54 protein-coding genes, 2 tRNA genes and 1 pseudogene (1 of these 57 only partly in view) are annotated in these 55,563 nt (G+C 67.1%); 33 read left to right on the forward strand and 24 right to left on the reverse strand.

Annotation, left to right across the window (positions count from 1 at the left end):
- Positions 1-199: 199 nt before the first annotated feature.
- The 3 genes from SP5_RS09890 to SP5_RS09900 all read left to right on the forward strand — a co-directional run bounded on the left by SP5_RS09890 (position 200) and on the right by SP5_RS09900 (position 2,066).
- Positions 200-790, forward strand: a complete 591-nt coding sequence (locus tag SP5_RS09890) for a hypothetical protein (RefSeq protein ID WP_157013658.1) — start codon at positions 200-202, stop codon at positions 788-790.
- A gap of 156 nt (positions 791-946) precedes the next feature.
- Positions 947-1,258, forward strand: a complete 312-nt coding sequence (locus SP5_RS09895; RefSeq protein WP_042487773.1) for a hypothetical protein — start codon at positions 947-949, stop codon at positions 1,256-1,258.
- 97 nt (positions 1,259-1,355) lie between these two features.
- On the forward strand, positions 1,356-2,066 hold the full coding sequence (locus SP5_RS09900; RefSeq protein WP_157013659.1) for a hypothetical protein: 711 nt from the start codon (positions 1,356-1,358) through the stop codon (positions 2,064-2,066).
- Here the strand turns inward: SP5_RS09900 and SP5_RS09905 are convergent.
- Positions 2,063-2,593 (reverse strand): GNAT family N-acetyltransferase, encoded by a 531-nt coding sequence (locus tag SP5_RS09905; RefSeq protein ID WP_042487776.1) that lies wholly within the window; start codon positions 2,591-2,593, stop codon positions 2,063-2,065. The genes SP5_RS09900 and SP5_RS09905 overlap by 4 nt on opposite strands.
- 94 nt (positions 2,594-2,687) lie before the next feature.
- Between SP5_RS09905 and dxs the strand changes: the two genes are divergently transcribed.
- Together dxs and SP5_RS09915 are read left to right on the forward strand one after the other, a co-directional pair.
- Positions 2,688-4,613: a 1-deoxy-D-xylulose-5-phosphate synthase gene (gene dxs, locus SP5_RS09910; protein WP_042487780.1), complete on the forward strand. Its 1,926-nt coding sequence runs from the start codon at positions 2,688-2,690 to the stop codon at positions 4,611-4,613.
- Positions 4,610-4,792 carry a hypothetical protein gene (locus tag SP5_RS09915; protein ID WP_042487783.1) on the forward strand — a complete coding sequence of 61 codons (183 nt, stop codon included), beginning with the start codon at positions 4,610-4,612 and terminating at the stop codon, positions 4,790-4,792. Before dxs ends, SP5_RS09915 begins: the two co-directional genes overlap by 4 nt.
- Positions 4,793-5,059: 267 nt before the next feature.
- Here the strand turns inward: SP5_RS09915 and SP5_RS09920 are convergent, their stop codons facing one another.
- On the reverse strand, positions 5,060-5,740 hold the full coding sequence (locus tag SP5_RS09920) for an RBBP9/YdeN family alpha/beta hydrolase (protein ID WP_042487784.1): 681 nt from the start codon (positions 5,738-5,740) through the stop codon (positions 5,060-5,062).
- A 161-nt stretch (positions 5,741-5,901) separates the two neighbouring features.
- Here SP5_RS09920 and SP5_RS09925 point away from each other — a divergent pair, with 161 nt between their 5' ends.
- From SP5_RS09925 to proC, 5 genes are all read left to right on the forward strand, one after another.
- Positions 5,902-6,636, forward strand: a complete 735-nt coding sequence (locus SP5_RS09925; RefSeq protein WP_042487787.1) for a TlyA family RNA methyltransferase — start codon at positions 5,902-5,904, stop codon at positions 6,634-6,636.
- A gap of 123 nt (positions 6,637-6,759) precedes the next feature.
- On the forward strand, positions 6,760-7,278 hold the full coding sequence (locus tag SP5_RS09930; protein ID WP_042487976.1) for a TspO/MBR family protein: 519 nt from the start codon (positions 6,760-6,762) through the stop codon (positions 7,276-7,278).
- A gap of 21 nt (positions 7,279-7,299) precedes the next feature.
- Entirely contained in the window at positions 7,300-7,581 is a 282-nt protein-coding gene (locus SP5_RS09935) for an accessory factor UbiK family protein (protein ID WP_042487789.1), read from the forward strand.
- 138 nt (positions 7,582-7,719) lie between these two features.
- Positions 7,720-8,223, forward strand: coding sequence for a type III secretion system chaperone family protein (locus SP5_RS09940; protein ID WP_042487792.1), 504 nt, complete (start codon positions 7,720-7,722; stop codon positions 8,221-8,223).
- Complete coding sequence (gene proC, locus SP5_RS09945) at positions 8,220-9,020, forward strand: pyrroline-5-carboxylate reductase (RefSeq protein WP_281177316.1); 801 nt, start codon at positions 8,220-8,222, stop codon at positions 9,018-9,020. Before SP5_RS09940 ends, proC begins: the two co-directional genes overlap by 4 nt.
- Positions 9,021-9,233: 213 nt before the next feature.
- Here proC and SP5_RS09950 read toward each other — a convergent pair whose 3' ends face one another.
- Complete coding sequence (locus tag SP5_RS09950) at positions 9,234-9,731, reverse strand: MarR family transcriptional regulator (RefSeq protein WP_042487794.1); 498 nt, start codon at positions 9,729-9,731, stop codon at positions 9,234-9,236.
- Positions 9,732-9,788: 57 nt separating this feature from the next.
- Between SP5_RS09950 and SP5_RS09955 the strand changes: the two genes are divergently transcribed.
- The 3 genes from SP5_RS09955 to SP5_RS09965 all read left to right on the forward strand — a co-directional run bounded on the left by SP5_RS09955 (position 9,789) and on the right by SP5_RS09965 (position 13,098).
- Positions 9,789-10,886, forward strand: coding sequence for a branched-chain amino acid aminotransferase (locus SP5_RS09955; protein ID WP_042487796.1), 1,098 nt, complete (start codon positions 9,789-9,791; stop codon positions 10,884-10,886).
- Positions 10,887-10,948: 62 nt separating this feature from the next.
- Positions 10,949-11,023: transfer RNA gene (locus SP5_RS09960), tRNA-Gln, on the forward strand.
- 101 nt (positions 11,024-11,124) lie between these two features.
- Positions 11,125-13,098, forward strand: a complete 1,974-nt coding sequence (locus tag SP5_RS09965; protein WP_042487799.1) for a site-specific integrase — start codon at positions 11,125-11,127, stop codon at positions 13,096-13,098.
- Positions 13,099-13,143: 45 nt separating this feature from the next.
- Here SP5_RS09965 and SP5_RS09970 read toward each other — a convergent pair whose 3' ends face one another.
- Positions 13,144-14,307 (reverse strand): MFS transporter, encoded by a 1,164-nt coding sequence (locus SP5_RS09970; protein ID WP_042487801.1) that lies wholly within the window; start codon positions 14,305-14,307, stop codon positions 13,144-13,146.
- Positions 14,308-14,324: 17 nt separating this feature from the next.
- Positions 14,325-15,359 carry an aldo/keto reductase gene (locus SP5_RS09975; protein ID WP_042487804.1) on the reverse strand — a complete coding sequence of 345 codons (1,035 nt, stop codon included), beginning with the start codon at positions 15,357-15,359 and terminating at the stop codon, positions 14,325-14,327.
- An 89-nt stretch (positions 15,360-15,448) separates the two neighbouring features.
- On the opposite strand from SP5_RS09975, the gene SP5_RS09980 reads away from it, so the two are divergent.
- Both SP5_RS09980 and SP5_RS09985 read left to right on the forward strand, forming a co-directional pair.
- Positions 15,449-16,357 (forward strand): LysR family transcriptional regulator, encoded by a 909-nt coding sequence (locus tag SP5_RS09980; protein WP_042487807.1) that lies wholly within the window; start codon positions 15,449-15,451, stop codon positions 16,355-16,357.
- Positions 16,358-16,591: 234 nt separating this feature from the next.
- Complete coding sequence (locus tag SP5_RS09985) at positions 16,592-18,382, forward strand: ABC transporter ATP-binding protein (protein WP_042487808.1); 1,791 nt, start codon at positions 16,592-16,594, stop codon at positions 18,380-18,382.
- Positions 18,383-18,392: 10 nt separating this feature from the next.
- On the opposite strand, the gene SP5_RS09990 is transcribed toward SP5_RS09985, so the two are convergent.
- Together SP5_RS09990 and SP5_RS09995 are read right to left on the reverse strand one after the other, a co-directional pair.
- Positions 18,393-19,538, reverse strand: a complete 1,146-nt coding sequence (locus SP5_RS09990; RefSeq protein ID WP_245613457.1) for a metallophosphoesterase — start codon at positions 19,536-19,538, stop codon at positions 18,393-18,395.
- A 230-nt stretch (positions 19,539-19,768) separates the two neighbouring features.
- A complete protein-coding gene (locus SP5_RS09995) occupies positions 19,769-20,503 on the reverse strand; it encodes an SDR family NAD(P)-dependent oxidoreductase (RefSeq protein WP_174435529.1) in 735 nt (244 codons plus the stop codon).
- A 131-nt stretch (positions 20,504-20,634) separates the two neighbouring features.
- Between SP5_RS09995 and SP5_RS10000 the strand changes: the two genes are divergently transcribed.
- Positions 20,635-20,946 carry an ArsR/SmtB family transcription factor gene (locus SP5_RS10000; RefSeq protein WP_042487985.1) on the forward strand — a complete coding sequence of 104 codons (312 nt, stop codon included), beginning with the start codon at positions 20,635-20,637 and terminating at the stop codon, positions 20,944-20,946.
- Here SP5_RS10000 and SP5_RS10005 read toward each other — a convergent pair.
- A pseudogene (locus tag SP5_RS10005) lies at positions 20,947-21,270 on the reverse strand (aldo/keto reductase); the annotation flags it as partial.
- Here SP5_RS10005 and SP5_RS10010 point away from each other — a divergent pair.
- Both SP5_RS10010 and SP5_RS10015 read left to right on the forward strand, forming a co-directional pair.
- Positions 21,248-21,430 carry a hypothetical protein gene (locus tag SP5_RS10010; protein ID WP_042487991.1) on the forward strand — a complete coding sequence of 61 codons (183 nt, stop codon included), beginning with the start codon at positions 21,248-21,250 and terminating at the stop codon, positions 21,428-21,430. The pseudogene SP5_RS10005 and the gene SP5_RS10010 sit on opposite strands and share 23 nt — an antisense overlap.
- 5 nt (positions 21,431-21,435) lie before the next feature.
- A complete protein-coding gene (locus tag SP5_RS10015; RefSeq protein ID WP_245613459.1) occupies positions 21,436-22,224 on the forward strand; it encodes a UPF0149 family protein in 789 nt (262 codons plus the stop codon).
- 253 nt (positions 22,225-22,477) lie between these two features.
- Here SP5_RS10015 and SP5_RS10020 read toward each other — a convergent pair whose 3' ends face one another.
- From SP5_RS10020 to SP5_RS10035, 4 genes are read right to left on the reverse strand one after another with little or no spacing between them, the layout of a single operon-like run.
- Positions 22,478-23,428, reverse strand: coding sequence for a Csu type fimbrial protein (locus SP5_RS10020; protein WP_042487815.1), 951 nt, complete (start codon positions 23,426-23,428; stop codon positions 22,478-22,480).
- On the reverse strand, positions 23,425-25,824 hold the full coding sequence (locus tag SP5_RS10025; protein ID WP_052811483.1) for a fimbria/pilus outer membrane usher protein: 2,400 nt from the start codon (positions 25,822-25,824) through the stop codon (positions 23,425-23,427). Before SP5_RS10025 ends, SP5_RS10020 begins: the two co-directional genes overlap by 4 nt.
- On the reverse strand, positions 25,802-26,533 hold the full coding sequence (locus SP5_RS10030; protein WP_052811484.1) for a fimbrial biogenesis chaperone: 732 nt from the start codon (positions 26,531-26,533) through the stop codon (positions 25,802-25,804). The genes SP5_RS10025 and SP5_RS10030 overlap by 23 nt, the downstream gene beginning before the upstream one ends.
- On the reverse strand, positions 26,533-27,027 hold the full coding sequence (locus SP5_RS10035; RefSeq protein ID WP_241823589.1) for a Csu type fimbrial protein: 495 nt from the start codon (positions 27,025-27,027) through the stop codon (positions 26,533-26,535). Before SP5_RS10035 ends, SP5_RS10030 begins: the two co-directional genes overlap by 1 nt.
- A 147-nt stretch (positions 27,028-27,174) precedes the next feature.
- Between SP5_RS10035 and SP5_RS10040 the strand changes: the two genes are divergently transcribed.
- On the forward strand, positions 27,175-27,495 hold the full coding sequence (locus SP5_RS10040) for a hypothetical protein (protein ID WP_042487819.1): 321 nt from the start codon (positions 27,175-27,177) through the stop codon (positions 27,493-27,495).
- 49 nt (positions 27,496-27,544) lie between these two features.
- Here SP5_RS10040 and SP5_RS10045 read toward each other — a convergent pair whose 3' ends face one another.
- A complete protein-coding gene (locus SP5_RS10045; RefSeq protein ID WP_042488007.1) occupies positions 27,545-28,651 on the reverse strand; it encodes a DNA alkylation repair protein in 1,107 nt (368 codons plus the stop codon).
- Positions 28,652-28,808: 157 nt separating this feature from the next.
- Between SP5_RS10045 and SP5_RS10050 the strand changes: the two genes are divergently transcribed.
- Both SP5_RS10050 and SP5_RS10055 read left to right on the forward strand, forming a co-directional pair.
- On the forward strand, positions 28,809-29,042 hold the full coding sequence (locus tag SP5_RS10050) for a hypothetical protein (RefSeq protein ID WP_042487821.1): 234 nt from the start codon (positions 28,809-28,811) through the stop codon (positions 29,040-29,042).
- 124 nt (positions 29,043-29,166) lie between these two features.
- A complete protein-coding gene (locus tag SP5_RS10055; RefSeq protein WP_042487824.1) occupies positions 29,167-30,906 on the forward strand; it encodes a chloride channel protein in 1,740 nt (579 codons plus the stop codon).
- Between the two features lie 143 nt (positions 30,907-31,049).
- Here the strand turns inward: SP5_RS10055 and SP5_RS10060 are convergent, their stop codons facing one another.
- Positions 31,050-32,858, reverse strand: a complete 1,809-nt coding sequence (locus SP5_RS10060; RefSeq protein ID WP_042487827.1) for a DUF885 domain-containing protein — start codon at positions 32,856-32,858, stop codon at positions 31,050-31,052.
- A 145-nt stretch (positions 32,859-33,003) separates the two neighbouring features.
- Here SP5_RS10060 and SP5_RS10065 point away from each other — a divergent pair, with 145 nt between their 5' ends.
- Positions 33,004-34,227 (forward strand): histidine-type phosphatase, encoded by a 1,224-nt coding sequence (locus tag SP5_RS10065; protein WP_042487830.1) that lies wholly within the window; start codon positions 33,004-33,006, stop codon positions 34,225-34,227.
- 138 nt (positions 34,228-34,365) lie between these two features.
- Here the strand turns inward: SP5_RS10065 and SP5_RS10070 are convergent, their stop codons facing one another.
- From SP5_RS10070 to SP5_RS10090, 5 genes are all read right to left on the reverse strand, one after another.
- On the reverse strand, positions 34,366-36,801 hold the full coding sequence (locus SP5_RS10070; RefSeq protein ID WP_084220645.1) for a TonB-dependent receptor plug domain-containing protein: 2,436 nt from the start codon (positions 36,799-36,801) through the stop codon (positions 34,366-34,368).
- A 394-nt stretch (positions 36,802-37,195) separates the two neighbouring features.
- Complete coding sequence (locus SP5_RS10075; protein ID WP_157013660.1) at positions 37,196-39,241, reverse strand: M13 family metallopeptidase; 2,046 nt, start codon at positions 39,239-39,241, stop codon at positions 37,196-37,198.
- Positions 39,242-39,336: 95 nt separating this feature from the next.
- The gene (locus SP5_RS10080) at positions 39,337-40,329 is read right to left on the reverse strand and encodes an SDR family oxidoreductase (RefSeq protein ID WP_042488015.1); all 993 of its coding nucleotides are present in this window, start codon (positions 40,327-40,329) and stop codon (positions 39,337-39,339) included.
- Between the two features lie 33 nt (positions 40,330-40,362).
- Positions 40,363-40,797 carry a pyridoxamine 5'-phosphate oxidase family protein gene (locus SP5_RS10085; RefSeq protein ID WP_042487837.1) on the reverse strand — a complete coding sequence of 145 codons (435 nt, stop codon included), beginning with the start codon at positions 40,795-40,797 and terminating at the stop codon, positions 40,363-40,365.
- Between the two features lie 128 nt (positions 40,798-40,925).
- Positions 40,926-41,015, reverse strand: a tRNA-Ser gene (locus tag SP5_RS10090).
- Between the two features lie 142 nt (positions 41,016-41,157).
- Between SP5_RS10090 and SP5_RS10095 the strand changes: the two genes are divergently transcribed.
- From SP5_RS10095 to SP5_RS10110, 4 genes are read left to right on the forward strand one after another with little or no spacing between them, the layout of a single operon-like run.
- Positions 41,158-42,201, forward strand: coding sequence for a lytic murein transglycosylase (locus SP5_RS10095; protein ID WP_042487842.1), 1,044 nt, complete (start codon positions 41,158-41,160; stop codon positions 42,199-42,201).
- On the forward strand, positions 42,185-42,862 hold the full coding sequence (locus SP5_RS10100) for a septal ring lytic transglycosylase RlpA family protein (protein WP_084220646.1): 678 nt from the start codon (positions 42,185-42,187) through the stop codon (positions 42,860-42,862). The genes SP5_RS10095 and SP5_RS10100 overlap by 17 nt, the downstream gene beginning before the upstream one ends.
- A 31-nt stretch (positions 42,863-42,893) precedes the next feature.
- A complete protein-coding gene (locus SP5_RS10105; protein WP_042487845.1) occupies positions 42,894-44,066 on the forward strand; it encodes a D-alanyl-D-alanine carboxypeptidase family protein in 1,173 nt (390 codons plus the stop codon).
- A gap of 10 nt (positions 44,067-44,076) precedes the next feature.
- Entirely contained in the window at positions 44,077-45,048 is a 972-nt protein-coding gene (locus SP5_RS10110; RefSeq protein WP_042487848.1) for a DNA polymerase III delta subunit-related protein, read from the forward strand.
- Positions 45,049-45,182: 134 nt separating this feature from the next.
- On the opposite strand, the gene SP5_RS10115 is transcribed toward SP5_RS10110, so the two are convergent.
- Both SP5_RS10115 and purF read right to left on the reverse strand, forming a co-directional pair.
- Positions 45,183-45,893 (reverse strand): SDR family NAD(P)-dependent oxidoreductase, encoded by a 711-nt coding sequence (locus SP5_RS10115; protein WP_042487850.1) that lies wholly within the window; start codon positions 45,891-45,893, stop codon positions 45,183-45,185.
- Positions 45,893-47,344, reverse strand: coding sequence for an amidophosphoribosyltransferase (gene purF / locus SP5_RS10120; RefSeq protein WP_174435530.1), 1,452 nt, complete (start codon positions 47,342-47,344; stop codon positions 45,893-45,895). The genes SP5_RS10115 and purF overlap by 1 nt, the downstream gene beginning before the upstream one ends.
- Before the next feature lie 144 nt (positions 47,345-47,488).
- Between purF and SP5_RS10125 the strand changes: the two genes are divergently transcribed.
- The 4 genes from SP5_RS10125 to SP5_RS10140 all read left to right on the forward strand — a co-directional run bounded on the left by SP5_RS10125 (position 47,489) and on the right by SP5_RS10140 (position 49,105).
- Entirely contained in the window at positions 47,489-47,740 is a 252-nt protein-coding gene (locus tag SP5_RS10125; protein ID WP_042487855.1) for a DUF7218 family protein, read from the forward strand.
- Positions 47,741-47,801: 61 nt separating this feature from the next.
- Complete coding sequence (hisI, locus tag SP5_RS10130; RefSeq protein WP_042487857.1) at positions 47,802-48,164, forward strand: phosphoribosyl-AMP cyclohydrolase; 363 nt, start codon at positions 47,802-47,804, stop codon at positions 48,162-48,164.
- Positions 48,161-48,661 (forward strand): hypothetical protein, encoded by a 501-nt coding sequence (locus SP5_RS10135; protein ID WP_241823742.1) that lies wholly within the window; start codon positions 48,161-48,163, stop codon positions 48,659-48,661. The genes hisI and SP5_RS10135 overlap by 4 nt, the downstream gene beginning before the upstream one ends.
- A 33-nt stretch (positions 48,662-48,694) precedes the next feature.
- Positions 48,695-49,105, forward strand: coding sequence for a MerR family transcriptional regulator (locus tag SP5_RS10140; protein WP_042487859.1), 411 nt, complete (start codon positions 48,695-48,697; stop codon positions 49,103-49,105).
- A gap of 156 nt (positions 49,106-49,261) precedes the next feature.
- Here the strand turns inward: SP5_RS10140 and SP5_RS10145 are convergent, their stop codons facing one another.
- Genes SP5_RS10145 through SP5_RS10155 form a run of 3 tightly spaced genes read right to left on the reverse strand, consistent with a single transcriptional unit; the run spans position 49,262 to position 52,811 of the window.
- Positions 49,262-50,545, reverse strand: coding sequence for a cell wall hydrolase (locus SP5_RS10145; RefSeq protein WP_084220647.1), 1,284 nt, complete (start codon positions 50,543-50,545; stop codon positions 49,262-49,264).
- Entirely contained in the window at positions 50,542-51,462 is a 921-nt protein-coding gene (gene cysK, locus SP5_RS10150; protein ID WP_042487861.1) for a cysteine synthase A, read from the reverse strand. The genes SP5_RS10145 and cysK overlap by 4 nt, the downstream gene beginning before the upstream one ends.
- Positions 51,459-52,811 (reverse strand): MFS transporter, encoded by a 1,353-nt coding sequence (locus tag SP5_RS10155; RefSeq protein WP_042487863.1) that lies wholly within the window; start codon positions 52,809-52,811, stop codon positions 51,459-51,461. Before SP5_RS10155 ends, cysK begins: the two co-directional genes overlap by 4 nt.
- 171 nt (positions 52,812-52,982) lie before the next feature.
- Here SP5_RS10155 and pdhA point away from each other — a divergent pair, with 171 nt between their 5' ends.
- From pdhA to SP5_RS10170, 3 genes are all read left to right on the forward strand, one after another.
- Complete coding sequence (gene pdhA / locus SP5_RS10160) at positions 52,983-54,026, forward strand: pyruvate dehydrogenase (acetyl-transferring) E1 component subunit alpha (protein WP_042487867.1); 1,044 nt, start codon at positions 52,983-52,985, stop codon at positions 54,024-54,026.
- A gap of 1 nt (position 54,027) precedes the next feature.
- Positions 54,028-55,458: a pyruvate dehydrogenase complex E1 component subunit beta gene (locus SP5_RS10165; protein ID WP_042487870.1), complete on the forward strand. Its 1,431-nt coding sequence runs from the start codon at positions 54,028-54,030 to the stop codon at positions 55,456-55,458.
- Positions 55,459-55,547: 89 nt separating this feature from the next.
- Positions 55,548-55,563 carry the 5' portion of a squalene/phytoene synthase family protein gene (locus SP5_RS10170; RefSeq protein WP_052811486.1) on the forward strand. Its footprint extends 671 nt past the window's final position, so the window shows 16 of its 687 coding nt (coding positions 1-16); its start codon is at positions 55,548-55,550; its stop codon lies beyond the right edge, outside the window.

The following is a 55,563-nucleotide window of genomic DNA, read 5'->3' on the forward strand; positions in this document are numbered from 1 at the left end:
CTCTAGCGCAGCTTGGGTGAGGGGTTGCGCACCCAACCATCACCCAGCTCCGACCAGGCCTTTGCTGCGCAAAGGCCAAGTCTGCGCAACCCTCTCCCCTCTACGAGGGGCGAGGGAGGATATAGCGCATCCCTCTCGGACCTGAGCCTTGGCCAATTGGGGGTAAGCCGGATAGGATCGGCATCAAAGGAAGATGCCCATGAACCTGTCACGCCCCCTGTCCGTCCTGTCGCTCCTGGGTCTGGTCGCGTTGTCGCCGACCGGAGCGACGGCCGCCGACAAGGACGCCCTGCCGCGCAAGATCGGCGACTGGACGCTGGCGGTCAGCGAGGATGGCGACGGATGTTTCCTGACGCGTATCTATGACCGGCCGGGCGATACGACATTGCTGCTGGGGCTCGACCGTGACGGGTCGAACCACCTGACGGTGCTGAACGCCAACTGGTCGATCAAGCCCAGGGAACGGCTGGCCCTCGACTTCAAGCTGACGAACGGCAGCTATCCGAAGCATTTCGCGGTCGGGCTGGCGTCGGATGACCAGCGGGGTTTCGTCACCAGCTTCGAAAAGCCGTTCCCGACCTATCTCGCCCGGTCGCAGGCGCTCAACATCGCGCGCGGCGACGTGCCGGTCGAGCGCCTGTCGCTGGCGGGCAGCGGTGCGGCGATCGCCGCGCTGCGCGATTGCGTCACGGCGCGGAAGGCCCGCCCGACGAAGGCGACCCGTTCAGACAATGCGACGGACGGCATTCCCCGCGATCCGTTCGCCAAGGCTGCGTCACGCAAACGCTGAACCCTGAACGGCATCTTAACACACCAGGTCTTTGTGCAAATAGTGTCTCAGTAAACGCTTGGTCGAAAACCCGGCACGCTCGAACAGAAACAGGATTGTCGAACTTTTCGCGCTCGGCTTCGTTGTTGCGGTTGGTTAACGACTGAAAGAACTGTTATGTCTGCTTACGCGTCCAAATCCCTCCTCGCTCTCGTGACGCTGACTGGTGCCGTCAGTCTTGGTGGTTGCGCGACGAAGTCCTTCGTGCGTGAACAGATCGCCCCGGTGAGCCAGCGCGTGGACTCGCTCGAATCGCGGCTCCAGCAAACCGATGGTACGGCCAAGCAGGCACTGGCCGAGGCGCAGGCCGCTTCGGGCCAGGCGCAGCAGAACGGCCAGCGGCTCGACCAGCTGGGCGGCCGCGTCGATGGCGTCGAGCAGCGCCTGACCGTGCAGGAGCAGAAGCCCGCGCGTCGTCCGCGCCACTGATGGCGGCGGGCTGAACGACTATATCCGCTGAATGACGTGCCGGTCTCTTCCCCTTGTTGGGGGAGGGGCTGGCATTTTGCCTGAGTATGCCGCATCGATGAAGTCCCTGATCCTGTCGCTGGCGGGCTTCGCCCTCCTGGCCCCCGCGGTTGCCGATGCGCGCGCCGCCGAGCCGGCCAAGGCCGTCCGCAAGGCCCCGCCCAAACCAAAGGCGAAAGCGAAACCCGCACCGATTGTCGCGCCCGGGCCGGTATTGACCCCGTCCCCGGCGGCGCAGCGGGTGATCGACTGGGTATCCGGTGTGCAGGACAATCGCGGCCTGCCCTGGGCGGTGGTCGACAAGGTCCATGCGACCCTGTTCCTGTTCGCGCCCGACGGCACCCGGCAGGCGGCGGTGCCGGTCCTGATCGGCATCATGCCGGGCGACGAGGCGAGCCCGGGTGTGGGCAACAAGACGCTGGCCTCGCTCGGCCCCGCCGAGAAGACGACGCCTGCCGGTCGCTATCTTGCCAAGTTCGGCCTGCCGGTGGCGGGCGAGCGCGTGCTGTGGGTCGATTATGCGACGTCGGTGGCGCTGCACCCGATCCCCAAGGATGCGGGCGCGCGCGAGAAACGTCGCGAGCGGATGCTGTCGCCGACGCCGGACGACAACCGCATCACCTTTGGCTGCATCAACGTCCCCCAGGCCTTTTACACCCGGCAGTTGCGGCCGACCTTCCGTCGCAAGGGTGGCTATGTCTACATCCTGCCCGATACCAGGCCGATCGACGAGGTCTTCCCCCGTCTGAGGACGCAGGCACCCGGTTAGAGTGATTTGCCCATCCGGATCAGGGGAACCTGTACGCCTTCGACCGGAGCCGACCGGATCGACTCGATCGGGGCATAGCCGCAGGCGCGGTAGAGCGGCTCGCCTGCCAGCGTCGCCATCATCTCGGCAGAGGTGAAGCCCGCTGCCCGCGCCGCCGCCTCGCACCGGGCGAGGATGGCGCGGCCCAGCCCCTGCCGGGCGAAATCCGGGTCGACATACATCGCCCGGATGCGCGCGGGGTCGCGTGCCGGGTCGAGCATCGCCGCGTCGCGCAACGCCTGGCTATGATCGCCGCCATAGAGCGTCGCCCGCGCGCTCCACCCGCCGCAGCCCGCCAGCCGCCCGTCCTGCTCGGCCAGCAAATAGGTGCCGTCGGCGATCAGTTGTGTATCCAGGCCCATGACCGAACGGCTGGCCGCGATCTCGGCTGGCGAGAGGAAACCCTTTTGCAGCACCGAAATCGCGCGATCCATCAAGACGGCGATGGCGGGTATGTCGGCGGCGTCGGCCCAGCGGAAGGTAAACATTGCACCTTTTCGGGGCAATTATTCGGTTGCGTCAATGACGATAGGATGAACAGTTGCAATCGACACCATCGATTTGCTGCGATAAGCCGGTCAGATGGCAGACATTCCTCAGACCCCGCTGCTCGACACGGTGCAGACTCCCGATGACCTTCGTCGCCTGGCCCCCGAGCAGTTGCGGCAACTCGCCGACGAGTTGCGGACCGAGACAATCTCGGCCGTCGGCACCACCGGCGGCCATCTGGGCTCGGGGCTGGGCGTCGTCGAACTGACGGTCGCGCTTCATTATGTCTTCAACACGCCCGACGACCGGCTGATCTGGGACGTCGGGCATCAATGCTATCCGCACAAGATCCTGACCGGGCGTCGCGAGCGTATCCGCACCATCCGCCAGGGCGGTGGCCTGTCGGGCTTCACCAAGCGTTCGGAAAGCGAATACGACCCCTTCGGCGCGGCGCACAGCTCGACCTCGATCTCGGCGGCGCTGGGCTTTGCGGTCGCCAACAAGCTGGCGGGCACGCCGGGCAAGGGCATAGCGGTCATCGGCGACGGCGCCATGTCGGCGGGCATGGCCTATGAGGCGATGAACAATGCCGAGCAGGCGGGCAATCGCCTGGTCGTCATCCTGAACGACAACGACATGTCGATCGCGCCGCCGGTGGGCGGCCTCTCGGCCTATCTGTCGCGCATGGTGTCGAGCCGCGAGTTCCTGGGCGTGCGCGACGTGCTCAAGAAACTCGCCAAGCGCTTCCCGCGCCCGATCCAGAAGGCGGCGCAAAAGACCGACGAGTTCGCGCGCGGCATGACCATGGGCGGCACGCTGTTCGAGGAGCTGGGCTTTTATTATGTCGGCCCGATCGATGGTCACAATCTCGACCATCTGATCCCCGTGCTGGAGAATGTGCGCGACGCCGAGCAGGGACCGATCCTGATCCATGTCGTCACCAAGAAGGGCAAGGGCTATGCCCCGGCCGAGGCGGCGGCGGACAAGTATCACGGCGTCCAGAAGTTCGACGTCATCACCGGCGCCCAGGCCAAGGCACCGCCGGGACCGCCCGCCTACCAGAACGTCTTCGGCGAGGCGCTGGCCAAGGAAGCCGATAGCGATCCGCGCATCTGCGCCATCACGGCGGCGATGCCGTCGGGCACCGGGCTGGACCGGTTCGCGAATGCGCACCCCGAACGCTTCTTCGACGTCGGCATCGCCGAACAGCACGCCGTGACCTTTGCCGCCGGTCTGGCGGCGCAGGGGATGCGGCCGTTCTGCGCCATCTATTCGACCTTCCTCCAGCGCGCCTATGACCAGGTGGTCCATGACGTCGCGATCCAGAATCTGCCGGTCCGTTTCGCGATCGACCGCGCCGGGCTGGTCGGCGCGGACGGGGCGACCCATGCGGGCTCGTTCGACGTCACCTATCTCGCCAGCCTGCCCAACATGGTCGTGATGGCCGCCGCCGACGAGGCGGAGCTGGTCCATATGGTCCATACCTGCGTCAACCATGACAGCGGCCCGATCGCGGTGCGCTATCCGCGCGGCAACGGCGTCGGCGTGGCGCTGCCAGAGACGCCGCAGCTGCTGGAGATCGGCAAGGGGCGCGTCGTGCGCGAGGGCAAGAAGGTCGCGATCCTGTCGCTGGGCACCCGCCTGGCCGAAGCGCTGCGCGCCGCCGACACGCTGGAGGCCAAGGGGCTGTCGACCACGGTCGCCGACCTGCGTTTCGCCAAGCCGCTCGACGAGGCGCTGATTCGCCGGATGCTGACCACCCACGAAGTGGCGGTGACGATCGAGGAGAATGCGATCGGCGGCTTCGGCGCGCATGTCCTGACCATGGCCTCGGACGAAGGGTTGATCGACGGTGGCCTCAAGCTGCGCACGATGCGCCTGCCCGACATCTTCCAGGACCAGGACAAGCCCGAGGTGCAATATGCGCAGGCCGGTCTGGATGCCGATGCGATCGTCGAGACGGTGCTGAAGGCGCTGCGCCACAACAGCGCCAACGTCACGGAAGGTGCGCGGGCGTGATCCGTGGTTGGACCGCCGTCATCGTCTTCACGACGCTGGCGGTGGTCATGATGGTGGGTCTGAACGTGCGGATGTGGCGGCGGATGAAGGCTGCCACGGCGGCGGCGAAGGCTGAGGCGGAACGGGAAGAGCGAGAGGCTGTCGAAACCGGGCAGAATCCCACCCCCCGTTCAGCCTGAGCGAAGTCGAAGGCCAAGGGCCTACCGTAAACCCGTTCCTTGGCGAAGGCCGGGACCCGGTTGCTGGCCGGATGAGAGGGCGCGGTAAGTTGGCGTCAGAGGCCGTAGCCACCGATCGGTTTGGCCTCCCAAGCGTCGTCTCTATTCCCTCGCAGCGTCATCGGAACTGGACCCCGGCCTTCGCCGGGGAACGCGAGGGGCGGGCTGACCACCTCCGTCCACGCTGAGCGAAGTCGAAGCGCACGCCCGACAATCGCCCAGCCGACCTCACCGCCCCAGATAATGCGCCTGCGCCGCATCGGTCGCATTCACCGCCAGCACCGCCCGCGCTTCGCTGGGTGACAAAGGCCCGGACGGCGACGGCCGGTCCATGCCGCTGGCCGCGATCACCCGGCCGAGCAGTTCCTGCCCCTCCTGCCACCAGCCGAGGCCACTGGCGGCGTTGATATGCCCCTGCGGCCCGGCATCGACGAAATGGCTGCCCCAGTCGACCGCCAGGCTGTGTGCGCGGTCGATCGAGATCCACGGATCGTCCTGGCTGGCGACGAGGATCGAGGGGAAGGGCAGGGGTGTGCGCGGCGAGGGGGCGAAGGCCTGCAAAGCCTCGGGCGCGTCGGTGCGGTCGACATCGGCGGGTGCGACCAGCAGAGCGCCCGCGACCGGCCAGCCATAGGGCTGCGGCGAGAGTTCCGCCCACCACGCAACCGCCAGACAGCCCAGCGAATGCGCCGCCAGGATTACCGGGGCCTGTGCCTGCCGGATCGCCTGGTCCAGCCGCGTCACCCAGGCGTTGCGATGCGGTGTCGACCACATGCCCAGTTCGACGCGGATCGTATCGGGTCGCGCCTCTTCCCACAGGGACTGCCAGTGCGAGCGGCCCGAGCCGCCGAGACCGGGGACGGTGAGGACCGTTGGCTTGCGGGCCTCATAGGATGCGAACGAACCCATATGGCATCTCCTCGATAGCGGAGAGGTCGTGGGAAGGCGTGGTGCCCGACCGACTCCCGCTCCATGGCCTCAATCTATTCCTACTAATCCAATAGGCAATAGGCGATGCGTCCGGTGGATCACGTCTTGCGACGGGCCGAGGCGGCTTGTAGGGGCGGGCGATGGCCAAGCAGCGTGTCGACCAGATGCTCGTGGATCGCGGACTCGTGGAATCCCGGTCCCGCGCGCAAGCGCTGGTGATGGCGGGGCTCGTGTTTTCGGGCGAGACGAAGATCGCCAAGCCCGGCCAGCAACTGGCCGAGGACACCGTGCTCGACGTGCGCGGGCGCGATCATCCCTGGGTGTCGCGCGGCGGGATCAAGCTGGCGCATGGGCTGGAGCATTTCGGCTGGGACGTCACGGATGCGGTCGCGATCGATGTCGGCAGCTCGACCGGCGGCTTTACCGATGTGCTGCTGCAAAAGGGCGCGGCGAAGGTCTATGCGGTCGACAGCGGCACCAACCAGCTGGCCTGGTCGCTGCGCCAGGACCCACGCGTGATCGTCCATGAACAGACCAGCGCGCGCATCCTGACCGAGGCGCATATCCCCGAGCCGGTCGATATCATCGTGTGCGACGCCAGCTTCATCGGGCTGGCCAAGGTGCTGGAGCGGCCGCTCAGCTTCGCGAAACCCGGCGCGCGCCTGCTCGCCCTGATCAAGCCGCAGTTCGAGGCGGGGCGCGAAGAGGTCGGCAAGGGCGGGGTCGTTCGAGACGCGGCGGTCCACCAGCGGGTCTGCGATCAGGTCGTCGCGTGGCTGTCCGACAGCGGCTGGCAGGTCGCGGGCGTCACCCAGAGCCCGATCACCGGCCCGGAGGGGAATATCGAGTTTTTGGTGGCCGCATCCCGAAATTGAACGGGTAAGGGCTGATTGGCGTTGAGCTTTCCGTTTACTGCGCCGCGACCGTGGGGCAGATCGGCGGGCATCATGGCGAAAGAGGGACGAGTGGGCACGATCGCGTCGAAGGGCCAGTTGCGCATGTCATTCCTCCGCTGGGCGGTCGTGATCGTTCCGCTGATCCTGCTGCTCGGCTTCGCCTCGGGCCGGGTGGTGCCGTCGGGCAGCGAGAATGGCTGGTACATGGCGCTCACCAAGCCCGAGCTGAACCCGCCGGGCTGGGTGTTTCCCGTGATGTGGACGACGCTCTACATCATGATCGGCCTGGCGTTGGCGATCATCGTCCATGCGCGCGGGGCCAGGGGGCGCGGGGTCGCGATCGCCCTGTTCGTGATCCAGTTCCTGCTCAACCTGTCCTGGACGCCGCTGTTCTTCGGGGCGCACAAGGTGCGGCTGGCGCTGTTCGTCATCATCGCCATCCTGCTGCTGTCGATCGCCACCACGGTCGCCTTTTCGCGCATTCGCAAGGGTGCGGCGTGGCTGATGGTGCCGTATCTGGTGTGGCTGTCCTTCGCGGGCGTGCTGAACTGGCGGATCGACCAGCTCAATCCCGATGCGGAAAGGCTTGTGCCCGGGGCGCAGACATCCCAAATGCTGTGAAACGATTTTTGGGAATTTGATATGCAGGCCGACAACAAGCTGTTCGACGATTTCGCCAAGGTGATGAATGGCCTGGCGGGCACCGTGGCGGGCATGGGCCGCGAGGCCGAGGCCAGCGCCCGGACGCGTGCGCGCGAATGGATCGGCGGCCTGGACTTCGTCAGCCGCGAGGAGTTCGAGGTTGCCAAGGCGATGGCCGTCGCCGCGCGGGACGAGGCGGATGCGCTGAAGGCGCGGCTGGATGCGCTGGAAGCGCGCCTCAACGGTACGACGGGCGGCACGACCGCCGGGGCGGAATCCTGACCGGCCGGGTAGCGGAAGGGACCCTGTCCGGCCTGACCGGCCGGTCAGCTATCCACAGCTTTCGGCACCCGACGGCTTGCGGCCCGGCCCTGCGCAGTGCAACCTGCGCTGGTCCGGGTTTGTTCGCAAGGGCTTCTGATGCTTGAATCGACCGATCATGAAGCCGAAGAATCGGCCCCCATCGACATGCTCGAGGCCTATTTCGCCGCGCATGGATGGGAACATGAGCGCCACGACGAGGAGATCGTCGCGACGGTCAAGGGCAGCTGGGCGACGTACGAACTTCGCGCGCTCTGGCGCGACGATGACAGCGTACTGCAATTCCTGGCATTCCCCGACATCAAGGTGACCGAGGACCGCCGCTCCAGCATCTATGAGGCGCTGGCGCTGGTCAACGAACAGCTGTGGATCGGCCATTTCGAGCTGTGGTCGAACAGCGGCATCCTCCTCTATCGCCACGCCGCGATGGTCGATGGCGGCGAGGACGGCACCATCTCGCTCTCCGCGACCGAATTGCTGGTCGAATCGGCGATCGAGGAATGCGAGCGCTTTTACCCTGTCTTCCAGTTCGTCCTGTGGGGCGGCAAGACCCCGCGCGAGGCGCTGGCCGCCGCGCTGATCGAAACCCAGGGCGAAGCGTGACTTTTCCCGTCGGGCCGATCTGGCTGGTCGGATGCGGCAACATGGCGGGCGCGATGCTGCGCCGCTGGTTGTCCGAAGGGCTCGATCCTGCGCAGGTGACCGTCATTACCCGCAGCGGCACGCGTGCGCCCGAGGGTATCCGCTCGCTGACGGCATTGCCTGCCGACGAGACGCCTGAGATCCTGATGCTGGGCTTCAAGCCGCAACAATTGGGTGACATCGCCCCGACACTGGCACATCTGAACCCGGCCATCCTGCTGTCGATCCTGGCGGGGGTCGAGGAGCAGACGCTGGCCAGCCACATTCCGGCGGGCGCGGTGGTGCGGATGATGCCCAACTTGCCGGTCGCCATCGGGCGGGGCGTGACGGCGCTCTACACCCGCTCCACCGACCCCGCCGTGCGCGAGGCGGCCGAGGCGCTGGCCCTGCCGCTGGGCCTTGCCCCATGGGTTGAGGACGAGGCGCGGTTCGACGCCGTGACCGCACTGGCGGGGTGTGGGCCTGCCTTCGTGTTCCGCTTTATCGATGCCTTGGCGCAGGCCGGGGTCGGGTTGGGGCTATCGCCCGAACTGGCGGAGCAATTGGCGCTGGCGACCGTCGACGGGGCAGGGGCGATGGCGATCGGGGCCGATGCGCCGCCCGCCGTGCTGGCGGATCGTGTGGCCAGTCCCGGCGGCTCGACCCGCGAGGGGCTGAACGTGCTGGATGCGGGGCGCGCGCTCAAGCAGTTGATGGTCGATACGCTGACGGCCTCGGAACGGCGTAATCGAGAAATGGCGCAAGCCGCGCGAGGCTGATTTTTAGTTCACGCGAAGCCGCGACGGCGCCAAGAGATTTTTGCGCGCGGAAGAGCGATGGATGCGGAGGTGGATTGCTGATGGCAATCTCATCATTTCATCCGCTGGTGGTAAAAGGCCTGGCGGGGCGCTGTTCGTAACATCTCCGCGTCCTCTGCGCCTCCGCGTGAAACCCAAGCTTCTTCGCGCCGTCGCGGCTTCGCGCGAACCCCATCACCCGTCGTTGGTCCGCAAATCCTCGATCCGGGCGCGTTCGTTCTCGGGAATGAAGCCCTCCAGCACCGTCCAGAAGCCCGTCACCGCCTGCTGCCCCGCGCGCGCATAGGCCTTGGACAGTTTTTCGCGCAGCGCATCGAACAGCTCGGCCTCCATCGCCGCCCCCGTCGGGGTCAGCCGGAGCAGCCTTTGCCGCCGGTCGCGATCTCCGGGGCGCGTCTCGATCAGGTCGCGGCTCGCCAGTTCGTTGAGCACGCGGCCCAGCGACTGTTTGGTGATCGCCAGCAGCGATAACAGCTCGCTGACCGTCATGTCGGGCTTGCGGGCCATGAAATACAGGGCACGGTGATGGGCACGGCCCAACCCCTGCGCGGCGAGACCGCGATCGATCGAGCGCACGAGATGGCTATTGCCGAAATACAGCAATTCCATACCCCTGCGGAGTTCTGGCTCGCGGAGAAATTGTGCCGATGCGGACTGGTTAGAGGCAGCCATGTTGACCCGTCTACTCACACGCCCTAGGCCACGGCAACCCAAAACAGAGAGTTGACCATGGAAGCGCCCCAAGCCCTTACGTTTCGGTTCGATCCTTCTGCGACTCCGGTCGCGGCGAGCGAGCGGGCGGCACGTCTGGTCGATCCGGGTTTCGGCCGGGTTTTCACCGATCACATGGCGCTGATCCGCTACAGCGACGACAAGGGCTGGCACGACGCGCAAATCACCGCGCGCGCGCCGCTCAGCGTCGATCCGGCCGCGTCGGTCCTGCATTATGCCCAGGAAATCTTCGAGGGCATGAAGGCCTATCGCCTGGCGGACGGCGGCACCGCGCTCTTCCGGCCCGAGGCGAATGCCCGCCGCTTCCAGGATTCGGCGCGGCGCATGGCGATGCCCGAACTGCCCGAGAAGCTCTTCCTGGAATCGGTCGAGCGGCTGGTCGAGATCGAGCGCGACTGGATCCCCGAACAGGATGGCGGCGCGCTGTACCTGCGCCCCTTCATGTTCGCCAGCGAGGTGTTCCTGGGCGTGAAGCCCTCGGCCGAATATCTCTACATGGTCATCGCCTCGTCGGTCGGCGCCTATTTCAAGGGCGGTGCGCCCGCCGTGTCGATCTGGGTCAGCCAGGGCTACACGCGGGCTGCCCCCGGCGGGACGGGCGCGGCCAAGTGCGGCGGCAACTATGCCGCCAGCCTGCTCGCGCAGAAGGAAGCGATCGCCAATGGCTGCGACCAGGTTGTCTTCCTCGACGCGGTCGAGCGCCGCTGGGTCGAGGAACTGGGGGGCATGAACGTCTTCTTCGTGTTCGACGACGGCTCGCTGGTGACGCCGCCGCTGACCGGCACCATCCTGCCCGGCATCACCCGCGATTCGATCCTGACCATCGCGCGTGCGCAAGGGCTGACGGTGCGCGAGGAGCCCTATGCCATCGACCAGTGGCGCGCCGACGCCGCCAGCGGTCGCCTGGTCGAGGCCTTCGCCTGCGGCACCGCCGCCGTCGTCACCCCGATCGGCAGCGTCGCCGAGCCTGCGGGCCGCTTCACCATCGGCAGCGGCGGCCCCGGCCAGCTGACCACGCGCCTTCGCGAACAACTGGTCGCGATCCAGCGCGGCCAGGCCCCCGACCCCCATGGCTGGATGCGTCGTCTGGGCTGATCTTTCGTTGGAATAAGGGCTTTTCAAGAGCGGCGCGCCGGTTATAAGGCGCGCCTCTCCACTGGGGCGTCGCCAAGCGGTAAGGCAACGGTTTTTGGTACCGTCATACGCAGGTTCGAATCCTGCCGCCCCAGCCAATTTCTCGCTAAGTGATTGATCGAACTGGCTAACCCCGGTCCGGATGCCCCGGTATGTACAGTCGACTGTGCCAATGGGGTGTGCGGGGAGATCAACGTCCTTGGCCTCGCTCCAACATGTCTATCGCCGCGGCCACATTTTCTGGTGGCGCAGGGTTCATTCTTCGTTCCATAATGCACCCATCGACGTTCGCCTGTCGCTCGGGACCCCCGACCGGCTGCAGGCGCGGAACCGGGGCGCGGTGCTGACCGCGTCCTATGATCGGGTGGTGACCATGCTGAACGAACATGTTCGCGCCAATCGCGAACTGACCGAGCGCGAACTTCAGGCGATCGCCAAGGCGATGTACGAGGAACGCCTCGCCGAGGTGTGTACCGAGCAGCGCGCCACGCCGTACGATGCCGAGCATCATTCGGCCGCGAACCGCGCCTTCGTCGACTATTTCCAGCGGCTGACGCTGCAGGGCGGGCATATGTCGTTCCTGCCTGACGAACAGCGCAAGCTTGAGGCGGAGGGTTGGGATGCGCAGCGTATCGCCGATCTGCAAACGATCATCGCCTTGCGGGAGAATAAGGGCGTCAGTCCGATCCGTCGGGACGAAATCGACCGGCACCTCGCGGCTGCGGGCTTCTCGATCGACGACCGGCTGCGGTGGCTGGTCGAGCTTGCCCTCTATCCGACCTATCGCGACGTCTATGCCGATGCCGAACAGCAATTGCGAACATTGGTACAGCCGGTCGACGCGACGGCGTCTCCGCCACCACCACAATCTGTCCCCGCGCCGGCCAACGACATATCGCCACAGGTATCAGCCGGCATTTCCGGTGTTCCGGACGACTGGATGCACTGCGGCCCTGTCGAGGCGGCGGAGCGGATGATTGCGGAAACGCCAAGGCTTCTCGAGCATCGGCGCGACGGCAAGCGGGCGAGGGATAGCGTCGGCGAGCAGACGCTTCGGCAGATTCGCTGGGCGGCGACCCTGCTGCAGAAATCGCTGCCAGCGGGGACGCCGCTCTGGAAGGTGACCAAGGCAGACATTCTCGAGTTGGACGGCCATTTCGACAATCTGCCGATCCACTATGGCAAGTCGCCGCGTGATCGCGTGCTAGAGCAGACGCTCGACGAAGCCGTCGCGCTGGCGGCGGAGGATGTCGCCGACGGCAAGCTGAATATGGACGATATCGGGTTTTCCACCGGCACGACCAACAAGCACTTCAACAAGCTGGCGCAAATCCATGCCTTCATGCGCACCCATGTCGACGCGGCGCCGGCCATCGACTTCGCGCTGTTCACCGTTGCGATTGACGCGGACGAACGCGAAGCCCGAAAGCGCTACACGCGGGAACAGGGCGAAGCGCTGTTCAAGCTGCCACCCTGGACCGGATGTGAGGGGACCGGCGAACGGCTGGAGGCGGGCAAGACCGTCGTCCACGATGGTCTGTTTTTCGTGCTGCTGCTGGTCTGGTATACCGGTGCCCGCCGGGAGGAACTGTGCAAGCTGATGCTGGACGATGTCGAGCATCGGCACGGCATCCACTATCTGCTGATCCGTGCGACCGAGACGGGGCGCGTCAAGAACAAGTCGGCCCGCCGGGTCGTCGTCATTGCGGACGAACTCGTCCGCCTCGGCTTTCTGCGCTACGTCGAGGCGATGCGAGCGGCGGGCGAACGCCTGCTGTTCCCCGAACTGGTGCCCGGCGGCAATACCAAGCGGAAGCTCGGCGATGTCTTCTACAAGCTGTGGTGGATGTACATCGCGCCGATGGTGCCCGACCTGAAGCGCGGACAGGCGATGCATTCGGCGCGGCACATGGTTTCGGACGAGCTGAAGGATCAGGAGGTGTTCCTCGAATTCCGCAACGATCACCTCGGGCACCGTGGCAAGGGCGGCGAGGGCGAGACGCGCTACCCTGCAGCGGCCTCGCTCCAGAAGCTGAAGTCGGTGGTCGAGAAGATCCCCGTGGTCACGGGGCATCTCCCGGATCAGAGCAAGATCAACCTCTTGCCGGTGGGATTGCGTCAGCCAAGGCCGACGCGGGGCAAAGATCGCGACAGGGAGGAAACAGGCGCCTGACACCCGTCTGTTCGCCCATCGCGTGGGGAACGGAATGGCGATGCGTCAGGCCGGGCATATCGCTACAGTTTGCCGGCGTTGAACGAGCAGCAGGATTACCAGCGCCGTGGCCGCCATGCCTGCACCGGCGACCGCGACGGCGGGTAGGCCCAGTCCCGCACCGATCACCCCTCCGCCGAGCGCCGCGCCGATCGCGTTGCCAAGATTGAACGCGCCGATGTTCATCGCCGAGGCAAGGTTCGGCGCATCGGCTGCCGCCACCATTACCCGCATTTGCAACGGCGGTACGATGGCGAAGCTGGCGATGCCCCAGATGACGATGGCGACGGCGGCGGCCCATGGCCATTGCATGACGCCCGCGAACACGACCAGTACTGCCGCGAGGACGGCGAAGCTGCCGATCAGCGTCCGCTCGATCGACCGATCGGCAAGGCGACCGCCGAGCGTGTTCCCGATCGTCAGCCCGATCCCGTACAGCACCAGCATCGCCGTCACGAACTCGGTCGAGGCATGGGTTTCCTCATGCAGGATCGGGACGATGTAGGTGAAGACGGTGAACATCGCGCTGGCACCAACCACGGTCAGCGCCAGCGCCGCCAGCACCGGTCCGCGCGTGAGGACGCGGAGTTCCGCCGCCATGTCGCCCTCCGTCGATGCCGGGAGCGAGGGCAGGGCAAAGCGCAGTGCCACGATCGCCACGGCACCGACGCCGGCAATTCCCGCGAACGCCGTGCGCCAGCCCAGCACCTCACCGGCCCAGGTCGCGAGCGGCACGCCGCCGATCGTCGCCACCGTCAGCCCGGTGAACATCGCGGCGACCGCGCCCGCGCGCCGGTCGGGCGGCACGAGGCTGGCGGCGACCACCGAGCCGACGCCGAAAAACGCGCCGTGATTGAACGAGGTGACGATGCGTGCCGCCATCAACATCCAATAGCCGTCCGCGATCGCGGACAGTGCGTTGCCGATCGTGAAGATGGCCATCAGCCCGATCAGCAGCGTTCGCCGGTTCACGCGCCCGGTCGTCAGTGTCATCAGCGGCGCGCCGATCAGGACGCCCATCGCATAGGCGCTGACCAGCAGCCCCGCCGCCGGGATCGAGACGCCCAGATCGGACGCTATGCCTGGCAGCATGCCCATCGGCGCGAACTCGGTCACGCCGATGCCGAACGCGCCCATGGCGAGCGCGAGAAGGGGGAAATTCAGTTTCATCGAACGGCTCCCTTTCGTCAGACGAGTGGCGGGTTCAGGCGGGCGAAGCCCTCCTGCTGTATGTACGGGGTGTGCGGGTAAGGCGGCAGCACGGCACTCGCCGCATCCAGCGCGGTCATCTGCTCCGCCGTCAGCGACCAGCCGACCGCGCCGAGATTGTCGCGCAACTGCGCTTCGTTGCGCGCCCCGATGATGACCGAGGCGACGGTCGGCCGCCGCAACAACCAGTTGATCGCGATCTGCGGCACGCTCTTGCCCGTCTCGGCCGCGACCGCCTCCAGCGCATCGATCACGCGGTAGAGATGCTCGGCCTCGACCGGCGGCGCGAACTGTTCGGTATCGTGCAGGCGGCTGCCTGCGGGGATCGGACGGTCGCGCCCGATCCTGCCGGTCAACCGGCCCCAGCCGAGCGGGCTCCAGACCAGCGCGCTGATGCCCTGGTCGTGGCCGAGCGGCATCAGATCCGCCTCATAGGCGCGACCGATCAGCGAATAGTAGACCTGATGGGCGACGAGCCGGGGCCAACCGTGCCGATCCGCCAGGCCCTGCGCCTTCATCAACTGCCAGCCGGGATAGTTGGAGACGCCGGCATAGCGTACCTTGCCCGACGCGATCAGCCGGTCGAGCGTGGCCATCAGCTCCTCGGTCGGCGTGGAGGCGTCGAAGGCGTGGAGCTGGAGCAGGTCGATATGGTCGGTGCCGAGCCGGCGCAGCGATGCCTCCACCGCGCCGATCAGCCGGGCGCGTGAGACGCCCCAGTCCTGCGGCCCGTCACCGATCGGCAGGCCGGTCTTGGTCGACAGCAGCACCGCATCGCGCCGCCCCTTGATCGCCGCGCCCAGCACCTCCTCCGAGGCGCCGTTGGAATAGACGTCGGCAGTGTCGAATAGCGTGACCCCGGCATCGAGGCAGATGTCGACCAGCCGCCGCGCCTCGGCCGCATCGTTTTGTCCCCATGCGCCGAACAGCGGCCCGGTGCCGCCGAATGTGCCGGTGCCGAACGACAGCGCGGGTACCCGGAGTCCCGATGCGCCCAGTTGCCGATATTCCATTTGCCGCCTTTCCGTGTTTTCCATCAGGTGCATAGATGGCGGGACGGTTGCCGGCGCATAACCCGGCGGAAATGCGAAGGAGCTGTGCGTTGGATGCAAAGCTGATCGGGGGCACCGACCGAGCGCGTTCACTGGCGCTGTTCACTGCGGTGGTGGAGCAGGGGAGTTTTTCCGCTGCGGGCCGAGCGGTCGGCCTGACCGCTTCGGCGGTCGCGCGTGCGATTGACCGGATCGAGGTACGGTTGGGCGTGCGGCTGTTGCTGCGCTCGACCCGCATGTTGACGTTGACCGCCGAGGGCCAAGCCTATCTGCAAACCGCGCGGCGGATCCTGTCAGACCTCGACGACGCCGAGCAGCAGATCGCCGACCAGGGCGCGCCGCGCGGTCGGCTGCGGGTCAGCGCGGCGCTGTCGCATGGGCGGTTGTGCGTGGTGCCGCTGCTGAAGGAGTTCGCGCGCCTCTATCCGCATATCCTGATCGACATCGCGCTGACCGACACGCTCGTCGACGTGGCCGGAGGCCAAGCCGATGTGGCGATCCGGTTCGGGCCGCTGGCGGACAGTAGTCTGACCGCGCGCAAGCTGGGTGAGAGTCGGCGGGTGATCGTCGCCGCACCGGATTATCTCGCCTGTCACGGGGTGCCGGTGGTGCCGGAGGATCTTCACGGCCATAACTGCCTGAACTTCAATTTCCGCCGGGCGGAGCCGAGCTGGCCGTTCCGCCGCGACGGTCGGGATATGTCGCTGACCGTGAAGGGCAATATCGAGGCGAACAACGGCGAGACGCTGGGACAACTTGCTGCAGCTGGCGTGGGCATTACCCGTGTCGGCCGGTTCAGTGTGGTGGATGCGATCGCAGAGGGGCGACTTGTGCCGCTCCTGGAAGACTATAATCCCGGCGACGTCGAGCTGATCCATGCGGTATTCGTGGGCGGCTCGACCGTACCGGCGCGTGTCAGGGCCTTCGTCGACTTCCTCGCCGACCGGCTGGCGCATTGACGGCGGATCCATGGCGCGCCCGCCGGTATGGCGATGGAAAGCATTTTCTGCTATCAGCATCGCCGTTCCGCGATTCTTGAGAAGGAGGGCGACCATGACCGATCATATCACGCCCGCCCGTGGGATTCAGCGCATCGGCGGCCTGCTCCGCCACTGACCTGCGCGGCTTTCCCCGACAGCCGCTCCCCCCATCGCTGATACAAGGGCCGCGCCGACGGGTGCGGTGACGTTTCCATGACCGACGACGACGAAGACCTGTTTCCGCGCGCATCCGTGCTGCGCAAGGTTCTGTCCTTCACCTTCTGCCTGTGGCGCCGGACGCCGCTGCTGGCGGCCGCCTGTGCCATGGCGATGCTGCTGTCGACGCTGACCGAGGTGTTCGTGCCGCTCTATGCTGGCCGGATGATCGACGCCGTTGGTGCCGGTGATGCCGGAGCAGCGTGGCTGGCGTTCGGCGTCATCACCCTGCTGGGGGCGGCCATGGTGGTGTTCCGCCATCTCGGCTGGTGGGCGATCACGCCGCTGACGCTCGGCATGATGCGCGACGTGACGCAGGAGGCGTTCGCGCGTGTCCAGCGGCTGTCGTCCGACTGGCATGCCAACGCCTTTTCCGGGTCGACCGTGCGGCGGATCACGCGCGGCATGTGGGCGCTCGATACGCTCAATGACGTGCTGCTTCTCTCGCTGTTGCCGTCGCTGACGGTTCTGGTCGGGACGGTGGTCCTGCTGGCCGCGCACTGGCCGTTGCTCGGGCTGGTGATGGGGGTGGGGGCGCTCGCCTATATCGTGCTGACCGTCGGCTTGGCGACGCGCGTGCTCGCCCCGATCGCGCGATTGTCGAACCAGTGGGACACGAAAATGGGCGGCGTGCTGGCCGATGCGATCGGCACGAACGCGGTGGTGAAGGCATTCGGCGGCGAGGCGCAGGAGGAAGTGCTGCTCGCGCGGACCGTCGCCAAGTGGCACCGGCGTACGCGCCGGACCTGGATGGCGTTCACCTGGGCCGGGTCCGGCCAGCTCGCGCTGCTGTGGCTCATCCGCATCGTCGCCACCGGCGCGGCGTTGTGGCTGTGGTCGCGGGGGCAGGCGAGCGCGGGGGACATGGCCTATGTCATCACCAGCTATTTGGTGCTCAACGGCTATCTTCGTGACATCGGGCAATATGTCCATCAGCTCCAGCGCTCGGTGAATGAAATGGAGGAACTGGTTGCGCTTCACGACGAGCAGCTGGGCGTGGCCGATCGTGCCGACGCCCGTCCGATCGCGATCGAGGCGGGTGCGATCCGGTTCGAGGATGTGACCTTCCGCTATACCGGGCAGGACCGTCCGCTCTACGAGCATCTGAGCGTTACGATCCCGGCCGGGCAGCGTGTCGGTCTGGTGGGACCGTCCGGATCGGGCAAGACCAGCTTTGTGAAGTTGATCCAGCGGCTCTACGACGTCGATAGTGGCCGGGTGACGATCGACGGGCAGGATGTGGCGCTGACGACGCAAATGTCGCTGCGCCGGCAGGTCGCGATCGTTCCGCAGGAGCCGGTGCTGTTCCACCGCACGCTGGCCGAGAATATCGGCTATGGCCGCCCCGAGGCCAGCCAGGACGAGATCGAGCAGGCCGCGCGGCTTGCCAATGCCCATGACTTCATCATGGCGCTGCCCAAGGGCTATCGTACGCTGGTCGGCGAGCGGGGGGTGAAGTTGTCGGGCGGCGAGCGCCAGCGCGTGGCGATCGCGCGCGCGTTCCTGGCGGATGCTCCGATCCTGATCCTCGACGAGGCGACGTCCAGCCTCGATTCCGAAAGCGAGGCCGCGATCCAGCAGGCGATGGAGCGGCTGATGGTCGGCCGCACCGCCATCGTCATCGCGCATCGGCTTTCGACCGTCCGGGCGCTGGACCGCATTCTGGTGTTCTCGGCGGGGCGGATCGTGGAGGACGGAACGCACGCCGATCTGCTGACCGTCGAGGGTGGCCATTATCGTCGGCTGTTCGAGCGGCAGGCGGGGTCGACGACGCCGGAGATTGCCTAATCCGAATCGACTATAACATTGGCCGCAAGGTGAACCGCGTGATCTCGGACGGCACGCCCAACCGGACCGCGAAGCCCGGCCACAGGCCGGTGCCGTTGCTGACGTAGAGCGTCATGCCGCCGATGTCGTACCGTCCCGACACGAACCCGGCATTGGCCCGTGCGACGATCCGGTCGAGCCCGGCGATCATGCCGCCATGGGTGTGTCCGGACAGTTGAAGCACGACGCCGCGCGCGGCGGCATCGCGAGCCTTTCCGGGTTGATGGTCGAGGAGGAGGATCGGCGCGTTGGCGGGCGCACCTCTCAGCGCGAGGGCAAGGTCCGGCCCGGGCTCGCCGACGCTCGGTGCTGACAGGTCGGTGACTCCGGCGACGATCAACTGGTCACCGCCGCGTTCGATCACCGCATGCACATTGGGTAGCATGCGGAAACCCATGCCCGAGAGCTGCCGCATCCAGGCGCCGTAATCGAAGAAATATTCGTGGTTGCCCGGGATTGCGTAGACCCCATTCGGCGCATGCAGCTGCCGCAGTGGCGCGATGTCATGGCGACGCATTTCGACCGAGCCGTCGATGAAGTCGCCGGTCACCACGATCAGGTCCGTGCCGGACGCATTGGTGCGATCGACGACGGCCTGCGCCCAATCGGACGTGAAGAGGCGGCTGATATGCAGGTCGGTAAGCTGAACGACCCGATATCCGTCGAAGGATGGCGGAAGGTCGCGGATCGCCACCGTCACGTCCTTGATTGGGGGAATGCGCAGCGCGTTGGCGACCCCGATCCCGGCCAGCACCGCGGCCAAGCTGGCAATGGTATAGCGCAGCGCGTCCGGTTCCCGGATCACCTCCCGCTGCACCAGCATGGTGAGCAGCGCCCCCAGGTCGATCACCAGTTGGAACACGGCGAGCAGGACCAGCGCGCCGAATGCCCAGTTGAAGAGGATCACGACCAGACGCGGGAACTCGGGCGCGAAGACCGACCCCGACGACAATCGGCTCCAGAAATGGAACTGAGACGCCGCGAGCATCAGTATGCCTGCAAGGATCTTGGCCCAGAGCGGCAGCGGCAAGGGCCAGAGCCAGCGCGCCAGGACGATCAGCGCCGGTACGGCAAAGACGACATTGAAGATGGCAAGTGCTCCGGCTTTTGCAGGCAATGTCGCCTGTAAACGAGGCGCACGCCGTACGTGTCCGCCACATGCCACGGGGGAGGGGGCTTGGATATGATTTCAACGCGGCCCGCCGTCGCAATGACAGGGGCGCGTGTCGAAATCACATGGCCTCGGTCATCACCGCGAGGGACGGGCGAGTATCGGGTACAGGCGTCCGCGTCATACTCGCCCGTGCTTCAGCGGGGCCGACTATCGAGGCTGTGCGACCACCGCTCTTAAGCCGTTGCACCGCCGTCGATGTTGAGAGTCGTGCCGGTGATGTAGCTCGCATCCGGCCCGGCGAGGAAGGCGACCGCGCCCGCGATCTCCTCGACCTTGCCATAGCGGCCGAGCGGGATCGCCCGCAGCACCTGCCCGGCAAATTCGCTGTCGGCGGGATTCATGTCGGTGTCGATCGGTCCCGGCTGCACGGTGTTAACCAGGATGTTGCGCGGGGCGAGGTCCTTGGCCCAGCCGCGCGCCAGCGCCGCGACCGCTGCCTTGGTCGCGCTGTAGACGGTGGTCGCGGGGAAGGCCATTTCGCCCGAGATGCTGCCGATCAGGATGATTCGGCCGCCGTCGCGAAGGTGCGGCAGCGCTGCGCGGGTGCCGACGTGCAGCCCCTTGACGTTGACGCCGAACTGGCGGTCGTACGTCTCGTCAGTGTCCTCGGCGACCGAGGAGAATTCCGCCACACCGGCATTGTGGACCAGAATGTCGATCCCGCCCAGAGCGGCGGCGGCCTGTTCGACGCCCGCCCGTTGCGAGGCGGGATCGGCGGCGTTTGCCTGGAAGGCGAAGGCGGTGCCGCCCGCGCTCTCGATCGCTGACACGGTAGCGTCGGCGGCGGCTTTGTTGCCGGCATAGGTAATTGCCACAGTCGCGCCATCCGCCGCCAGCCGCTTGGCGATGGCCGAGCCGATGCCGCGCGATCCGCCGGTGACGAGCGCTGTCCTGCCCTGAATCGACATAGATATTCTCCGAAAATGCTGGCCCGCGATCACGCCGTCGTGCGCTGTCGGCAGGCGGTAAATGGGATGACGCTACAACAGTTCAAGAATGCCGAACTATTAAAATAGAATTGGTGCCCTATATCGATTATATGGCCCGCTTCACTCACCCCCGGCTGGAAGACGTTCCGCTCGATCTGGCGCTGCACGCGCTGGCCGATCCCAATCGGCTGGCCATGGTGGCGCGACTTGCCGCGACCGAGCGGCTGAGTTGCACCGATGCCGCGCCGTGCGAGTCCATTCCAAAGAGCACGCTGTCCAACCACCTGAAGCTGCTGCGCGCGGCGGGGCTGATCGAGACGACACAAGCCGGGCGTGAAATGATCAACACACTACGCCGCGCAGAATTCGACCGGCGGTTTCCCGGTCTGCTCGACGCCGTGCTCGCGAACCGACCAGCCTGATTACCGGCCGATCGCGTCGAGTTCGGCCACCACGTCTTTGGGCAGCGTCAGCGAGGCTGCGGCGATGTTCTCGTGGAGGTGCGCGACCGACGAGGTGCCGGGGATCAGCAGGATGTTGGGCGATCGCTGAAGCAGCCATGCCAGGGCGACCTGCATCGGCGTTGCCTCAAGCCGGGCCGCGACGTCGGACAATGTCGACGACTGAAGCGGGCTGAACCCACCGAGCGGGAAGAAGGGCACATAGGCGATGCCCTCCGCCGCCAGCGCATCGATGAAGCTATCGTCGTCGCGGTGGGCGAGGTTGTACTGGTTCGCCACCCGGACGGAACTCGACCTTCGGCGCCTTGCCGCCATCGAGGCGGCGGTGGCGGCGTTGGGCGATGAGGATCTGCTCGACTTCGCCGACATCTTCGCCCGAGGTGATCCGACGCCGCTGCGTGCCATGGCGGAGGAACAGATGCGCCGACGCGGTATCAGCCTGTGAGGAAAATGCCGTCTCGCTTCCGGCGGCTCGATGGCGCGCTGGCGGAACTTCCGGTCGAAGAACCGATGCTGCTCTCCGAGCTCGACGGTTTCCTAACCGGGCTTATCGTCTGTCCCGAACCGATCCCCGTCGATGAATGGATGACGGTGATATGGGGCGTCGAGGGCGATGGCGTCCCACCCTTCGAGGACCCGCTCGACGTACAATGGTTCGTCAAGGCGGTCGCGGCGCAGCGCGACGAGATTGCGCGCGACCTGTCTCGCGGCAGGTTGCAGCCGATCCTCGACGTCGATGAGCGGGATGGCGAGGTTCTGTGGGAATATTGGGTCGATGGCTTTTCCGATGCGATCGCGTTACGCCCGGAGGCGTGGGACGCAGCGGCCGCCGATACCGAATGGGCCGATCCATGGCACCGCCTTCTGGCGCTGATCGCGATCGCGCGCGACGAGAGCGATCTCGACAGCGTCGAGGTCAACGCCTTCCAGGATCGTGCGGTGGTCGAACTGACGGACATGGTCCAGCGCCTCTATGCGGCCCGTGCGGGTGTCGGCGATGCGAAGGCGACTGTCGTCGTGACGGCGAAGACGGGCCGCAACGATCCATGCCCTTGCGGATCGGGAAAGAAGCACAAGCATTGCTGCGCCCGACCTGATCCGCCGCCCCGGCGGGCGGACCTTTCCGATCTTCGCCGCACCAGATCGACCAAGCGCTGCGCGTCCACGACGGGGAAGGGGGGGGCACGGTCACCCCACCAAACAACTGCTCGATTATCTAGGGGAATGGATCCCGCCTAACTGAGCCGCGCACCGTCTGTCGGCCCGACAACCGCACCGGGGATTTGCCTGGTCAGGGACGGCGGCGCGGTGCAATTTCGTGGTCGGATGAAGACGTCATCTATCTCCGACGCGACGCCTCTCGACCTTGGGCTGTCTCAACCCCGTGGACTTCGAGCGCCAAAGCGCAGGTAGCTTGTCTTCGTGTCCGCGAAACCGGCAGCAGCTCACCGGCCGGCGGATCACCGTCGCGATCTGGCAAATCACCCCCGCTCTAATAGGTCACGGTTACGACGACGGTGTCGGTATAGAGGCCGGGGGCGGGCGTCGGTTGCACGGGCACCCGCCCATGGATCGCCAGCGCCTGGGCGAGGCCGGTGCCCGAGGCCTGGACTCCGCTGTCCCAGCTCGATGAGAAGGCGGGGTCGCGGAACAGGCCATAGGTGATGAAGCTGCCTGATGGTCCCCGCATCCGGCGGTCGCCCGATGCATCGGCATTGCGCCCGGCGTCGAGCCGCAGGGCATAGGGCGTCTGGCTGGTGCAGGTCAGGGTCAGGCCGCTTTGCGCCGTGACCGCCTGTGCCAGCACGCCGGTCGTCGGAAAGGTCAGCGCGGTGGCCGCGACCGTACAGCCCTTGGCGGGGGAGGCCGTCACCTCGAAGGTCGGACGGACGGAGGCGGTGCCTGCAAAACCGGTGCAGTTGGTGCTGGTGCCCAGCAGTTCGGCCCCATAGCTGAACAGCGTGGCGTTGCCGATGAAGCTGGAGCGATAGGCCCCCGGCACCGTCGTCCCCTGGCCGCCGAACAGTCGCGCATAGAGCGTGCGCGTTGCCGAACCGGCCCCGTTCAACAGGTTGGAGATGATGATCGCGGGCACTGTGCCCAATACCGGATTGTCCAGCGATCCCCAGGCGATCGATCGCGCCGCGTCCTGATAGAGCTGATACCGCAGCGATCCTGCGGTGCCCGTCATCAACCGGCCGGAGCCGTCCGTGCCGCCGCTGCCCGCGCCGATGCCGGGACAGACCTTGACGACGCTGAGCAGCGGGATGCTGGTGCAGGTGATCGTGACCGTCCCCGTCACATCGACCGGACCACTGGTCAGCAGCGAGGGGCTGCCGAAATCGATCGACGACACCGTGGCCGAACAGGTCTGCGCCTGTGCCGGGGCAGGCATTACCAGACAGGCGATGACGGCAAACAGCAGGAGGATCAGCCGGGTCATGGGGCCGTGCTCGCCATGGGCATACAGACGGCCCGGATGCGGACCTGATCTCCGGGTTGCGCTGCGAAGGGAAAACGCGCGCGGCAGCGGCGGCCATCGGGATCGGTGACGATCGCCTCGTTCCGCGCCCCGAGCGCATAGAGGAACGCGGCCCCGTCATAGCCGACCACATCCGGGGGCAGCCCGGCCCGTTCGATCCCCGAGCCCAGCGGCAACGGCCGCCCCTCGCCATCGATGAACTCGACCAGCGCCGTATCGGTTTCACGCGCCACGCCGAACGCGACGAGCGCGGGCACGCGGGTAAAGGCCACCGCCTCGGCATGGGTCGAGGCGATGCGTGCGTCGACCGGCAGCGAGGAGGGGTCGATCGAGATCGCGCTCGGCTCGAACGGGGCGATGTCGGGGACCAGCAGCTTGCCCGACGCGCCGGTGGTGCCGACCAGCTGGTTCTCGCGGTACACCCGCACGCCGCTCGCGCCCGCATCGGCCACCGCAAAGGACTGGTCGAGCCGCCGCGCCGCATAGAGGTCGCCACCGATCAACGCGACCGCGCCCTCCGCCTGCAAGGTCCCGGAGAGGTTGCCGCCCGCATAGAGGCCGGTCGCCTCGAACTGCGCGAAGCCGGTGGTATGGCGGACGATGGCATGGCCCGCCCGTTCGCGGCCATCGGCGACGCGTACCGACCAGCCCCAGGAGCCGGGCTCGTGCGCGCCCTGGCGCGACATCTCGGCATAGCCCGATGCGCGCCCCTCCGACACCGTCGCGCCGGTCGTCACCGAGGCGCGTCGCCCGAAGGGCAGGCTGGCCCCGACGAACAGGCCGAAGCTGCGGTCGCCGCTCAGGTCCGCAACGGCATTGGCGAACAGCGACAGACGCCCGACATTGGCGGTCGAGGACAGGCTGGCCAGCCGATAGCGGTCTCCCGCCGCCGTCCTGGAGTTGACCAGGCTGGCCCCGACCGAGGCCGAGGTCGCGGCGACGGGCAGCGACAAGGAAATCTGGTCGACCTCGCGCGGCGCCCCGAAGATCCGTCGGTCGCCCGCCAGGATCGGGCCGAAGGACGATGTGCGCGAGGCGAGATCCTCATAACGACCGATCGTCCGCATCGAACGGATCAGCACCGAAAAGCCGGAACGGCGCGTCTCGAAGGCGATATCGACCAGCCCGCCAGTGCGGCCCCCCGCCTGGCTGACCGCCCCGGCGAGCGACAGCAAGGCCTGGTCCCGCAACGTCACGACGCCGCCAGCGCCCAGCTGGACAAGGCCCGCGCCCAGTTCGGCATGCCCCTGCAGCGTCAGCCGATCGGTCATGCCGCGGCGCACCGAGGCGGAGGCGACCAACCGCCGATCATAGTCGTTCGACAGGATCGCATAGCTGCGCCGCGCAAAGCCGATCTCGGCGCTGAAATCGGTCAGCCCCTCCGCAAGCAATTGGGGCGAGGCATAGAAGGGTGCGGTCTGCACGGTTTCCCGCCCCAGCGCATCGCGGACGACGACGGTGGCGACGCCCGCGCCCTGCACGACCGGTGGGTGCATGACGGCATAGGGACCCTGGGGCACATCGGCCGACAGGGTGCGGACCCGGTCGATGAACAGGTCGAGCGTCGAGGGGGCGGCGGCGCTGCCCAGCAGTCGAGGGACCGGCATGGTGACGAGGTCGGGGCGCATGCCGAAAGACCGCTGGATCTGAAGGCCCGCCATGCGGATCGGGCGGGTCCAGGCATGGCCGCCATTGATCGTGTCGCCCATGCGCAGCGTCACCAGCCGCGCCGGGTCCTCATAGCTGTAGGTCGTGACCAGCCGGGTGAAGCGCGGCCCATCCGACAACAGGCCGACCGCGCTGCTCTCGAACAGGCCGAACGCACCGAACACGCGCGTCCCGAACGCGCCCGATGCGCCGGTAGAGCGTGGACCGACCGCACTCCGGTCCCCGCTGGCGAACAGCGTATAGTCCAGCACCGCGCCGAAGGGTGGCCGGTCGGGCGTCCGGCCGGAACGGTCGCCGCGCCCGCCGTCGATCAACGTCGGGTTCTGTACGGTCGGCCCCGCGGCCAGCCACATGATCTGGCGCATCTGTTCATAGCGGTAGCGCAGCCCGGAAATGCGCTCCAGCGGGACGTCGCCCGCCACCGCATCCGGCGGGACCTTGACCCCCAGCGTCCGCAACTGGGCGACGGGTGCGGTGAAACTGCCGTCTGCGCGTTGCGTGAACGACGCGACATAGCCGGTGGGCTTGTCGTTCAGATAGACCTCGAGCTGAAGCGCCTGATCCTGGCGGCTGGGGTCGACATCGACCCCGACACGAAGGCTGTCGGTGTCCTGCGCACCGGCCGTCTGCGCGCAGGCCAGCATGGCCAGGATGATCCAGGCCAGCTCACCGGCGCGGTTGGGTCGCAAGGGAGACCTCGATCGGGCCGCCATCGGAAACGGCCCGCATCCGCAGGTCGGTGCCGCCGGGCAGGGCGGTGCCGGGGTTCAGCGGAATGCGAAGGTCGGACCCGGCCAGCACATAACCGACCAGTCCCGACCGGGCGAGAAGCTGCCGGCTGCCCGCGATCAGCTGAAGGTCGGCGATGCGCAGGCGCCGGTTGCCCTTGTTGCGCCCGACCAGCGCCGCGCCGCCGCCCGACCGGTCGATCCGCCATTCCACATCGGGCATCCGGCGCGGGATGTCGGAGAAGAAGGCGGGGATCGACTGACGCACCACCAGATTGACGGTGCCCGGCTGTGCGCGGGTCGGTTCGGGCACTTCGTCGATCAGGACGCGATACGCTTCCTCGCCGACCGGTGCGGCCTTGGCCGTGCGGACGACGCGGATCAGATATTGCTGCTGCGGGGCCAGCGTGGAGAAGGGCGGGCTGGCGACCACGTCATTGGTGGGGGTCAGGACATCGGCTCCGTCGCGCGACGTCCACTTCATCACGCGGACCTGGATACGCACCGGCCGCTGCTCGGCATTGCTGAGCGTCAGCGAGGTCGTGCGGGCGCCCGGCAGCGGGTCGATGGCGACCGGTGCGACCCGGATGTCCGAGGCATGGCCGATCGCCGGGATCGTCAGCACCATCGCCCCCGTCGCCGCAAGCGCCCGCTTCATGGACGGCATCATCAGTATGTCACCGTGACCTGAACGGTGTCGGTATAGCTGCCCGCCGCCGGGGTGGTCTGGGCCGGGACGCGGCCATAGACCGTCAGCGACTGCACCGCGCCATTGCCGATCCCGGCCAGCGTGTCGGTGCCCGGGGTATTGCCCCAGATCTGCGACCGGGCGGGATCGCGGAACAGCTCATAGACCACCGTGGCCCCCGCGCCCGAGGTCAACCGCCGCGCCGCCACCGTCGCCCCCGTGCCCGCCCCGGCATTCAGGCCGATATTATAGGGGGTGGTGTTGGTACACTGGACGCCGATCGTGCTGGTCGAGGTGATCGCGGCCTGGATCACGCCGGTATTGCCGAAGGCCAGGTCGCTGGCCGAGGTCAGGCGGCATTCGGCCTGGATCGTCATCGATACCTGGAACTGCGTGCTCTGCTGCGCGGCGGCGGGATCGGCGATCAGGACGCAGCCCAGTGCCGCGATGCCGATATGTGCGAGATAGGGTTTCACGATATTGTGCCTCCAAATCACGTCTCATCAAAAGGCTGAAGTTCTTATCAAGCTGCTAAAGCTTCGGAATCGGACGAGAATTCTGGGATGCGGTCTTGATGACGGCGGCCTGTGCCTTGGCGCGCCGAACGTGCTAGGGCGCGGTCCATGTCGAAAACCCAAATTCAGGCCGGCAGCGTGACCGTCGACGGCGTCACCTATGACTGGCACCTCCAGCGCGAACCCCATCTGTCGGATGATGAAGGCTGGAAGGGCATGACCATCGCGCTTTCCGAACAGGGCGCCGGGCGCGAGGCGCATATGGAGTTCCCCGCCCCGAAGCGGCTGCTCAAGGGTTTGCCGCGCGGGCGGCTCCAGCTCGACGACCCGACGATCACGCGTTGCGTGCGCTCCGCCCTGGCGGCGGGCTGGGACCCGATGTCGCGCGGGCGGCCGGTGGTCTTCACGGTCGACGCGGAAGGGAATTGAGGCTGGATTTCCCTCTATTCCTCCCCCTGCAAGGGGGGGAAGGGGGGACTCAGGCCGGGCCGATCAGATCGAACGCCGCAATGGCCATGGTCCGGCCGTTGACGAGCAGTTCGACCTCATGGCGACCAAGATGGTGGCGGCGCGTGCTGAAATCGCGAAGGACCTGCCGGATGCCCAGCGTGGCCGAGGCCGATCCGGCAAGGTCGAAGGTCTTGAGCTTGAAGACTTTGGCCGCCGTCTTGCCTGCACCCCGCGCATAATGGAGTCGATAATCGACGACGAGGCGCTGGTCGGCTCGGGTCAGGGACGACAGCTCGGCCGCGAGCGTGACAGCCTCGCCCAGCTTGACGGTCGCGGGTTCGACGGTGAAACGATCGACCCGCACCGCCGCCCCATGCGCGACCCCGATCAGCGCCAGCGCGCGCGGATCGCCCTTTTTGATCAGCGTGCGCAAGCCATGGCGGATGATCCAGCCGGTATGCGGCGTATCCCGGTCCCAGCCTTCCAGATGATCGACCAGCCAGTCCGCACGATCCTTGCCGATATCGTTCAGATGGTTGGCGACCGACTTGCGGACATAGAGGCTGGGATCGTTCCGCAACGCCTCCAGGATCGGGGCGGCCAGCGTCGGATCGCCCCGCAGCGCCGGAACGCGTGACGCCCAGGGCAGGCGCGGGCGGCTGCCCTCGCTGGCGAGGCGACGGACATGCTCGTTCGGGTCGGTGGTCCAGCGCAGCATCTGCGCCAGCGTCCGCTCGGGGTCGGCGGCGAGGAATGGGCGGATGGCGAACTCCGCCGAGCCGAACCGGGTCAGGTCGGCCAGCGCCGCCAGCGACCGATCGAAATGGTCCAAGCCCTGTCTGGCGACGAACTCGGTGACGGCCATGGCCTGGAAGCTGTGGGTCAGCTGCGGCGCGATGGCCCGGACGATATCGAGCGCGGTCGCATAGTCGGTCGGCAAGGCCCCATGGAGCGCGTCGGCGAGATGGCGCACCCGCTCCATGATCGACAACCCTTCCAGCCCGTCCAGCGCCGCATCGAGAAAGCCCGCGCGGTTGAAGACGGGCGACGCCGCCGCACCCGCATCGGCGATGATCGTCACCGCCTCGCTGCCCAGAATGTCCTTCATCAGGGGATAGGCTTTTGCGTCGCTCATGATGGTCGGTCGTCCGCCCCGAATATCGCTGGTGGCGACCATTACCGCATGGACGCGATATCGTGTGCGCAAAATGCCGTCATCAGACCGCCGCGGGCACGTAACGCCGCTGCCACGGCCTGCCGACAGTCGCACCTTCGCCGCCTGAGCGCAGCCCGTGCCGGATACGGGCGCGGACAGCGACGTGATCGTCACCGGCACCCGTGAGCGGGGTCGGACCCAGTTCGATACGCCAGCGCAGTTGCTGCTCGACCGGCATCGCATTTTCACCGTCCGTCGCACCGGACCGGCCGGGGGAGTGTGCATCCGCGTCACGCCCGCGCTGTTCACGTCGATGGCAGAGGTCGACCGGCTGGCCGCTGCCTTGCCCGATCTCGTGGCAGCCTGCTGATCCGTCGAGTCTAGGTTTGGAAAAGGTCGGTTGGCCTTCTGCCCGAGTTGCCCGTCATGCCGTTCGGACCGATGACGATTGACGACGCTGGCAGGCCCGCCGGTTTCGCGACATAGCGAACGCCATGTCCTTCCCCCGACTCTCGCCATCCTGGTTCCGCCACCGGGTCCGATCCAGCGAAGCCAGCCTCGTTCTGCTCGCCATCGCGATCGGTGCGGCGGCGGGGCTGCTCAGCGTGGCGCAAGGGGCGATTGCGCGGGGATTGCAGCGGCTGCTGTTCACGCTGGAGGTGGATCAGCGCTTGAGCGCCAGCACGATCATCCCGGCCTGGGGGCTGCTCGCCCTGCCGCTGGGGGGATTGGTGCTGGTCCTGTTCTCGCGGGTCACGGGTGCGCGCAAGCGGCGGCTGGTCGACGCGGTGGAGGCCAATGCGCTGCATGGCGGGCGCATGTCCTGGTCGGACAGTCTGGTCATTTCGGGCCAGACGATCATCTCGAACGGCTTCGGCGCATCGGTCGGGCTGGAGGCGGCCTATGCGCAATTGGGTGCGGGGTTGGCGTCGATCACCGGCAGCTGGTTGCGGCTGCGGCGCGGCGACTTGCGCGTGCTGGTCGGGGCGGGGACGGGGGCGGCGATCGCGGGGGCGTTCGGCGCGCCGCTGGCCGGGGCCTTCTATGCCTTCGAGATCGTCATCGGCGCCTATACGCCTGCCGCCATCGCGCCGGTCGCCGCCGCCGCGCTGACCGGCGTGCTGGTCGCGCAGATGCTGGGGGCACAGCCCTACCTCGTCAATGCGGTGGCGGGCGAGGCGGTGTTGACCCATCATTACCTCATTTATGCCGGGCTGGGGGCCGTGGCGGCGGCGTTGGGCATCGCGCTGATGCACGCCGTCGCCGAAATGGAGATGCTGACCCGTCGCCTGCCCATCCCGGCGGCGTGGCGGCCGGTCTTGGGGGGCGTCCTGCTGATCCCGCTTGCCTGGCTGACGCCGCAGGTGCTGTCGGCGGGGCATGGGGCGCTGCATCTCGACCTGGAATATGGCCTGCCGCTCAGCTTCCTCGCCGCCATCTTCATCATGAAGAGTGCGGCGTCGATCGTATCGCTGGGTTTCGGTTTTCGCGGCGGCCTGTTCTTCGCGTCGCTGTTCCTCGGCAGCCTGCTCGGCCATATCTATGCCGACCTGATCGGGTGGGTGGCGGGAGCGCCGGTCGTCGATCCGCAAAATGCCGCGCTGGTCGGCATGGCGGCCTTCGCGGTGGCGGTGGTCGGCGGGCCGATGACCATGGCGATGCTGGTGCTGGAGGCCACGCACGACTTCTCGCTGGCGGGGGCGGCGATCGCGGCCTCGCTGGTCACGACGACCATCGTGCGCGAGACCTTCGGCTATTCCTTCTCGACCTGGCGGCTGCATCTGCGCGGCGAGACGATCAAGAGCGCCCGCGATATCGGCTGGATGCGGACCCTGACGGCGGGCCGCATGATGCGCCGGGTCGAGCGCGCGACGCCCTCGGCATGGACCATCGCCGAGTTTCGCCGCGCCTTTCCGCTGGGGTCGACCAGCCGCGTCGTGCTGGTTGATGAACAGGACCATTATGCCGGGATCGTCCAGACCGCGCGCGCCTATGTCGACGGGCTGGACCCGGCCGAGCCGGTCGCGACGCTCGCCATCCACCGCGACCATGCGCTGGCGCCCGAGGCGGATGTGAAGGCGGTCATGCGCGCGCTCGACGCGGCGGGGGCCGACGAAATGGCGGTCGTCGGCCCGGACCGGACGGTGCTGGGCCTGCTGTCCGAACCCTATGTCCGCCGCCGCTATGCCGAGGAGATGGACAAGGCGCAGCGGGCCTTGTTCGGCGAGGACTGACCGCACTTGTTTCATTCCTCCCCTGTAAGATGGGGGGACCATCCGCAGGATGGTGGAGGGGTGTCACCCTTCTCGATAGCGGGACACCCCTCCGTCAGGCCTTCGGCCTGCCACCTCCCCTTGCAGGGGAGGAATGAGCGGCCTCAGCGCGCTCCATCGATATAGCGGGTCACATTCTCCGCCAGCACATTCAGCGGCACGTTACCGCCATCGACCACGGCCTGGTCGAAATCGCGCAGATCATATCGCGCCCCGAGCGCCCTTTGCGCACGGGTGCGCTGCGACACGATCTCGGCCCGGCCGACCTCATAGCCGCAGGCCTGACCCGGCCAGGAGCAATAGCGGTCCACCTCGCTCTCGGCATTGCTGCGCGGCAGGCCGGTGGCGGCGACGAACTCGGCCAGCGCCTTGTCGCGCGACCAGCCGATCGCGTGGATGCCGGTATCGACGATCAGTCGCACCGCGCGCCAGGCGAGGCCCATCAGATAGCCCAGCCGCCCGGCGGGATCGTCCTGATACATGCCCAATTCATCGGCGAGCTGTTCGGAATAGAGCGCCCAGCCTTCCGAATAGGCGTTGAACGCCAGGATCGACCGGATCAGCGGCAGCTTCTGCGCATATTCGCCCTGCCAGACATGGCCGGGTATCCCCTCATGATAGACGAGGTCGGGGATGGTCACGCGGTTGTGGATCGACGGATCGCCCAGGTTCACCCAGACCTTGCCCGGCACGCTGCCGTCGATGGTGCCGGGGCCGCCATAGGCCGCAGGTGCGCCCGGCTCCTGCGCCAGCGGCATCCGCCGGATTTCCAGATTCCCGCGCGCCAGCCGACGGAACGCATCGGGCAGGCGCGGGCGGATCGCGTCGATCCGGCCCTGCATATAGGCCACGATCTGCCGCCGCCCTTCGTCGCCATCGGGAAAGCCGATGCCGGTGCGCTTCTGGTAGGCGATGGCGCGCTCGGCGACGCTGCCCTGGGTCAGCCCTTCACTGCGCAGGATGATGTCCATCTGCGCCTGGAGATCGGCGAGCCGGGCCTTGCCCATGGCATGCAGCTCGGCTGCGCTGCGCCGTGTGGTGGTCCCGGCGCGAAGGCCCCAGGCATACCATTCCGGCCCGTGCGGGCGGACATTCATGCCGGGCGCCGTGATCGCCACGCCGCGCTGTGCCTGTAGCTCGGCCAGCTGCCGCTCCAGCGCGGGCACGATCGCCGAGCGGACGATCCGGGTGGCGCGGTTGGTCCAGTCGCCGGGGATCGCGGTCGTCTTGCGGGCAAGCGGGCCGATCAGCGGGCCGTCGGCCTTCGCCGCCTCGGCGATGGTGCCGGTCATGCCCTTGATCGTCTTGTCGAGCAGGAAGGACGGCGGCACCAGCCCCTGTTCGCGCGCCTGACGGATTCGTACCGTCTCCCCCTCCAGTTGCGCGGGCATGGCGGCGAGGCGGGCGAGATAGGCCTCCGCATCTGCCTGGTCGCGGACCGGCTGGTCGCCGTCGAGCATCTGCGGCACGTCCAGCCACGCGCCGACATTCTGGATGACGGCATAGGGCGTGTTGCGCCAGTCGCCGATCGTCGCGACGCCGTAGGGCAGCGCCATGCCGTCCAGCGCGGTCTGGAAGGCGCTTTCGACTACCGCAAGGCTGGTCAGCGTGGAGGAATCGAGCCCGGTTCGCGGCACCCGCGCCACCTGCTTCAGGCCATCGGCCAGGAAACGCTGCCGCGCCGCGATACCGGCGGGCGAGCGATCCTCCAGCCTGCGCCGCAGATCGGCATGGGGGCCGGTATCCACGCCCAGCGTCGTCGCCCGCTCGGGCACGAGTTCGAGCAACTGCCACGCCAGCCGATCAAGCAGCGCGCCCGCATCGCGGGCGGGGGCGGCGGCGCTTAAGGAGGCGGTGGCGGAGAGGGCGGTGATCCCGGCCAGGGTTTCGCGACGGGAGAAAAAGCTGGTCATTGCGGTAGGATGACCGGCGCGGAGGCACAGGTCAAACGGGGATGCGGCCGCCTTGCAGTTGTAACATAATGTTCATGCCCGTGTCGCTTTCCTGTCTCTCCGCCGCCTTACCGCCGGTCGGGAAAGCAAAAGGGGCAGGCGGTTCATGACGATTTTCGCGCGACTGGTGGGGGCTTCGGCATGGGGCCTGTTGCTGGCGGGTACGGCCTCGGCGCAGGAGCCTGCCGTGCCGCAGGGGCTGAAGCTCGACCGGGTCGTGCTGCTCATGCGGCACGGTGTCCGCCCGCCGACCAAGTCGCCGCCGATGCCCGAGGGCACCGCGAACCAGCCGTGGCCGAATTGGCCGGTCGCGCCGGGCTATCTGACCCCGCACGGGCGCGCGGGCGTCGAGCGGCTGGGAAGCTATGACCGGCGCGTCTGGACGGCGGCGGGCCTGCTGCCGCGATCGGGTTGCGCCCAAATCCGCATCGTCGCCGATAGCGACGAACGCACGATCCGCACCGCCGAGGCCTATGCCGCCGCGCTCGCGCCCGGCTGTACCGTCGCGATCGATCACAAGCCGCAGGACGTGGCCGACCCGATCTTCTCGCCGATCGACGAGCGGGCGGTGGCGTTCGATGCGGCAAAGGCGCGGGCGGCGGTGCTGGCGGGGGCAGGGGGCGAGGCGGGGTTGGCGGCGCTCGACACGCGGCTGGCGCCCGAACTGGCGCGGCTGGACGCGATCCTCTGCGCGCCCGCTTCGCTGAACTGCGGCGTGCGGCAGAAGCCGACCGGACTGGCCCCGGCCAAACCCGGCAAGCGGCCCAAGCTGACGGGCGCGGTCGACCGGGCGTCGACGGCGGCGCAAATCCTGCTGCTCGAATATGCCGAAGGCAAGCCGATGGCTGAGGTGGGCTGGGGGCGTGCGACTCCCGCCGATATCGAGCGGCTGGGCGTGTTCCATGCGGAGGAGTTCCGTCTTCTCGCCCGGCCGCGCTATGTCGCCAAGGCGAATATGGCGGGGATCGCGCCGCTGGTGGTTCAGGGGCTGGCGCGGGGCAAGGGGCCGGTCGTGACCATGATCTCGGGTCACGACACCAATATCGCGAGCCTGGGTGGATTGCTCGACCTGCATTGGAAGGTGCCTGGGCTGGCCGCGGACGATCCCGCGCCGGGCGGGGCCATCGTGCTGGAGCGCTTGGTCGATGCGCGGGGGCAGGCCTATGTCCGCGCGCTGTATCGGTCGCAGACTATCGAACAGTTTCGCAAGCTGGCCGATCCGGCGGTGGAGGCGCCTTACGTGACGGTGCTGCCGATCGCGGGCTGCAAGGCGCGGGGTATAGTGGGGCTCTGCACGATGCAGGCGTTCCAGACGCAGCTTACCCGCTAAACCATTCCTCCCCAAGCTCGCTTGGGAAGGGGGACCGCCGCGCAGCGGTGGTGGAGGGGCCGGTGCCCGTGCCCCTCCACCACGCTCTTCAATCGCGGTCCCCCTCCCCATCTGACGATGGGGAGGAATTGGCGGGCCTTACCAGGTCAGGTTCAACCGGCCGTACAGCTGCCGCCCGTTGAAGCCGAAGGGCGAGTAATAGGGGAATGCCGTCACGCCATTGTTGTTGAGCGCGGCGGGCGTCGTGCGGGGATAGACGTCGAACAGGTTCGATGCGCCCAGGGCGAACGACACATTGTCGTTGAAGCGATAGCGCCCCTCGAGATCGACGATGGTGCGCGCACCCGTATAGAGGTCGTTGGCGACGACCGATCCGGGTTGCAGCACATCGCCATAATGCACCGCGCGAAGCATCGCGCCGACCGCCTGCCGGGTCCAGTCGACCGAGCCGACGATCTTGGTGCGCGGCGTGCCCTGCTCGATGGTCAGGATGCGATTGCGGCCGAACAGGCTGGGCGCGGGGTTCAGCGCCGCGGTCGAGGTCGGCACGCGATCGACCGACAGGTCGTTGACGTTCGCCGCCGCGCTCAGGTTGAAATTGCCGAGCGTCTCGCTGCGCCAGTTATAGGCCGCGACGATGTCGAGGCCCTTGGTCGTGGTCTGGACGCCGTTGATGAAGAAGCGCGCGGCCTGCACCCCGAAGGGGGACAGCAGGTCGCCAACCTGGGTGCTGGCTGAGGACTGGATATTCTCCGACAGCACGATCTGGTTGCGGATGCGGATGCGATAGCCGTCGACGGTCAGACTGAACCCGCCGAAGCGCACGACCGTGCCCAGCGAATAGTTGCGCGACTTCTCCGGCTCCAGTGGCAGCGCGCCCAGTCTGCGGGCAAGGGGGCTGTCGACCGGATAGAGGCCAGTTTCCAGGATGGTGCCGTTCGTTACCAGCGTCTGGGTCGAGGTATAATATTGCTGTTGCAGCGACGGCGCGCGGAAGCCGGTCGACAGCGTGCCACGGAAGGCCAGCCACGGGGCCACGTCATACCGGGCCGAGAATTTGGCGGTCGCCGTCTCGCCGAAGTCCGAATAGCTCTCGCCCCGCACCGCCGCGCCCAGGGTCAGGCGATCCCACAGCTTGGCCTCGACATCCAGGTACAGGCTGCCGTTGCTGCGATGCGCATCGACCTGGTTTTCGGGCCGGAAGCCGACAAAGCCCTGCGCGCCCGAGGCCAGGTTGGCCGCCGCGCCGGGCGCGCGGTTGTAGCTTTCGGGCTGGCCCGCATCGATCTTGAAGCCTTCGCGCCGATATTCGGCCCCCGCCGCGACATTGAAGACCGCCGCGCCCAGCGTATATTCGCGCGACAGGTCCAGCCCGGTGACGAACTGGTCATAGGTGAGGCGACCATCGTCGAAGTTGCGCAGCGTCGCATTGCCATAGGTCGAATTGGCCGAATTCAGCGTCGCGAAGTCGATCGTGTTGCGGCCATAGCTGACGGTCAGGTCGGCATTCCAGTCGCCGATCGTCCCGCGCACGCCGCCGGTCGCGTTATAGTCGCGCGAAGTGGTGCCGATTAGCGGCAGGAAGCCGTCGGGATACAGGCCCCGTACCGCCTCGGCATTTACGTTGTTCGCGCCCGCGACACGCGGAAAGGCCGCGCTTTCGCTGCTGCGCTGCTGGAAACCACCATTGGCGTAGGCGGTCCAGCCGCTGTCGGCGAGCGGCAGCGCGGCGTTGAGATATACCGTGCCCTGCTCGATCTGCGGATCGCCGAAACGGGCGCGGATGCGCAAGGGCGCGGGGCCGCGCGGGTCGATATCGGCGCGGTTGGTCGGCTGGCGCGCGACATATTCGCCCGACAGGGTGAGGAAGCCGTCGCTGCCCAGGCCGAAGCCCTTCCAGCCGCTGATCGTCACGGACTCGCCGTCGCGGACCGAGCGCGAGGTGCGCGCGGCGTCATATTGGGTGGCGAAGGTGCCGAAGGTCACGTTCGCCCCGCCGCCCGAACGTGCCTCGCGCAGTCGCAGATTGACCACGCCCGCAATCGCGTCCGAACCATATTGCGCCGACGCGCCGTCGCGTAGCACTTCTACCCGGTCGAGCGCGACGGTGGGGATGGTGTTCAGGTCGACCGCTGCCGCACCGCGTCCGATCGAGCCGTTGATGTTGAGCAACGCGGAGGTATGCGCGCGCGTGCCGTTGATGAGCACCAGCGTCTGGTCGGGCGACAGGCCGCGCAACGTGGCGGGGCGGATCGCATCGGTGCCGTCCACCGCCGCCTGACGCGGGAAGTCGATCGAGGGGGCGACGCTTGACAGCGCCTGGGCCAGCTCGGTCGTTCCCTGCGCGCGCAGGGCGTTGCCGCTCAGCACGTCGACCGGCGACACGGAGTCGAGGCGGCTGCGCCCCTGCGCCCGGGTGCCGGTGACGACGATGTCGTTCTGCGCCGGGGCCGCGGCGGGTTCGGCCTCGGTCTGGGCGGTCGGCTCGGTCGTGCTCTGGGCCAGGGCGGGTGCCGCCAGCAGCGGGCTCAGCAACATGGTGCCGCCAAGCAGCATGGATCGCGCGGTGCGCATAGGATCATTCCCCCTATTCTTATCAAGATGAGACTTGTTGCTCGTATCTCTACACCGATGCTGGGAATTGGGGCGCAAGGCTTCCTTGGGGGGCGATAAGGTTGGCTTGGTGGTGACGGATGGTTGGCCAACGCGATGATCGAATGCCGCCCATTCGAACGATGTTCGTCATTTATGTTCCTTCGCCCCTCTCTGAGGGGAGAGGGTTGCGCAGACTTGGTCTTTGCGAAAGCAAAGGCTTAGTCGGAGCTGGGTGAGGGGTGCTGCGCTCGCTAGCCGAGCGCGCGAGCCTCCGGCTCGCTCGACCCCTCGCCCAAGCTGCGCTAGCCAGCAGGCTGGCAAGCTCCGCTAACCCTCTCCCCTGTCCAGGGGAGAGGGGAGCATGAGAAAAGACTTACCAGACGTGGACGCGCTGTTCCGGGGTCAGGTACAGCTTCTGGCCCGGCTGCACCTTGAACGGGCCGTACCAGGCGTCGAGGTTGCGCACGGTCAGCACGCGCCACGGGGCGGGGGCGTGGACATCGGTGGCGATCCGCGCCCGCAGCGCCTTTTCGCGCATCTTGGTCCGCCAGCTCTGCGCAAAGGCCAGGAAGAAGCGCTGGTCGCCGGTCAGCCCGTCGATCACGGGCGCGGGCTTGCCGCCCAGTGAGGCCTTGTACGCCTCATAAGAGGCGGTCAGCCCGGCGACGTCGGCGATATTCTCGCCCAGTTCCTGCTCGCCGTTCAGGTGAAGGCCCGGCAATGCCTCATAGGCGCTGTACTGCGCGACCAGCGCCTGACCGGCTCCCTCGAAGCGCTTGAGGTCAGACGGCGTCCACCAATTGTGCAGGCGGCCGGTGGAGTCGAAATCGGACCCCAGATTGTCGAAGCTGTGGCTGATCTCATGCCCGATCACCGATCCGATCGCGCCGTAATTGGCCGCCGCGTCGAACTTCGGGTCGAAATAGGGGCTTTCCAGGATCGCGGCGGGGAAGTTCAGCGCGTTCTGGAGCGGCAGGTTGACCGCGTTCACCGTCTGCGGCGTCATCCACCATTCGCCGCGATCGACCGGCTTGCCCAGCTTGGTCAGGTGATAGCGATAGAGGGACAATTTGGCGCGCTGGGCGTTGCCGACGGGGTCGTCGGCGCGAACCTCGAACTTCGGATAATTCCACCAATGGTCGGGATAGCCGACGCCGACCTTCAGCACCGCCAGCTTGGCGCGCGCTTCCTTCTTGGTCGCGGGGGCCATCCAGTCGAGCGCGGCGATCCGCCGGTCGAAGGCGGCGACGATGTTCTTCACCATCTTCTGGATTTCGGTCTTGGACGAGGCCGGGAAATAGCGTGCGGCGTAGATCTTGCCGACCGCCTCGCCCAGCGCGCCGTTGACGGCGGAGATACCCCGCTTCTCGCGCGGCTGCTGCGCGGGCGTGCCGTTCAGCGTACGGCCGTAAAAGCCGAACGACGCATCGTCGATCGCCTTGGGCAGCGAACTGGTCACCTGGTTGATGCTGTGGAAGGCCAGCCAGTCCTGCCAGCTCTGCAGCGGCTCGCTGGCGACCAGCGCCGACAGCTTGGTGATCGCGTCGGGCTGCCATGCGATGAAGTCGCGCTGGCTGGCGGGTACGCCCGATGCGGTCCAGAAGGCGTTCCAGTCGATGCCCGGCGCCTTGGCGTCGAAATCGGCGCGGGTCCAGGGATTGTCCCCCTTGTGCGCGTCCTGGCTGGCGATGATGTCGGTCTGCGCGGCGGCGATCTTCATCTCCAGCGCGAAGACCCGGTCGGCCCTTCCTTGCGGATCGGACAGCCCGGCCAGCGTCATCAACTGGGTCAGATAGGCGCGGTAGGCGGTGCGGATCTCTGCCATCTCCGGCTTGTCCGACAGATAATAGTCGCGGTCGGGCAGGCCAAGCCCGCCCTGCATCAGATAGGGCACGTTGCGGGTCGGGTGGTTCAGGTCCTGGCTGACGAACAGGCCGAACAGGTCGTTGGTGCTGGCGTAATTGTTGTTGTTGAACGGATCGGTGTCCGACCGCATGGCCGCGCCGATCGCGCGTGACAGGTCGCTTTTGTCCTTGATCGCGGCAATGGCGGCGAGGTCGCTCTGGATCGGCTTCAGCCCGCGCGCCTCGATCCCGGCCGTGTCGGTATAGGCGGTATAATAATCGGCGATCCGCTGCTCATCGCTGCCGGGCGCGCCCTTGGCCGATGCAGCGCCCTTGATGATCGCGGCGGTGCGCGCCTCGGCCCGCAGCGACACGTCTAGCCCGACGCCGATCGAGGAGCGATCCGCCGGAATCTGCGCGGTCTTGATCCACGTCCCATTGGCATAGTCGTTGAAATTGTCGCCGGGTTTGACGCTGGGGTCGATCAGCGCCTTGTCGACGCCAGGCAACAGACCCGTCTGGGCAATGGCGGCGGAGGAGGCGAGGAGGGCGACGGCAAAAGCAAAGCGCTTCATGATGATCCTGCAATCGGGAGTTTATGCCCGATGGAGCACCCTTCACCGCCCCCAAGTCAAGGATCATAACATGAACTTCGCGTCATGATCCCTGCTTATGGAAAGCCCTTGCCGCCATGCGCGCCGACGGCGGTGCCGGTGGAGAAGGTCGCCTCGCCGCTCGCCAGAGCGACATAGAGCGAGGCCAGTTCGGCGGGCTGCCCTGCGCGGCCGAGCGAGGTGTCCTGGCCGAACTCGTGCATCTTGCCCGGCAACTGCCCGCCCGCGACCTGAAGCGGGGTCCAGATCGGGCCGGGCGACACCGCGTTGACGCGGATACCCTTCTTCGCCAACTGCTTGGCCATGCCGCGGGTCAAATTCTGGATCGCCGCCTTGGTCGATGCATAGTCGATCAGGTCCTCGCCCGGATCATAGCTGTTCTGCGAGATGGTGTTGATGATGACCGATCCCGGCGGCATCGACGGGATCGCCGCCTTGGAAAAGCGGAAGACGTGATAGACGTTCGTCTCATAGGTGCGGACGAACTGTTCATCGCTGATCTCCATGATGTCCGCCTTGGACTGTTGATAGGCGGCATTGTTGACCAGCAGGTCCAGCCCGCCGAGCTGCGCGATCGCCTTGCGCACCACCTCCTCGCAGGCCTTTTGCGTGCGGATGTCGGCGGGCAGCAGCACCGCCTTGCGCCCCGCCTGACGGATCAGGTCGGCGACCTCGCGCGCATCGGGTTCCTCGCTGGGGTGGTAGTTGATCGCGACATCGGCCCCTTCACGCGCAAAGGCGATGGCGGCGGCGCGCCCGATGCCGCTGTCCCCGCCGGTCAGCAGTGCCTTGCGACCCGTCAGCTTGCCCGATCCGCGATAGCTGGTCTCGCCATGATCGGGGCGCGGCGTCATCTTGCTGGCGAGCGCGGGCCAAGGCTGGCGCTGCTCGGGGAAGGGCGTGCGGGTATAGGCCGAGCGCGGATCGCGCAGGCTGGGCACGCCGTCGCCACCCGCCTGCGCCATCGCCGTGCCCGGCGCGGCCGTTGCCGCCAACCCCAACGCCGCCCCGCCCAGGACGCCGCGTCGCGAGGTTTCGTAATCGCTCATGTCGATGTCCTTCACGAAAGACAAGGGAAGGGTTCAGGCGGCGATCTCGCCCTCGTCCTCGCCGTTCCAATAGCGGATGCGCTCGGCATGGACCCGGATCATCACCACGCCCGGCGTGTCGATGCCATCGGGGAAATAATGGTCCAGATCCTTGGTCCAGTGCGCCGCGAACTGCGCACGGTCCTGGATCAGCGCGGCGCGCCCCTCGATCGCGACGAACAGGGGCGGGCCACCCAGCATCCCGACCGCCCCGGTATAGCTGAGCGTCACCAGCGGCTGGGCCTGGATCTCGGCGACCTTGCGCGACTGGGCATAGGCAAAGAAATAGCTGTCGCCGTCATAATCGATATCGCCATTGTTGCTCATCGGCCGCGCCGTCATCGCCCCGGACGCACTCTGCGTCGCGAGCATCGCGAAATCGAGCCTGGCCATCTTCTTCGCCAGCTCAGGCAGCGTCATCTTCGCCATGCGATCATTCTCCCGGCAATGTCGCAGGCGATGGCGGAAAGCCAGATACCTGAAATTGCGTGGGTTCTTAACGGGCGAACGGCGATAGGGTTCATCAAGCCCGAAAGCGCATCGACGCGAGCGTCGGATGGCGGAAGAGGTGGGATTCGAACCCACGGATGGCTTGCACCATCGCCGGTTTTCAAGACCGGTGCCTTAAACCGCTCGGCCACTCTTCCGGGGTCGCGGTGGAAGGGGCCTCTACGCCAAGCCGCTGGCCGAATCCACTGTCGATTTGAGGGCGTGCCGCGCGGCTGGACGTGCCCGCCTTGCGGTGGTGCGAGGTTCCGGCTTCGGCGCGGCTATGGCACATAGGCATCCATGTGGGGGGACATTACCCGGCGCCTGAAGCGCCTCGCCATCGTGTCGATCTTTGCGGCTTCGGTCAGCGCGGCACCCGCCTGCGCGCAGGACGAGGCCGGGTTTCAGACCTATCTGCAACAGTTGCGCGGCACCGCGATGGCGCAAGGAGTCAGCCGCGCGACCCTGGACTCCGTGCTGCCGACGCTGACGCTGAATTCGCGGGTGATCGAGCTGGACCGGCGCCAGCCGGGCGGCCCGGCCAATAGCGGGTTCAGCCCCTTTGCCCCCTATAAGGCGGCGCATGTCGATGCCGCGCGCATCGGGCGGGGGCGGACCAAATATCTGGCGCAGCGCCCGCGCCTGTCGCGGATCGAGCGCGAGACGGGCGTGCCGGAATCGATCATGGTCGCGATCTGGGGGCATGAGACGAATTACGGCGCCTATACCGGCAATTTCGACCTGCTCCGCTCGCTGGCGAGCCTGGCCTATGAGGGACGGCGGCGGCCTCTGTTCGAGGGCGAGTTCATCGCCGCGCTGAAGATGATGGACCGCGGCGTGACCCGCGACCAGCTGAAGGGCAGCTGGGCCGGAGCGACCGGCAATCCGCAATTCCTGCCCTCCATCTATCTGCGGCTCGCGCGGGACGGCGATGGCGACGGGCGCGCCGATATCTGGAACAGCGAGGCGGATACGCTGGCCTCGATCGGCAATTATTTCGTCAATGCCGGGTGGCGCGCAGGGCAACCCTGGGGCTTTGCGGTGACCGTGCCCGCCGGGTTCGACCGTTCGATGGTGCGCAACCGGCTGGTCAGCCCGCGCTGCCCGCGCGTGTTCGAGCGGCATAGCGGCTGGCGGACGATCGCCGAGTGGCGCGCGATGGGCATCGTGCCGCAGGGTGCGGCCTGGCCCAATGACCAGGTGCTGGCGACGCTGATGGAGCCGGACGGGCAGGGGGCAACGGCCTATCTGCTGACCGGCAATTACCGGGTCATCCTGGATTACAATTGCTCGAACTTCTACGCGCTCTCGGTGGGGTTGCTGGCCGATGCGATTGCGGGCTGAGGCGATCGCGCTGCTGGCGCTGGCATTCGCCACGCCGGTCACGGCTGCCCCCGCCGAGGACGCGCCGCCGGTGCGCTACGGCAAATATGACGCCACCGGCCAGGCGAGCTGGTACGGGCATGAGCTGGCCGGGCGGCGCACCGCGACGGGCAAGCGCTTCGATCCCGATGACGTGATGATCGCGCACCGCACTTTGCCGCTCGAATCGATGGTCGAGGTGACGGATGTCGATACCGGGCGGGCGATCGTCGCGCGCGTCGGGGATCGCGGGCCGGGGCGGGCCGACCGGGTGGCGGATCTGTCGCTGGGCGCGGCCAAGCTGCTGGGTACGAACCGGCGCGCCGTCGCGCATATCCGGGTGCGCGCGCTGTCGCCGGGCGGCGACCGGCCGGGCCTGATCCTGGCGGGGGCGAGTGCCGTTCCGCCGGTCGCGCGCCCGATCGCGCTCGATCCCCAGGCCCGCTACCGTGTCCAGATCGCCAGTTTTTCCAGCCATGCGCGCGCCCAGGCGCTCGCCCTGCGCTTCACCGCCCGCGCGATCCCGGCCGGTCGCGTCTGGCGGGTGGAGCGCGCCGGACTGAATGCCGATTCCGCCAAAGCGCTGCGTGACGCGGCGGCCGAGGCGGGTTATGACGACGCCCGCATCCTGCATCAGGATTGACCTGTCGGCTCCCTTTGGTCACGGAACACCCATGAAGACCCTGTACGCATCTTTTGCCGCCCCGCTCGCCCTGGTCGCGATGGTCACCCCCTCGGTTGCCGCCGCGCCGCGGTTCGACACGCCCGCGCCGGTCGCCTTCATGAAGGACCTGTCCTCGGGCGCGATCCTGTTCCAGCGCGATGCCGATCGCCGGATGCCGCCCGCCTCGATGGCGAAGATGATGACGGTCTATGTCGCCTTCGACCTGGTCAAGAAGGGCCAGCTGAAGCTGACCGACATGGTCACGGTGCAGCCGGAGACGTGGAAGAAGTGGCACGGGCCGCAGGCCGGTTCGACCATGTTCCTGTCGCCGAACGAGCAGGTCAGCGTCGCCAACCTCCTCTACGGCATCGTCACCCTGTCGGGCAACGACGCGTGCGTCGTGCTGGCCGAGCATATCGCGGGCACCGAGCAGAATTTCACCGAGCGGATGAACCGCACCGCCAAGCAGATCGGCCTGAACAACAGCCATTTCGGTACGTCGAACGGCTGGCCGGACGGCGGCGTGACCTATGTCACCGCGCGCGACCTGGCCGACCTGGCCGAGCACACGATCCAGGACTTCCCGCAGCTCTACAAGCAATTCTATTCGCGCCGCGATTTCTCCTGGGGCAAGACCATGGGCGGCAACGCGATCACCCAGGCGAACCGCGACCCCCTGCTGGGCCGCGTCGCGGGTGCCGATGGCCTGAAGACGGGCCATACCGAAGAGGCGGGTTACGGCTTCACCGGATCGGCCGAGCAGAATGGTCGCCGTCTGGTGATGGTGATGGCGGGCCTGAACAGCTCCAACGCGCGTGCCGAGGAGTCGGTCAAGTTCATGAACTGGGGCTTCCGCGCGTGGCAGGCCAAGCCGGTCGTCGCCAAGGGCAAGAAGGTCGCCGATGCCGAGGTCCAGATGGGATCTTCGAGCAAGGTCGGCCTGGTCGCGCCGCGCCAGCTGACCGTGACGCTGCCCGCCGGACTGGACCCCGCGATCAGCGGCAAGGTCGTCTATCAGGGGCCGATCAAGGCGCCGATCAAGGCAGGCCAGCATATCGCCGATCTGGTCGTCACCTTGCCCGACATGCCCGCCCAGCGCCTGCCGCTGGTCGCGGACAAGGATGTCAACGAAGCGGGCTTTTTCGGTCGCGCCTGGGCCGGGCTGACCTCGTTCTTCGGTTGATCGCCTGACCATGCTGCCGGTCGGCAATGATGCAGCACAGGCCGCCTTTGCCGCCGCGCTGGGCGGAGCCAAGCTGCACCATGCCTGGCTGATCGCCGGGCCGGAGGGCGTGGGCAAGGCCAGTTTCGCGCGCGCGGCGGCCACGCGGCTGCTGGCGCGGGCGAGCGGGGCGGGGGCCTTGCCGCCCGGGCTTGTCGTGCCGGAGGATCATCCGACCGCCAGGCTGATGGCGGCGGGGTCGCATCCCGATTTCCGGGTCATGGCGCGGCTGCCCAAGGATGCCGAGAAACCGGATCAGGACCTTGCGCGGTCGATCACCATCGCGCAGGTCCGCACGCTGCAACCGATGTTCGCGACCGCGCCCGCCATGGGTCCGGCGCGGGTCGTCCTGATCGACGCGATCGACGATCTGGAGCGCGGCGGGGCCAATGCGCTGCTGAAGAATCTGGAAGAGCCGCCAGCGGGCACGGTCTTCCTGCTGGTCAGCCATGCGCCAGGACGGTTGTTGCCGACGATCCGTTCGCGCTGCCGGTTGTTGCGGTTCGAGCGGCTGTCCGACGCCGATGTCGCGCGCGTGCTGCGCCAGCAGCTGCCCGAAGCGGATGAGGGCGAGATCACCTCGCTGGTCGCGGTGGCGGACGGTGCGCCGGGCCGGGCACTGCGGTTTGCCGGGCTCAACATCGCCGGGCTGGACAGCGCGATCGCGCGGATCGCGGAGACGGGCGATCCCGGCAATGCCGAGCGGGTGAAGCTGGCCAAGTCGCTGGCGGGCAAGGCCTCGCAGGCGCGGTATGAGGCGTTTCTGGATCGCGTCCCTGCCTTTATCGCGGGCCGTGCGCGGGGGCGTTCGGGGCCGGGGTTGAAGGTGGCGCTCGATGCCTATGCCGCTTCGCAGGACCTTGCGGGGGCGGCGCGCGGGCTGTCACTCGATGCGCAAGGGACGGTGTTCGAGATGGCGGGGATCATCGCGACGTTGCGGTAGGATTGGGCGGTGAGGGTATCCCTTGGCCTTCGACTTCGCTCAGGCTGAACGGAAGTTGGAAAAGGCTACCCCCAAAACGCCGTTCAGGCTGAGCGAAGTCGAAGCCCACGCCCAGCCGCCAGCCAAAGAGCCGTTTACAGACCCACCCGCTCGAAATGCCCCGGCTCGAACCCTTCGATCGCCAGCGCCAGGATCCGTTCCGCCACCACCTCAGGCGCCTTCACCGAAGCCGGGTCTTCCCCCGGATAGGCCTTGGCCCGCATCTGCGTCCGCGTCGCGCCGGGGTCGACGATGGCGGTACGGATCGCGCTGATCTCGGACGTCTCGTCACCATAAGCGCCGAGCAGCGTCTCGAAGGCCGCCTTGGACGCGCCGTAAGCCCCCCAATAAGCTCGCGGCTTGCGACCGACCGAGGAGGTGACGCCGATCACCCGCGCAGCCTTCGAACGGCGCAGCAGCGGGTCGAAGGCCGCGATCATCGCCGCCTGCGCGCTGACGTTCAGGGTCAGGACGCGCGCAAATTCCTTGGCGTCGATCGCGGGCACGGCGGCCAGCGAACCCAGCATCCCGGCGTTCAGGACCAGCACGTCGAGCGCCTTCCAGCGCTCGCCGATCGCCGTCGCAAGCCGCCCGATCGCCTCATTTTCGGCCAGGTCGAGCGGCGCGATGGTGGCCGACCCCCCGGCGTTGAAGATCGTCTCCTCGACCTCTTCCAATCCCTTGGGGGTGCGCGCGGTCAGGACGACATGCGCGCCCGCCGCGCCCAGTGCGATGGCGGTCGCCGCGCCGATGCCCCGGCTGGCACCCGTGACCAGCGCCAGCTTGCCGTCGAGCGCACCCGCCATCAGGCGACCCGCTCGGCCAGCATCGCGAACTGGTCGACCGACGCGGTTTCGTCATGGTCGGTCAGCGTCGTCGGATAGTCGCCGGTGAAGCAGGCGTCGCAATAGCTGGGTTTGTCGCCGCGCGAGGCGTTCAACGCCTTGTACAGCCCTTCGATCGACACGAAGGACAGGCTGTCGGCATGGATGAAGTCGGTCATGCCGCCCAGGTCCAGCTTGGCCGCAAGCAGCTTGGCACGCTCCGGCGTGTCGACGCCGTAGAAGCAGGAATGGCGCGTCGGCGGCGAGGCGATGCGCATGTGGACCTCCGCCGCGCCCGCTTCGCGCATCATCTGCACGATCTTCAGGCTGGTGGTGCCGCGCACGATCGAGTCGTCGACCAGGATGATCCGCTTGCCCTGGATCAGCGCGCGATTGGCATTGTGCTTCAGCTTGACGCCCAGATGGCGAACCTTGTCGCCCGGCTGGATGAAGGTCCGGCCGACATAGTGCGAGCGGATGATGCCCAGCTCGAACGGAATGCCCGAAGCCTGCGCATAGCCGATTGCGGCGGGGACGCCCGAATCGGGGACCGGGATGACCAGATCGGCCTCGACCGGCGACTCATGGGCCAGCTGTGCGCCGATTTCCTTGCGCACCGAATAGACCGACTGGTCGCCTGCGATCGAATCGGGGCGGCTGAAATAGACCCATTCGAAGATGCACGGACGCGGGTCGACCGCCTGGAAGGGACGGATCGAGCGAATCTCGGTGCCCTGCACGATGACCAGCTCGCCCGGCTCGACCGCGCGTTCGAAGGTCGCGCCGCACACGTCGAGCGCCACCGTCTCCGATGCGAAGATCACCGCGCCGTCCAGGCGACCCATGACCAGCGGACGGATGCCCAGCGGGTCGCGGCACGCGATCATGCCCTCGGGCGTCATCACGATCAGCGCATAGCCGCCCTCGACCTGCTTCAGCGCGTCGATGAAGCGGTCGAGCAGCGTGCGGTAGTTGGAGGTCGCGACCAGATGAATGATCGTCTCGGTATCGCTGGTCGACTGGAAGATCGAACCGCGACGCACGAGTTCGCGACGCAGCTTCATCGCATTGGAAATATTGCCGTTATGCGCGATGGCGAAGCCGCCGGTCGACAGATCGGCATAAAGCGGCTGGACGTTGCGCAGCGAGGTGTCGCCAGTCGTCGAATAGCGGACATGGCCGCAGGCGACGTCGCCCGGCAGGCCACGGATCACGTCGTCACGGTCGAAATTGCCCGCGACATGCCCCATCGCGCGGTGGGTATGGAACAGCGTGCCGTCGAAGCTGGTGATGCCCGCTGCTTCCTGCCCGCGATGCTGGAGCGCATGTAGGCCGAGCGCGGTCAGCGCCGCCGCGCCATCGGCGCCGGTCACACCGAAAATACCGCACTCCTCGCGGAGTTTGTCGTCGTCGAAGGGGTTGGTGGTCAGCATGGGAGAGGCGCTCGCAACGTTCGCAACTAAGGGGCAGACGGGGCGCATATAGGAACGTCGTCCGCGTTTGTCGCCTGTTTGTCATCGTTAGCGGGATCATTTTCGGCAAGACCGCGTTTCGCAGCCGAAAGCAGGAGATGTCATATGGCACGCGACCACGGCGCCCAGATCAAGGATGACGCCCTGTATGAGGAGCTGCGCAAGCAGGGCCAATCCAAGGAAAAAGCGGCCCGTATCGCCAATGCCAGGGCAAAGGGCACGCTGGAGCATAAATCGACCCGTCTGGAGGATCGCACCAAGGACGATCTGATGGCCGAGGCGCGCAAGATCGGGATCGCGGGCCGGTCGAAGATGCGCAAGTCGGAATTGATCGAGGCGATTCGCGGTCACGGGTGATGGAGGGGCGTCATCGTTCGTAGCGGATGACTTCGACGCCATTCCGTTCTAACCCCGCCGCATGGCCGACCACCGCGACACCGGGCTGACGCTCGACCCCAAATTCGACGCCCATGGCTTGCTGACCGCGATCGTGACCGATCGGACGTCCGGCGAGTTGCTGATGGTGGCGCATATGAATGCCGAGGCGCTGGAGGCTACGCGAACGACCGGCGACGCGCATTTCTGGTCGCGCAGCCGTGGGCGGCTTTGGAAGAAGGGCGAAAGCTCTAACAATGTGCTGCGCGTGGTCGAGCTGCGGATCGACTGCGACCAGGACGCGATCTGGCTGATCTGCGATCCGGCCGGTCCGGCCTGTCACACCGGCGCGCGCAGTTGCTTCTATCGTCGGATCGAGGGCGACGGGCTGGCACCGGTCGCGTGATCCGGCGGGCGAGTGCGCTGGCGTCCCTGTTGCTGCTGGCCGCCTGTGGGCAAGCGGGGGAGGGCGGGGACGACAAGGCGGGCGAAAGGCTGGAAGCGGCGAGCATCGCCGCCGGGCTGGTCGCCGATCCGGCGGCTGCGCCGCTGGACGGTATCTGGTCGCGGGACACGGATCGCATGTGCATCCTGCCGGCCGGCACGGGTCCGGCCCGCCGGGTCGGCGTGATGCTGGATTATGGCGAGGGGCAGGGCTGCACCGCCATCGGCACCATGGAGCGATCGGGTGCGGCGTTGAAGCTGACGCTCGGTGCATGTCGCTTTACCGCGCGGTTCGACGGCGATGCCATCCAGTTCCCCGCGACATTGCCCTCCACCTGCAATGCCTTCTGCACCGGCCGGGCTACGCTCTCGGCGCTGAATGTCGAACGGATCAGCGCCTCGGTCGCCGAGGCGCGGACCCTGCGCAGTGCGAACGGCACCGCGCTTTGTGCCGATTGACGTTCACGTAAACGGTATTTAGCCTCAACTGTCATGACCCAGGTCGCCGCCTCCGCCGAACCGCTGCCCAGCGTCGATCGCGACGATTATTCGATCACCGAGCTGTGCAGCGAATTCGGCGTCACCGCCCGTGCGCTGCGCTTCTATGAGGATGAGGGGCTGATCTCGCCGCAGCGGCGGGGCACGCAGCGTATCTATTCGCAACGGGACCGCGCGCGGCTTGCCTGGATCCTGCGGGGCAAGCGGGTCGGGTTCAGTCTGGCCGATATTCGCGAGATGATCGACCTGTACGATCTGGGCGATGGCCGCCGCCTTCAGCGCGAGGTGACGCTGGAACGCTGCACCGCCAAGATCGAGGCGCTTCAGGCGCAGAAGCGGGATATCGATGCGGCGATCGCCGAGCTGACCGAGTTCGTCGCGCTGGTCGAATCGCACCGGGATTAGGAAGACGCGCGTCGCTCTAAGCGATGAATCGCCCTTTCTGCCCATCCTGGCGAAGGCCGGGATCCAGTTGGGGTGAGGTCAGTGAGCCACTCCCTCGTTTTGCGACTGGACCCCGGCCTTCGCCGGGGTGGACGTAAATTTTAAGGCAGGAGAAGCTTATAGCGGCGGAGTTTTGGGTTTGGGCTCGGCCGGTGGCGTGCTAGCGCGACGGACGCCGGTCAGTTCGCCGGTGGGAGTCGGCGTCGGGCTGGGCTGCGGCGTGGGAGCGGCCAACGGGACGATGGCGGTCGACATGCGCTTCATGCAGCGTGGCCCCTTGAACGCCGGATAGACGCCGCAATTCCATAGGGTCCGTTCCAGTCCGATCCCGGCGTTGCGGAAATAGCTGAACGCCATCGTCTCCATCTGGGCCTGGTTGAGCGGCACCGAGGAGGCGGTTGCAGCGGCGTCGCGCCAGGCCATGACCGTGCAATCCTTGCGCGCCCCGCACAGGCTCGTCGCCAGCGCCGGGAAGCCGTCCGGCGAGAGTTCGGCTGGCAGGGTGATGAGGAAGGTGTCGGGCTCGCTGGCCAGTGGCGTCATGGTTCCCGTCGCGACGGCCCCTTCGGCCAGCGCGGCCCCGGCATCGGCGCTGGCATCGGTCCCTGCCCGATGCGCGGGCGAGAAGGCCGCCAGCTGGGTGATGACCGGCTCACCCGCCAGCATGTGCCGGTTGAAGGCAGGCGGCGTGCCCCACCAGCCGGACCAGCGGAAGAACAAATGGCTGCCGACCCGCGCCACCTTGTCCAGGCTCGCCTGCCAATAGGGCACGACCCAATCGGTATGATAATGGGTCGAATGGCCGACCGCCGGGAAGACCTTGCCGTTCAACGCCATCGCCGCGATCTGGCGGGCGCGGGTCCAGGCGGCTTCGGGCGGCTGCCACTTGGTCAGCGCGCCGTCGCAGGTGAAGGTGAACTGACAGCCGGTGCTGCGCTCCTGCCCCTCGAAGACCACGCTGCAGACCGTCTTGGGAAAGGCGGGATGGCGAAGCCGGTTGAGCACGACCTGCGCCACGGCCTGTTCGCCCCTGGCGTCGTCGCCCGCTTCGTACAGCACGCCCGCCGCCAGACAGTCGAGCGCCCGCGCCTTGTCCTCTGCCGATCCGCGATAGAGGAAGGGCCGGGCGGCCGGGTTGGGATCGGCCGAGAAGGGCACGCCCGCATTATAGGCGCGCGCCTCGTCCGGGCTCATGTCGACGAACGCGACCGGCTCGACCGGGGGCAGCTCGGCGGGCGGGACGACGCGCGGCGCCGGTCGCGCCCGCTGGGCCGACCCATGCCGGATGCGGGGAATGTCGGGCGCGTTCGCCACGAGCAAGGCCGGTACGACGCTGGCCGTACCGGCGATAGCGAACAAGACCGCGCGGATGCCGCCGCGCGGCCGGGACGTGTCGCTCACTGTTCGGGCAGGAAGTCCGGCACCGACAGGTAACGCTCGCCCGTGTCATAGTTGAAGCCCAGGACGCGGGTGCCATCGGGCAGGTCGGGCAGCTTTTGGAGGATCGCGGCTAGCGTCGCACCCGACGAAATGCCGACGAGGATACCCTCTTCGGTCGCCGAGCGGCGCGCCATGTCCTTGGCGACATTGGCATCGACCTCGATCACGCCGTCGATCGCCTGGGTGTGGAGATTGGCGGGGATGAAGCCTGCGCCGATGCCCTGGATCGGGTGCGGGCCGGGCTGGCCACCCTGGATGACGGGCGAGGCGGCGGGCTCGACCGCATAGACCTTCAGGCCGGGCCATTCCTTCTTCAACGTCTCGGCGACGCCGGTGATATGGCCGCCGGTGCCCACGCCGGTAATGATGACGTCGATCGGCGAATCGCGGAAGTCGGTCAGGATTTCCTGCGCGGTCGTGCGGACATGGACGTCGATATTGGCCGGGTTCTCGAACTGCTGGGGCATCCAGGCGCCGGGCGTCTCGCGCACGATCTCCAGCGCGCGTTCGATCGCGCCCTTCATGCCCTTTTCACGCGGCGTCAGGTCGAAGGTCGCGCCGTAGGCCAGCATCAGGCGGCGGCGCTCGATCGACATGGATTCGGGCATGACCAGGATCAGCTTGTATCCCTTGACCGCCGCGACCATCGCCAGGCCGACGCCGGTATTGCCGCTGGTCGGCTCGACGATGGTGCCGCCGGGCTTCAGGTCGCCCTTGGCCTCCGCAGCCTCAATCATCGCGAGGGCGATGCGGTCCTTGATCGAGCCGCCGGGATTGGAGCGTTCCGATTTGATCCAGACCTCCGATCCGGGGAACAGCCGCTGGAGCTTGATGTGCGGCGTATTGCCGATCGTTTCCAGGATGGTGTTGGCCTTCATGGCTTGGCTTCTCCGTGGCTAGGTTCGGTGCTGAGGATTTCAGGCGGATCAAAGGTTCGCGCGCGCCGGAGTTCCGGGAACAGCCGCGACCAGAGCAGGGTGACGCCGATCGCGCCCAGCCCGCCGAACACGACCGCGCCGACCGGGCCGAGGATCGAGGCCATGACCCCGCTCTCGAACTCCCCCAGTTCGTTGGACGCCGAGATGGTCAGCTGCGACACCGCGCTCACCCGCCCCCGCATCGCGTCGGGGGTGTGGAGCTGGATCAGCGACTGGCGGACGTAGACCGACACCATGTCCGCACCGCCCGCAACGATCAGCGCGATCAGGCTGAGCAGGAAGGCGGGATGGATGAAAACAGCAACGCCGTTCACCGCCAGGGTTCCGGTATCCAGGCCCAGCGCGCCGGTGATCTGGCTGGCGACGCCGAAGGTCAGGATCGACAGGCCGAACACGACCACGGCGATCAGCATCTTGACCCCGACATTCTGCGTCATCGGCCTGAACGAGAACCAGATCGCGGTAGTGGCCGCCCCGATCCCCATGCCCGCCGCCAGCACGCCCAGACCCTGCGATCCGACATGCAGGATGTCACGCGCATAGACCGGCAGCAGCGAGGTCGCGCCCGCCAGCAGCACCGCGAACAGGTCGAGCGTGATCGCCGCCTGCACCAGCCGGTTGCGGCGGACATAGCTGAACCCCTCGACGATTCGGGTCAGCGGGCGGCGGTCGGTCTGGGCGGGCGGCTGCGGCACCGGGCCGATCAGGAAGATGCAGAACAGGGCGACGGCAAAGAGCAGGGTCGCGACGCCATAAGCGAACTCGGGATGCACGGCATAGAGCAGGCCGCCGACGCTGGGACCCGCGATGGTCCCCACCTGCCACGCGATCGAGCTGACCGCGATGGCGGTCGGCAGGCTTTCGCGCGGCACCAGATTGGGGGCGAGCGAGGAATAGGCCGGTCCCGAAAACGCCCTCGCGATGCCGAAGGCGACGGCGGCGGTGAACAGCGCGCCCAGCGTCAGATGCCCGGACCAGGTGAGGAACCAGAGCGATGCGGCGGTCAGGACGAGCAGCGCGGTCGTCGCCCGCACGATCCAGCGCCGGTCGACGCTGTCGGCGACCAGTCCGGTGATCGGGGTCAGCAGGAACAGCGGCACGAACTGCGCGAACCCGATCATGCCCAGCATGAAGGCGGCCTGCCGCACGTCCATCGTCTCGCGGGCAAGATTATAGACCTGCCAGCCGATCACGATCGACATGGCGGAGACGGCGATGGTCCCGCTGAACCGCGACAGCCAATAGCTGCGGAAATTGGCGATGCGGAACGGGTGTTGGGGTCTATCCATAATCGGCCAGCGTTGTAGGCTGCGGTTCGCCGACAAGGCAACCGAGGCAAAGCTATTCCTCCCTAAATTCCTGCTGTCACGATGGGAATTAAGAGGGGGAATTGAGTTTCATGACAAAGCACGCCAATAGGCGTCCATCCTTCCCTAACGGAAACAAAGGTGTTCCCGACTGTGGCAAAAGCTCCAAGCCGTACCAGCGAGCCCCCCATCCCCAATCGGGAGCGTCCCGCCGAACCGCAACCGTTCCAGGCTACCAAGGAACAGTTGCTGGATTTCTACAAGCAGATGCTCCTGATCCGCCGCTTCGAAGAAAAGGCGGGTCAGCTTTACGGCCTCGGCCTGATCGGCGGTTTCTGCCACCTGTATATCGGCCAGGAGGCCGTGGCGGTTGGTCTTCAGTCGGCGCTCGACGGCGACAAGGATTCGGTGATCACCGGATATCGCGACCATGGCCACATGCTGGCTTACGGCATCGATCCCAAGGTCATCATGGCCGAGCTTACGGGGCGTGCCGCCGGCATCTCCAAGGGCAAGGGCGGGTCGATGCACATGTTCTCGACCGAGCATAAATTCTATGGCGGCCACGGCATCGTGGGCGCGCAGGTGTCGCTGGGCACCGGCCTGGCGTTCGGGCACAAGTATAGCAATGACGGCGGCGTCTGCCTCGCCTATTTCGGCGACGGCGCGGCCAATCAGGGCCAGGTGTACGAGAGCTTCAACATGGCCGAGCTGTGGAAGCTCCCGATCATCTTCGTGATCGAGAACAACCAGTATGCCATGGGCACCGCGGTCAACCGCGCCTCGTCCGAGGACCAGCTGTATCGCCGTGGCGAGAGCTTCCGCATCCCCGGCATCCAGGTCGACGGCATGGACGTGCTGGCCTGTCGTGGTGCGGCCGAAGAGGCGCTGGCCTGGGTCCGTGCGGGCAAGGGCCCGGTCATCCTGGAGATGAAGACCTATCGCTATCGCGGTCACTCCATGTCCGACCCCGCCAAGTATCGCAGCCGCGAGGAAGTGCAGGGCGTGCGCGACAAGTCCGATCCGATCGATCATGTGAAGCGTCTGCTCGAAGAGCAGGGCGTGACCGAGGCCGACCTGAAGGTCCTGGAGCAGGATATCCGCAAGCAGGTCAACGAAGCGGCGGACTTCGCCGAGCAGACCCCCGAGCCGGATGCGGCTGAACTCTACACTGAAGTGCTGGTGGAGCGTTACTAAGATGGCGATCGAGATCAAGATGCCGGCCCTTTCGCCGACGATGGAAGAGGGCACGCTCGCCAAGTGGCTCGTGAAGGAAGGCGATACGGTCAAGTCCGGCGACATCATGGCCGAGATCGAAACCGACAAGGCGACGATGGAATTCGAAGCCGTGGATGAAGGCGTGATCGCCAAGATCCTGGTCGCCGAGGGCACCGACAATGTGAAGGTCGGCACCGCCATCGCGCTGCTGGCCGAAGAGGGCGAGGACGTCGCGTCCGCCGCCGCGTCGGGCTCGCGTTCGGGCGATGCGGCCAATGCCGCGCCCAAGAACGAGGCGACCGACCACAATGCGCCGCCGATGCCGGAAGGCGCGGCGGCCGCCGAGCAGGAAAGCGGCACGCAGAAGCTGGTCGCCGCCGCCGAGCAGGAAGCGCCCGCCTCGCCGGAAATCCCGGAAGGCACCGAGATGATGAAGCTCACCGTCCGCGAAGCGCTGCGCGACGCGATGGCCGAGGAAATGCGTGCCGACGACCGCGTCTTCGTGATGGGCGAGGAAGTCGCCCAGTATCAGGGCGCGTACAAGGTCACGCAGGGCCTGCTGGACGAGTTCGGCGACCGCCGCGTGATCGACACGCCGATCACCGAATATGGCTTTGCCGGCGTCGGCACGGGTGCCGCCATGGGCGGCCTGCGCCCGGTCATCGAGTTCATGACGTTCAATTTCGCCATGCAGGCGATCGATCACATCATCAATTCGGCCGCCAAGACCAACTATATGTCCGGTGGCCAGATGCGCTGCCCGATCGTGTTCCGTGGTCCCAACGGTGCCGCCAGCCGCGTCGGCGCGCAGCACTCGCAGAATTATGGCCCGTGGTATGCTTCGGTCCCCGGCTTGATCGTGATCGCGCCCTATGATGCGGCCGATGCCAAGGGCCTGTTGAAGGCGGCGATCCGTTCGGAAGACCCGGTCGTGTTCCTCGAAAACGAGCTGATGTACGGCCGTTCGTTCGACGTGCCCAAGATGGATGATTTCGTCCTGCCGATCGGCAAGGCGCGGATCATGCGCGAAGGCAAGGACGTGACGCTGGTCTCCTACTCGATCGGTGTGGGCGTCGCGCTCGAAGCCGCCGAGAAGCTGGCCGCCGAGGGCATCGATGCGGAGGTCATCGACCTGCGCACCCTGCGTCCGCTCGACACGAAGACCGTCCTGAAGTCGCTCGCCAAGACCAACCGCTTGGTCGTGGTCGAGGAGGGTTGGCCCACCTGCTCGATCGCGTCGGAAATCACCGCCGTGGTGATGGAAGAAGGTTTTGACGACCTCGACGCGCCGGTGCTGCGCGTGACCAACGAGGACGTGCCGCTGCCTTATGCCGCCAACCTCGAAAAGCTGGCGCTGGTCGACGCGAACAAGGTCGTCGCGGCGGTCAAGAAGGTCACCTATCGCGGCTAAGCCGTGGGGTAACCTTGCGAAATGAAGGGGGCCTTCCGGGAAACCGGGAGGCCCTTTTTCATGGGGCCTAGCTGTGCGAAGGGCAGGGGATGATCGATGCTGCCA

This window comes from Sphingomonas parapaucimobilis NBRC 15100, assembly GCF_000787715.1.
Taxonomy (GTDB): domain Bacteria; phylum Pseudomonadota; class Alphaproteobacteria; order Sphingomonadales; family Sphingomonadaceae; genus Sphingomonas; species Sphingomonas parapaucimobilis.

Excerpts from the sequence above, each read along its gene's own strand:
- SP5_RS09890 (WP_157013658.1), top strand. The coding sequence starts at position 200 with ATGAACCTGTCACGCCCCCTGTCCGTCCTGTCGCTCCTGGGTCTGGTC.
- SP5_RS09895 (WP_042487773.1), top strand. The coding sequence starts at position 947 with ATGTCTGCTTACGCGTCCAAATCCCTCCTCGCTCTCGTGACGCTGACT.
- SP5_RS09900 (WP_157013659.1), top strand. The coding sequence starts at position 1,356 with ATGAAGTCCCTGATCCTGTCGCTGGCGGGCTTCGCCCTCCTGGCCCCC.
- SP5_RS09905 (WP_042487776.1), bottom strand. The coding sequence starts at position 2,593 with ATGTTTACCTTCCGCTGGGCCGACGCCGCCGACATACCCGCCATCGCC.
- dxs (WP_042487780.1), top strand. The coding sequence starts at position 2,688 with ATGGCAGACATTCCTCAGACCCCGCTGCTCGACACGGTGCAGACTCCC.
- SP5_RS09920 (WP_042487784.1), bottom strand. The coding sequence starts at position 5,740 with ATGGGTTCGTTCGCATCCTATGAGGCCCGCAAGCCAACGGTCCTCACC.
- SP5_RS09925 (WP_042487787.1), top strand. The coding sequence starts at position 5,902 with ATGGCCAAGCAGCGTGTCGACCAGATGCTCGTGGATCGCGGACTCGTG.
- SP5_RS09930 (WP_042487976.1), top strand. The coding sequence starts at position 6,760 with ATGTCATTCCTCCGCTGGGCGGTCGTGATCGTTCCGCTGATCCTGCTG.
- SP5_RS09935 (WP_042487789.1), top strand. The coding sequence starts at position 7,300 with ATGCAGGCCGACAACAAGCTGTTCGACGATTTCGCCAAGGTGATGAAT.
- SP5_RS09940 (WP_042487792.1), top strand. The coding sequence starts at position 7,720 with ATGCTTGAATCGACCGATCATGAAGCCGAAGAATCGGCCCCCATCGAC.
- SP5_RS09950 (WP_042487794.1), bottom strand. The coding sequence starts at position 9,731 with ATGGCTGCCTCTAACCAGTCCGCATCGGCACAATTTCTCCGCGAGCCA.
- SP5_RS09955 (WP_042487796.1), top strand. The coding sequence starts at position 9,789 with ATGGAAGCGCCCCAAGCCCTTACGTTTCGGTTCGATCCTTCTGCGACT.
- SP5_RS09970 (WP_042487801.1), bottom strand. The coding sequence starts at position 14,307 with ATGAAACTGAATTTCCCCCTTCTCGCGCTCGCCATGGGCGCGTTCGGC.
- SP5_RS09975 (WP_042487804.1), bottom strand. The coding sequence starts at position 15,359 with ATGGAATATCGGCAACTGGGCGCATCGGGACTCCGGGTACCCGCGCTG.
- SP5_RS09985 (WP_042487808.1), top strand. The coding sequence starts at position 16,592 with ATGACCGACGACGACGAAGACCTGTTTCCGCGCGCATCCGTGCTGCGC.
- SP5_RS09995 (WP_174435529.1), bottom strand. The coding sequence starts at position 20,503 with ATGTCGATTCAGGGCAGGACAGCGCTCGTCACCGGCGGATCGCGCGGC.
- SP5_RS10000 (WP_042487985.1), top strand. The coding sequence starts at position 20,635 with ATGGCCCGCTTCACTCACCCCCGGCTGGAAGACGTTCCGCTCGATCTG.
- SP5_RS10015 (WP_245613459.1), top strand. The coding sequence starts at position 21,436 with ATGCCGTCTCGCTTCCGGCGGCTCGATGGCGCGCTGGCGGAACTTCCG.
- SP5_RS10020 (WP_042487815.1), bottom strand. The coding sequence starts at position 23,428 with ATGACCCGGCTGATCCTCCTGCTGTTTGCCGTCATCGCCTGTCTGGTA.
- SP5_RS10030 (WP_052811484.1), bottom strand. The coding sequence starts at position 26,533 with ATGATGCCGTCCATGAAGCGGGCGCTTGCGGCGACGGGGGCGATGGTG.
- SP5_RS10040 (WP_042487819.1), top strand. The coding sequence starts at position 27,175 with ATGTCGAAAACCCAAATTCAGGCCGGCAGCGTGACCGTCGACGGCGTC.
- SP5_RS10045 (WP_042488007.1), bottom strand. The coding sequence starts at position 28,651 with ATGAGCGACGCAAAAGCCTATCCCCTGATGAAGGACATTCTGGGCAGC.
- SP5_RS10055 (WP_042487824.1), top strand. The coding sequence starts at position 29,167 with ATGTCCTTCCCCCGACTCTCGCCATCCTGGTTCCGCCACCGGGTCCGA.
- SP5_RS10060 (WP_042487827.1), bottom strand. The coding sequence starts at position 32,858 with ATGACCAGCTTTTTCTCCCGTCGCGAAACCCTGGCCGGGATCACCGCC.
- SP5_RS10065 (WP_042487830.1), top strand. The coding sequence starts at position 33,004 with ATGACGATTTTCGCGCGACTGGTGGGGGCTTCGGCATGGGGCCTGTTG.
- SP5_RS10070 (WP_084220645.1), bottom strand. The coding sequence starts at position 36,801 with ATGCGCACCGCGCGATCCATGCTGCTTGGCGGCACCATGTTGCTGAGC.
- SP5_RS10075 (WP_157013660.1), bottom strand. The coding sequence starts at position 39,241 with ATGAAGCGCTTTGCTTTTGCCGTCGCCCTCCTCGCCTCCTCCGCCGCC.
- SP5_RS10080 (WP_042488015.1), bottom strand. The coding sequence starts at position 40,329 with ATGAGCGATTACGAAACCTCGCGACGCGGCGTCCTGGGCGGGGCGGCG.
- SP5_RS10085 (WP_042487837.1), bottom strand. The coding sequence starts at position 40,797 with ATGGCGAAGATGACGCTGCCTGAGCTGGCGAAGAAGATGGCCAGGCTC.
- SP5_RS10095 (WP_042487842.1), top strand. The coding sequence starts at position 41,158 with ATGTGGGGGGACATTACCCGGCGCCTGAAGCGCCTCGCCATCGTGTCG.
- SP5_RS10100 (WP_084220646.1), top strand. The coding sequence starts at position 42,185 with ATGCGATTGCGGGCTGAGGCGATCGCGCTGCTGGCGCTGGCATTCGCC.
- SP5_RS10105 (WP_042487845.1), top strand. The coding sequence starts at position 42,894 with ATGAAGACCCTGTACGCATCTTTTGCCGCCCCGCTCGCCCTGGTCGCG.
- SP5_RS10110 (WP_042487848.1), top strand. The coding sequence starts at position 44,077 with ATGCTGCCGGTCGGCAATGATGCAGCACAGGCCGCCTTTGCCGCCGCG.
- SP5_RS10115 (WP_042487850.1), bottom strand. The coding sequence starts at position 45,893 with ATGGCGGGTGCGCTCGACGGCAAGCTGGCGCTGGTCACGGGTGCCAGC.
- purF (WP_174435530.1), bottom strand. The coding sequence starts at position 47,344 with ATGCTGACCACCAACCCCTTCGACGACGACAAACTCCGCGAGGAGTGC.
- SP5_RS10125 (WP_042487855.1), top strand. The coding sequence starts at position 47,489 with ATGGCACGCGACCACGGCGCCCAGATCAAGGATGACGCCCTGTATGAG.
- hisI (WP_042487857.1), top strand. The coding sequence starts at position 47,802 with ATGGCCGACCACCGCGACACCGGGCTGACGCTCGACCCCAAATTCGAC.
- SP5_RS10140 (WP_042487859.1), top strand. The coding sequence starts at position 48,695 with ATGACCCAGGTCGCCGCCTCCGCCGAACCGCTGCCCAGCGTCGATCGC.
- cysK (WP_042487861.1), bottom strand. The coding sequence starts at position 51,462 with ATGAAGGCCAACACCATCCTGGAAACGATCGGCAATACGCCGCACATC.
- SP5_RS10155 (WP_042487863.1), bottom strand. The coding sequence starts at position 52,811 with ATGGATAGACCCCAACACCCGTTCCGCATCGCCAATTTCCGCAGCTAT.
- SP5_RS10165 (WP_042487870.1), top strand. The coding sequence starts at position 54,028 with ATGGCGATCGAGATCAAGATGCCGGCCCTTTCGCCGACGATGGAAGAG.